Genomic DNA, 45,906 nt, shown 5'->3' with positions numbered 1-45,906 from the left:
CTTCTATTAAATTAAATTGACCAGGAAATATTTCTTCTTCCCTTTACGTATGATTACAAAACGGTTGTCAAAACTGTCGGCCTCTGAAATCGTGTAGTCGGTGTCTTTTACTTGGGCGCCTTTAATACGGATCGCGCCATTTTTGATATCTTCCCGTGCCTGACGTCGTGACGGTTCGATTTTTGTCAGATCGACCAAAAATTCAACTAGTTTATGTTCGCCTTTAGGTGCTTCAGATGTCGGGACATCTTTGAAAGTCGATTCGATTTGGGCTGCTGTCAAACCTTTTATGTCTCCAGAAAACAGGGCCTTAGAAATCTCAACTGCTTCATCCAGCGCATGCTGTCCATGAACAAAGCGGGTCATTTCTTCAGCCAGAGCTTTCTGCGCTGAGCGCTTATGCGGTTCTGTCTCTACTTGTTCAGCCAAATCTTCTATTTCTTCTTTAGAAAGGAAGGTAAAGTATTTCAGGTACTTGACGACATCCCGGTCATCCTGATTGAACCAGAATTGATAAAATTCATAAGGTGTTGTCTTGTCTGGATCCAGCCAAATCGCTCCGTCAGCAGATTTCCCGAATTTTGTCCCATCAGCTTTTAAAAGCAGTGGGATCGTGAGACCAAAGGCTTTGGCTTCAGCCCCTTCTTTTTTACGGATCAAGTCAAGCCCAGCTGTGATATTGCCCCATTGATCGGAACCGCCGATCTGGAGTTGAACCTCTTCATCCTGAAACAAATGCAGAAAATCAACGGACTGGATGATCTGGTAGCTGAACTCAGTAAAAGAAATCCCTGTATCCAGTCGACTCGATACCACATCTTTGGCTAGCATCGTGTTGATATTGAACTCTTTTCCGAAATCGCGAAGGAAGTCCAGGAAGGAAAGTTCACTTAACCAGTCATAGTTATTGACAAGTTTGATGCCGGAATGCTCTGATCCTGCTTCGAACAGCTGGCGCATCTGATTACTTAATTTTTCAGCATTCTTCTCGATCTGCTCCATCGTCTGGAGCTGGCGTTCAGATTTGCGTCCGCTGGGGTCGCCGATCGACCCTGTTCCTCCGCCGATCAGAATGACCGGTTTGTGTCCGGCTAGCTGGAACCGTTTCAGGATCATGAAAGGGATGAGATGACCCACATGCATGCTGTCTCCAGAAGGATCGATGCCACAGTACAGGGCAATGTCCTTTTCGTTTATCAGTTCCCGCAAGCCCGCTTCATCGGTTTGCTGATTAATGGCTCCCCGCCATTTTAGTTCATCTAGTATATTCATTTTCAACTTCTCCTTTTCGTATATACTTAAGCAATAAAAAAGCCCCCGCAAAAGCTTATGCCTTTGCCGGGACGAACAGAGCCGTGGTACCACCCAGATTGAAGTCAATCATAAAACTTGACCTCACTCGATCCTATAACGCCAGGATGCGTCTCAAAAAGAGAGCAGCTCAAAGGTGTAATTCGGCTGTTCTGATTAGGCGAATTTTCACCGGCCATTCGCTCTCTTAAACTATTCAGACAGACTACTTCGCCTATTCATCGCTGTTATTATTTATATCAGCAAGTATAAGGGAATAAAAGGGGGAAGTCAACTGTGCAGTCACCTCTTAGGTCTTAACATAAATGGTTCATTTAATAACATAATAAATCGGTTATAAGTGGAGAAATATTATGTGTATGCTAAAATATAAATAAGACTCAATTGGGAAGGATGAGGAGACTTGATTCAGGATAGAAAAGAAGTATTTAATTTATATAGAAAACCAGTAGCTCCATCTGAATCACAGGTTATATGGAAAAATTACCGATTTACAATTTTAACAACAGCACTTTTCCGTTTAGAGTACGAAGAAAATGGAGAATTTGAGGATCGGGCTACTCAAGTGGTTTTAAATCGTAATTTTGATACACCAGAATTCAAAAAGAAAGAAAATGACGAATATTTAGAAATCATTACGCCCAAAGCCCACCTGATTTTTCACAAAGAAGAGGGCGGTTTTACAAAAAACAACCTGCGGATAGAAGCCATCGGAAATTACAGCCTTTACCACAGCACATGGCACTTTGGTGAAAAACCGGATACTTTGAAAGGGACTGCACGAACGCTGGACTTTGCAGATGGTGCTATCGAGCTTGAGGAAGGACTCATGAACAAAAATGGTTACTCAGTTTTTGACGACAGCAAATCCATGCTGCTGACGGATGATGGCTGGGTGAAGAAAAGGTCTAAAGGCATTACAGATATGTATTTCTTTAGCTATGGACGCGATTATCTAGGTACTTTGAAAGATTATCATCACTTGACAGGCAAAGCTCCGAGGCTGCCGAGATATGCGCTGGGCAACTGGTGGAGCCGGTATTATCCGTATTCTCAGGAAGGATATAAACGCTTGATCAAAGAATTTAAAACGAGAGATATACCACTTTCTGTTGCCGTTATAGATATGGATTGGCATTTGACGGATGTCCCTCCTGAATATGGATCGGGCTGGACAGGCTACACATGGGATACAGATTTATTCCCGGATCCAGAAGAATTCCTGAACTGGTTGGAAAAAGAAGGACTGCGCACGACACTCAATCTGCATCCCGCCAATGGTGTACAACCTTATGAGGAAATGTATGAACCAATGGCTAAAGAAATGGGGGTTGATATTGAAGAAAATAAACCAGTCAATTTCGATATCGCCAATCCCAAGTTTTTAGATGCTTATTTCAGGTACCTGCATCATCCGCATGAAGAGATAGGTGTCGACTTCTGGTGGATCGACTGGCAGCAGGGAAGCATCACAAAAGTCGAAGGACTGGATCCATTATGGATGCTCAATCACTACCATTTTCTTGACAACGGTAGAGGAGATAGCCGTCCCCTCGTGTTCTCAAGGTATGCCGGCTTGGGTTCCCACCGGTATCCGATCGGTTTTTCTGGAGATACCGCTTCGACATGGGATTCGCTCGATTTTCAGCCTTACTTTACGGCGACGGCGTCCAATGTCGGGTATGGCTGGTGGAGCCATGATATCGGCGGACATTATGGAGGTAAAAAAGATAACGAGCTTTTTGTACGCTGGGTACAGTTTGGCGTCTTTTCACCGATCAATCGCCTGCACAGTCAAGACGGCGAATTCAGTGGAAAAGAGCCTTGGCGATATGGAAATAATGCTGAGAGAATAGTAAAAGAATTTCTACAGCTGAGACATCGCCTGATTCCTTATATCTATACGATGAATGTTATCAGTCATTTTGATGATTTTCCGCTTATCCGTCCGATGTACTATCATTACCCATGGAAAGAAGAAGCGTATGAGGTACCAAATCAGTACTATTTTGGAACACAGATGATCGTGGCACCTGTTACGTCACCTTTAAGAGAAGATTTACGCTTAGGAAAAGTCAAAGTCTGGCTCCCTGAAGGCCGCTGGTATGATTTCTTTATTAACCGTGCGTATGAAGGGGGACGGACAATAGACATATACCGTTCGTTATCGGCTTATCCTGTATTTGTAAAGGCAGGTGGGATCGTTCCGCTTGACCAGAGCTATGGTAATCACACAGGTAACCCGGAAAATATGGAAATAAGAATTTATGCCGGGGATAACGGAAGTTTTTCTTTATATGAAGATGATGGATTGGGCAAGGGATCAGAAGAAATAACAACAAAAATGAACCTGATCTGGAGTGAAAAGGAAGATGAATGGTCGATATTCCGTATAGATAGCCCAGTTGGCAACCATGATATTTTACCGGATGAAAGACAGTTTACTCTGACCTTAGTTGGGTTTGCCTGTCATAAAATGCCGGAAGTACGTGTGAATGATGAAATAGTTGATGTAGAGGTTTATAGAGAAGGAAAAGTGACAAAAGTCGTTATTCCAAAGCAGCCAATAGATTCATCTTATACTGTCAATTTAAAAGAAGTGAAGTTGAAGAAAAACGATATGCATGGTGAATTGTTCCGTTTCCTGGATCGTGCACAGTTGCCTATCAGTCAGAAAGAGAAAATATACAACACGATCATCAGAGGTAAAAGCAGTGCCCGAGTCATCAGTGCCTTGTTGGCATTGGATCTAGGTGAAGATATTATCGATGCCATCAGTGAAATCGTCTGGGCAAATCCTGATGAAGTCGATTAAAAAAGATTTAATATAACATGACAGAAAAGAAAGCAGAATCGTGGTCAGTTAGACTTAACAATCACTGCTTTCTTTTTCTTTCTTATCTTAGGCGCTGTCGTAAAACTCGTGATACAATAAGGGAGACACAGATATAAAGGAAGTGAACTTTCATAATGGAAAAAGTGGTTTTTCTTGATATAGACGGTACGCTGGTAACAAAGTACAACAGCATCCCCGAGTCAGCAAAGCAAGCGATACAAGACTTGAAGAAGAATAATATATTACCCGTTATATCAACTGGACGGGCACCATTGCTCATCGAAGAAGTACGCAATGAATTGGGGATCGACAGTTACATCGCTATGAACGGCCAGCTTGTCGTCCATGAAGGAGAAGTGGTCTACCATAACCCAATCGAAAAAGAAACAGTTGATAAGCTGATCGCTCATGCAGTAGAAAACAACGATGGGATCATTTTGTGCGGAGCAAAAGATATTTTCAGTAATTCCATCGTTTCCCTTGCAAAACGCAGTTCGGTCTTAACTTTACTAAAAGGTATTGCAAAATTGATTCCCGGATCCATTAAATATTCGTTTCTCAGTCGTCTGATAAAAAAGCCACCGAAACCTGAGGAATATGAGGGAAAGCCTATTTACCAGGTCATCATTGAAACGTCCATGGAAGAAGAACAGCATTATAAGCATCTATTTCAGGATCTGCATTTTGCCAGGTCAAATTATTACACAGTAGATATTATAAGTAAAGGGATCTCAAAGGCTACCGGTATCGAACATTATTTAAATCATGTTGGCTTAAAACGCGAAAATACTTACGCCTTTGGTGACAGTCCCAATGATCTGGAAATGCTTGCTTATGTAGAAACAAGTGTGGCTATGGGAAATGGCTGGGATAATGTCAAAGCAGTAGCGGACTATGTCACAGATGACGTAGATAAGGATGGAATCAAAAACGCTCTGGAATACTTTGGTTTGATATAAACTCACTTATTCCATTCTTTTTCAATAAGCCCTCCTATGCTATACTAGTTAAGAAAAGATTATTTAGCATCAAGGAATAATTAAATCAAAGCCTATTAAAGGAGGACACTGAGTTGTCTGAAAGAAAATCGTTTTATATTACAACACCCATTTACTATCCCAGTGGTCAGTTGCATATAGGTAATGCCTATACGACGATCGCCTGTGACGTTTTGGCCCGATACAAACGTTTGAAGGGGTTTGATACCTTTTACCTTACTGGAACCGATGAACACGGTCAGAAAATCGAAACTAAAGCACATGAATTAAATCAGACTCCAAAAGAATATGTGGATTCGATGGCAGAAAAAATAAAAAGTCTCTGGAAAACACTTGAGATTTCCAATGATGCCTTTATCCGTACTACAGATTCGAAACATCAGGAAGTTGTGGGAAAAATTTTCGAGAAGCTTATTGCCCAGGGAGATATCTACTTAGGTGATTACGCTGGCTGGTATTCTGTATCTGATGAAGAGTTTTTCACCGAAACACAGCTGGCTGAGGTCTTTAAAGACAAAGACGGTAATGTGATCGGTGGTATTGCGCCTAGTGGTCATGAAGTTGAGTGGGTCAAGGAAGAGTCTTACTTTTTCAAGATGAGTAAGTATGCGGATCGTTTGCTTGACTATTATGAAACGCACCCGGATTTCATTCAACCTGAATCTCGCAAAAAAGAAATGATCAATAATTTCATAAAACCGGGACTTGAAGATTTAGCCGTTTCCCGTACAACGTTTGACTGGGGTATTCCCGTACCCTCAAATCCCAAGCACGTTGTCTACGTGTGGATCGATGCGCTCACGAATTATATCACAGCGCTTGGTTACGATCCTGATTTAGGCGGTTTTGACGAGCAGCCGGAAACCTTCAGAAAATACTGGCCCGCAGATGTGCAGATGGTCGGCAAAGAAATCGTTCGTTTCCATACAATCTACTGGCCTATCCTGCTCATGGCTCTTGATCTGCCATTACCGGAACAGGTTTTCGGGCACGGTTGGCTGCTGATGAAAGACGGCAAGATGTCCAAGTCTAAAGGGAATGTCGTATATCCTGAGAAACTGGTTGAGCGTTACGGCGTTGATGCTGTCCGTTATTATCTGATGCGTGAAGTAACTTTTGGCAGTGATGGCGTGTTTACGCCTGAAGATTTTGTGTCTCGAATCAATTATGATCTAGCAAACGATTTAGGAAATTTACTGAATCGCACAGTGGCTATGATCAATAAATATTTCAACGGGAAGACGCCCGAATATAAAGGGGACATGACACCTTTTGACGAAGCATTACGCCTGCAGTCGCTTGAAACCGTTGATGAATATGAAATCGATATGGCTCAAATGCAGTTCAGTTCTGCACTTAAATCTGTCTGGAAGCTTATTTCCCGAACCAATAAATATATCGATGAGACAGAACCATGGGTATTAGCTAAGGATGACAGCAAAAAAACTGAACTGGAAAGTGTCATGGCACACTTGTCAGAAAGCCTGCGTATTACGTCTGTTTTACTTCAACCGATCCTGCTGCACACTTCAAAAGCAATCGCTTTACAGCTGGGCTTTTCTGAATCAGATGTCGCTTTTACAAAAATGGCATTTACTAAACATGACAAAGTAAAAACCGTTGTCAACAAAGGTACGCCTGTATTCCCCCGCTTGGATGTTAAAGAAGAAGCCGCAGTGATAGAAGGCTGGATGAAACAGACTGCAAAAGAAAAAGGAGGATCACAAGAATTGGAAACATTTAATCCCGAAGAAACAACACTGAGCTCTGTGAAAGAAAAAGAAATCAAGTATGACGTCTTTGATCGTATGGAACTGAAGGTAGCTGAAATCGTTGCGGCTTCAAAAGTCGAAAAGGCAGACAAATTACTGAAATTCAGATTAGATGCCAATGATGAGGGAGGCCACCGTCAGATACTGTCTGGAATAGCTGAATTTTATCCTGATCCAGAAGAACTTATCGGGAAAAAGGTCGTTATTGTAGCCAACCTGAAACCAAGAAAAATGCGTGGCGAAATCAGTCAGGGTATGATATTGTCAGCTGAAGATCAAGAGGGTCACTTGACTGTAGTCGAAGCGCCATCTCATATGCCCAATGGATCCATTGTGGCCTAGCCATTGATCGATTTAAATAAATAATTCAACGGGAAATTCCAGTAAAGAAAAAAGAGCTGTCTTTTAACTTTGTTGGAATTTCTCTTTTCAGCAAGTACTAACTGAGTCAGGCGAGATAAATGAAGGAGAGAACACATGCTTTTTGATACTCATACACATATAAACGTTCACCAGTTTAAAGGTGAAGAGTTGGAAACGATAAAGAGGGCTAGAGAGAATCAAGTCACCCGCATGGCGGTGGTCGGATTCGACACAGAGACTATCCGAAAAACTTTGGAATTAAGCAGTAAGCACGAGGGGGTATATTCTATCATCGGCTGGCATCCAACTGAAGCAGCCACGTATACAGATGCTGTTGAAAACTGGCTTCTGGAGGAGCTTAGAGCGGATAACGTTGTTGCAATGGGGGAAATGGGTCTGGATTATTACTGGGACAGTGCCCCAAAGTCTGTTCAGCATGATGCATTCAGACGGCAGATAAGAGTAGGGAAAGAATTAAAGCTTCCCGTCAGTATCCACAACCGCGAAGCAACTGAAGATACGTACCGTATACTCAAAGAAGAACATGCTGGTGATACAGGCGGGATCATGCACAGCTTTAATCTTGACACGTACTGGATGGAAAAGTTCCTGGATATTGGCATGCATATTTCACTCAGTGGGGTTGTTACTTTCAAGAATGCCCCTGAAGTAAAAGAAGTAGCCAAGCATGTTCCTTTTGAAAAACTGCTTGTGGAGACAGATGCCCCTTATCTGGCTCCTATGCCCAATCGGGGAAAGCGTAACGAACCGGCATATGTAAAATATGTAGCAGAAGAAGTTGCAAAACAGAGAGGGACATCATTTTTAGACGTTGCGGATCAGACAACTCAGAATGCCCTGCGTCTTTTCAATCTGGAAGACTAGGGTGAGCTTGAGATGAAAAAAGTCAAAGAAATTATTGTCGTTGAGGGAAAAGATGATACAAAGCGCCTGAAACAGGCTGTAAAAGCAGATACGATCGAAACACGCGGCTCTGCGATCGATGAGGAAACGCTCGAACGCATCGCCCTGGCTCAGGAAACCCGTGGTGTTATCGTATTCACCGATCCAGACGGACCAGGAGAAAAAATCCGGAAAATCATTTCCATGAATGTGCCCGGTGTTAAACATGCTTTTATCACAAGAGACCAAGGACGGCATAGAAAATCAGTCAAAGCCAGTCTAGGTATCGAACATGCTTCTTTAAATGACATTAAAGAAGCTTTAAACGAAGTTGTAGTAGAACGCATTGATGCCCAGGAGACGGTCAGCCAATCTTTTCTGATCGAAAAAGGGCTGATTGGCACCGCAGAAGCCAGGAAACTTCGGGAAGCCCTCGGGGAAGAGCTGCGCATCGGTTATACAAATGGAAAACAGTTAAAAAAACGTCTGACGATGTTCGGCTTTACGGAACAGGATGTACGAGATGCTTTAACGAAAATACGAAAGGAACACTCTCATAATGGATCATAAAGATATTGCCACACCGAATCGCACAAAAGAAATCCTTCAGACTTATGGTCTTTCTGCCAAAAAAAGTCTGGGACAGAACTTTATCATCGATACCAATATACTGAGAAATATTGTTGAAGCGGGTGATGTTTCTGAAAAAACAACAGTGATCGAAATCGGTCCAGGGATCGGCGCTTTAACTGAACAGCTTGCGAGAAGAGCAGGACGCGTGATCGCATTTGAGATCGATGAGCGTCTACTTCCGGTGTTAGATGATACGCTGTCCCCGTACAGTAACATTGAAATCATTCATGAAGATATTTTAAATGTAGATATGGATGCATTTTATAAAGCGCGTTTAAAGGATACTGAAGAAATCGTTGTTGTAGCGAATCTGCCTTACTATATCACGACCCCCATTATTCTGAGATTTCTTGAATCACATTTACCTATTGACCGCATGGTACTGATGATGCAAAAAGAAGTGGCCAGTCGCTTGTCTGCTCAGCCAAGTACAAAAGCATATGGCTCTTTATCGATCGCTGTCCAGTACTACATGGATGCAGAGGTTGCCTTTACAGTCCCAAAGACAGTGTTTATGCCGCAGCCGAATGTGGATTCAGCTATTATTAAATTGACCAGAAAAAAGGGAACTGACATAGACATAAATGATGAAGAACTTTTCTTTATCTTAACTCGTTCGACTTTTGTACAGCGTCGTAAAACATTGTGGAATAATCTGCAGGCTGCTTTCGGGAAAGATGAAAGAATAAAGGATAAAATGTCAAAGGCGTTAAAACAGTCAGGGATAGATCCTAAAAGAAGAGGGGAAACGCTCACCATCGATGAGTTTGCGCGTTTATCGAATGCATTCAGTCAAATGGGATTCACAAAAAATGATAAGATCATATGATCTTGACTAGGCTAAAAACCGAACAATGAGTGTAGCGCAAGGCGTGTATTTATTAAAAAAAGTTCATTATATTCAAAAGATAACTGATTCTAAAGGTTTTTAAAATTTACTGAAATCTAATCTTCACACAAAATCCTATCTTTTACCGTTAGATAGCTTTCAATTTTCGTGTTTTAATGGTATACTTGATCTACTACTTTGTGAGGTGAGTCGAAATATGCCAACGTCTTTAGCGAGCATTAAGAAAGCCTTGGATAGTCAAATTGGTCAGAAAATCAAATTGACTGCACAAGCTGGAAGAAAAAAAACGACAGAACGCAAAGGTATTCTAATGGAAACATATCCTTCGGTCTTCGTCGTGGCACTTGATCAGAAAGAAAATGCAGTGGAGCGTGTTTCATACAATTATACGGATGTACTTACTAATTCCGTGACAGTAGAGTTTTCAGAGGAAGATAATTTAGTATTCACTTAATCAGAATAAGCGCAGCAAACTCGAGTAGTATGATTTTTATAAATCGTACTACTTTTTATTTTTGCAAAAATACCCTCAGTTATAGACAAAGAAGAATGTCACTTAGCGTTGAGCAGGATTTGCTTGACAGAAGCCTGAAAAAAGTGCTATTCTTTAAATCGTAATGATTACGATTTGCAAAAATTTGGAGGATACTATGAATGAATAGAATATATAAACTACTTATCTCGCTGATCACTTTGACAGCGCTGGGTGCATGTGCATCCAATACACAAGATGCTCCCGTGGATAGTGAAAGCAATAACGGGGGTGAAGCTGCAGACAGTACTGAGGCTGGCAAAGGAAAGTTTTCAGTCGTCACGACTTTCTATCCAGTGTATGAATTCACGGAACAGGTCGCCGGTGATCTGGCTGATATTGAAATGATGATTTCAGGTGGGACAGACGTGCATCACTACGAACCAAGTGCTAGAGATATGGCGATGATCAATGATGCCGATATGTTCGTTTACAGCAGCGACGAAATGGAAACATGGGTGAAGAGTATGCTGGATTCAATCGACAATGAAGATCTTGTTGTAGTGGAACAAGCAGCAGAGATCGACTTGCTTGATTCGGGTGAAGCTATTGATGATGAAGAGGGTCATGCTCATGAAGAAGAAAATGATGTCCATGCCGTGGATCCGCACGTCTGGCTGGATCCTTTACTGGTTCAAGAACAGATCGAAAGAGTAAAAGAGGCCTTTATTGAAATCGATCCTGAACACTCAAAAGACTATTCCAGAAATACTGAAGCCTATCAGAGTGAACTGCAGGCATTGCATGAAACATTCGAATCAGCCTTCAGTGGTGCCTCAAAGAGACGCTTCGTCACTCAGCACGAAGCCTTCGGTTATCTCGCTCATCGTTATGATTTGATACAGATGGCAGTTGGTGGGATAACCACTGAGGTCGAAGTCAGCCCTTCCCGTATTGCTGAGATCAATCAGCTCGTTCTAGACTATGATATTCCTGTGATCTATTTCCAGGAAGGAGCTAACTCATCAATAGCTGAAACAGTCGCCAATGAGACAGGTGCAGATGTTGCTGAATTATATTCTCTGGCCTATTTACCGGAAACCATAGAAGCAAAAGGTCAGGGATATATTGAAGGAATGAGAAGAAATCTGGAAGCATTGAAATTGAGTATCCAGTAAGTTTTCAAGTCACAATAAATGAAAGAAGGAAATTATATGCAGTATATAAAAGTTGAGGATCTGGCTTTTCACTATGAAGATGAACCAGTACTTGAAAACATTTGTTTTGAAGTGAACTCCGGAGACTTTGCTATGCTTACTGGAGAAAATGGGGCAGCTAAGACCACGCTTTTGCGTAATATTTTAGGTTTACTTAAGCCGACAAAAGGCTCGGTCATGCTTTCTAAAAAAAATAGAGAAAACAAAAAGCTTGTTGTCGGCTATATCCCTCAACAAGTTGCTTCATTCAATGCAGGATTTCCAAGTACAGTGTTGGAACTAGTCAGATCCGGACGTTATCCACGAGGGAAATGGTTCAAAAAACTAGACGAAGATGATGAAAAACATGTTGAAAAAGCTCTCGAATCTGTAGGGATGTGGGAGATGCGTCATAAAAAAATCGGCGAACTGTCTGGCGGACAGAAACAGCGCATATCTATTGCTCGTGTCTTTGCAATGGATCCCGACCTGTTTATTTTAGATGAACCAACGACTGGGATGGATGTCGCTTCCAGAGAAGAATTTTACAAACTTTTAAAGCATGCAAGTGACTATCACGGAAAAGGTATTCTTATGGTCACACATGATCATGAAGAAATCCGCCATTATGCCAATAAACATATCGAGCTCGTCAGAAAGGAGGGGTCGCCATGGAGATGTTTCTCTATGGATTCATGCAAAGAGCGTTCCAAGCATCCGTCCTCATTTCATTGATTGCACCAATGCTTGGGCTCTTTCTCATCCTTAGACGTCAGTCTCTAATGGCAGACACCCTCTCTCATGTATCTTTAGCGGGTGTGGCGCTGGGTCTGCTGTTAGGTTATGACCCGACCTGGATGAATATTCTAGTGGTTGTGGTCGTGGCTGGTATACTGGAATACCTCCGGAAAGTCTACCGGACCTACTCAGAGATTTCCATTGCCATTTTAATGTCTGGAGGTATGGCAGTGGCCCTGGTATTGATGGGACTGAATGATAGTGGAGCGACCGTCAGTATACAGCAGTTCCTCTTTGGCTCTATTGTAACCATTTCTGTCCAGCAAGTCTGGATGCTGCTTGTGCTGACCTTACTTATTATCATTTTATACAGTGTTTTCAGAAAAGCTATGTATACTTTGACATTTGATGAAGAAACAGCATATACGGCAGGGCTGCCGATACAATTCATGTCTGTGATGTTCAATATCCTGACCGGCGTAACGATAGCACTTATCATGCCCATTGTCGGAGCACTTTTAGTATCTGCGATACTCATACTGCCTGCTGCGATATCCATCAGATTAAGTAAAAGTTTTAATGGAGTTATTTTTATTGGTATCGTCGTTGCCTTGTTCGGTATGATCATGGGTCTTGTGGGTTCGTATTATTTAGGAACCCCACCCGGAGCAACGATAACTTTGATCTATATAGCTGTTTTTTCGGTCATCGCAGTTTTTAAATGAAAAATAAAAGGATAAGAGGCGGGGATAAGTCTATTTTTCTCAGCCTCTTATTTGTATACAAAGAATATGTCTTTATTTGCTCTCAGGAACGTGTCTCCAGCAAGAGATGAAACAAGCTTTGTCTATGAGGAAACAACGTGATACACTATTGTAAGATGAAATAGAAAGAAGAGTAAAATGAACAGTAACCTTGAACTAATGCGAGAGGGGGATGAGATGTTACCTGATTTATTTGTTAATTTTTCTATTGTGATCTCTCTGATTTTTATTTACATGCAATTCAGATGGAAAAGTCACAAACAAATGTTTCTACCCGGACTCTCTACGCTTATAGATGGACTGTGTGGAGGAATTCTGGGGTATTTACTGATGTATTTTTCAATACATATTACCGAAGAGACGATTATTGATTTCAGATTCGTGCCTGTCATGCTGCTTGTTCTTTTTGTAAGTAAGCGTTCCGCATTGATCAGCGGATTCATTATTGTCCTGAGTCGTTTCCAAATCGGATTAGGCCTGTCTGCTGTTTATGCCGGTTATATGATGGACATTTTTTTGATTGGGTACTACGTATTGGATCATGTATTGAAAAAAGAAGAACGCATGCTGAGAAAAGGACTTTACTTTACTCTGTACTCAAACATCATAGCCACTTATTTTTTGATAATTATCGTTCAAAAGATAAATTTACTTCCAATCATCCTTCTATATTGGGTCGCTTCGACTCTGACTGGTATGTCTGCCGTCTATCTCGTTAATTACATAAGAAACTCAGAATATCTTTTCAGGAAGTATCAGATTGAATCTTCAACAGATTTTCTGACTGGATTGAGTAACGTGAGACGTTTTACAGATTACTGGAATGAGGTTTCACAGAAATCAGAAAGAGAACAGCATCCCTGTGCCATCATCATGCTTGATATTGACCGGTTCAAACTGACTAATGACACCTACGGCCACGCTGCAGGGGATTATGTGCTGGTTGAACTGGGGCGTATTTTAGAAGAAACAATAAAGGATAAGGGAGTGGCCTTTAGAAAAGGTGGGGAAGAATTCGCTATCGTCCTGCCTGAGAGTACTAAAAAGGAAGCAGTCTGGCTGGCCGAAAGATTGCGCACAAAAATAGCCCAGCATAATTTTGTGACCAGCGAGCTGATTCAAATCCCCATCACTGTTTCCGCAGGTGTGGCAGTTTATCCGGATACGGTCGATCAACTTTCAAGTATGATCGAAATGGCAGATGCACTGCTTTATAAATCCAAAAATAGTGGAAGAAACCGGATCAGCGCTTGATTTATAGTTTGAAATACGTACTTATCGGTCTCAGTTCTTAGTATAATGAACAAATAACTTTTTGTTTCAAGACGTACTCTGGTAAAATAAGAAAGTAATTTCCAGATGAAAAAAATTAATGTAAATAATAAAGAGGTGAAAATGTAATGAAAAAAGTATTGGTCGCGAATAGAGGTGAAATAGCTATTCGTATTTTCAGAGCATTAGCAGAACTTGATATTGAAACAGTAGGGATTTATGCACAAGAAGATGAAGCAAGTGTGCACCGGTTTAAAGCAGATGAAGCCTATTTAGTTGGGGAAGGAAAAAAACCGATCGAAGCTTATTTAGATGGTATGAGTATCATCGAAGTTGCAAAAAAAGCAGGAGCAGATGCAATACATCCTGGTTATGGCTTCCTTTCAGAAAATCTGACCTTTGCGAAAGCCTGTGAAGCTAATGGACTGAAATTTATAGGACCAGACGCGCATCATTTAGATATTTTTGGAGATAAAATCAAAGCTAAAAAAGCAGCAATCGAAGCGGACATCCCAACAGTTCCAGGGACAGACGGCCCAGTCGATCGTGTGGAGGATGTCCTTTCGTTCGGCGAGGAACACGGATACCCAATAATCATGAAAGCAGCTATGGGAGGTGGAGGCCGCGGGATGCGCGTTGCCCACACCCCAAGCGAAGCGGCTGAAGAATTTAAACGAGCTAAAAGTGAAGCGAAGGCAGCTTTTGGACTGGACGATCTGTATGTAGAAAAATATATTGCCGACCCTAAACATATAGAGGTTCAAGTATTAGGTGATCAGCATGGAAATATTGTGCATTTATTTGAAAGAGATTGTTCTGTCCAGAGACGACATCAAAAAGTCGTTGAAGTAGCCCCGTGTGTGGAACTGGATGCACAAACGAGAGAACAGCTCTGCCAGACAGCCGTAAAATTAATGAAGCATGTTGGTTATGTGAATGCGGGGACTGTCGAGTTTTTACTTGAAGGGGATTCTTTTTACTTTATTGAAGTCAACCCGCGTATTCAAGTCGAGCACACGATCACTGAAATGATAACGGGAATCGATATCGTTCAAGCTCAGATACTGATTGCTCAGAACCATTTACTGCATTCAGAAATCGGGATACCGGAACAAGAGGATATCAAACTTAAAGGTGCTGCTATTCAGTGCCGTATAACAACTGAAGACCCGGCGAATGGGTTCCTGCCTGATACAGGAAGGATCAACACATATCGTTCTCCGGGAGGATTCGGAATACGTTTGGATGCGGGAAATGGTTTCCAGGGTTCTGTCGTTACTCCTTTTTTTGATTCGCTCCTGGTTAAAGTGTCAACTGAAGGATTGAACTATGAAAAGGCGCTGCAGAAAATGACACGCGCCCTGGAGGAATTTCGTATTAGAGGTGTCGTCACGAATATTCCATTTCTTATCAATGTACTGAAACATCCGACGTTTAAAAACGGGACGATGACGACACGATTTATAGATGAAACACCTGAACTGTTCCAATACAAAAAAATTAGAGACCGCGGCAATAAAACGTTGAAATATATCGGCAATGTTACCGTGAATGGATTTCCGGGCATCGGTAAAGTGGAAAAGCGGGCTTTCAAAGAACCGAGAATGCCTGAAAATCTTATACTGCCTTCAAAAGAAATCGTTCATCCTAAACACATCCTGGATAAGGAAGGTCCAGTAAAGGTGGCTGAATGGGTGAAAGCCCAGGATTCGGTATTACTGACGGACACAACCTTTAGAGATGCCCATCAGAGTCTACTTGCCACCCGTTTGCGTACGCATGACATGCTGACCATTGCTGAAAAAACAGAAAAAGCCATCCCCGAATTGTTTTCTATGGAAATGTGGGGCGGGGCAACCTTCGATGTTGCCTATCGTTTCCTGACTGAAGATCCTTGGGAACGTTTGAAGAAACTGAGGAAAAAAATGCCCGACACACTTTTTCAGATGCTGTTTCGCGGGTCGAATGCTGTAGGGTATGACAATTATCCGGATAATGTCCTGGAAGAATTCATCCGTCTTGCCGCCAAGAATGGTATCGATGTTTTTCGTATTTTTGACAGTCTGAACTGGCTTCCTCAAATGGAAAAAAGCATTCAGTATGTAAGAGACAACAATAAAATTGCAGAAGCAGCTATTTGCTATACAGGCGATCTACTCGATTCAAATCAGACAAAATATTCCATGACTTATTACAAGCGGATGGCAAAAGACCTGGAAGCAGCCGGAGCACATATTTTAGCGATCAAAGACATGGCTGGGTTGCTTAAACCGCAAGCGGCGTATTATTTGATAAAAGAATTGAAAAACACGGTCGATCTTCCGATCCATCTCCATATGCATGATACGAGCGGGAATGGTGTATACACATACGGAGCCGCCATCAGAGCAGGTGTGGATATCGTTGACGTGGCCCAGAGTGCGCTAAGCGGCAAGACCAGCCAGCCAAGTATGGGGAGCCTATATTATGCACTAGAAGGAACTTCCCATGCACCTAAATATAATATAAAAAATGTGGAACAATTAAATCGCTACTGGGAAGATACTAGAAAGTACTATGCTGATTTTGAGGAAGGAATGCCAGCTGCCTCGACTGAAGTTTACACACACCAAATGCCTGGTGGCCAGTATACTAATTTGAAACAGCAGGCTAAAGGACTGGGACTGGAAGACCAGTGGGATGATATAAAAGAAATGTATGCCGTTGTCAATCGTATGTTTGGCGATATCATAAAAGTGACGCCCTCATCCAAAGTAGTAGGAGATATGGCTCTTTTTATGATCAAAAACCAACTGACTGAAGAAGACGTGTATGAGAAAGGCGAAGATTTAAGCTTTCCGACGTCTGTAGTACGTTTCTTTAAAGGAGAAATCGGACAGCCTGAAGGGGGCTTCCCTGAGAGACTGCAGAAAATAATTCTAAAAGATGAAAAGCCTTTGGAAATGAGACCTGGAAAATATAAAGCGCCACTTGACTTTGACAAAGTAAAAAAAGAGCTGAGTGAGCATTTGGACCGGGAACCGTCAGAAGAAGAAGTCCTTGGCTACATTATGTACCCCCAAGTCTTTTTGGATTATACATTCTTTTATAATATGTATGGTGAAGTAACCAAGCTGGATACCCCAACGTTCTTCTATGGTATGCGTATGGGGGAGCAGGTAGAAGTGAATCTGGAAAGAGGAAAAACACTCATTATCAAGCTCAACCAGATTGGTGACCCTGATCTGGAAGGAAACCGTGTCTTATATTTCGAACTGAATGGACAAGGAAGACAAATCGAACTGAAGGATAAAAACGTCCGAAGCACTAAAGCAATTCGCAAAAAGGCTGAGCCGACGAATAAAGGGCACGTGGGAGCAACAATGCCGGGATCAGTTCTTCAAGTACTGGTCAACCGCGGAGATAAAGTTGAAAAAGGGGATCCTATCGTTATAACAGAAGCAATGAAAATGGAAACCACTATCCGTTCTGCCATTGCCGGAAAGGTCGAGCGTCTTTTTGTTAAAGAAGGCGACACGATTCAAACCAATGATCTTCTTATTGAAATCGAAACAAAATAAAAAAAGATGTACAATCAGCTGAGGAAATAACTGTTAACGCAGCTGGCCTTACGGGCAATCAGAAAAATCAGGACTATCAGGACTATCATGACTTGACTTAAATCGTTAGAATTAAGCACAAGAAAGTGACAGTGTCAAAACTTATGAGGTGTGGGTAATTGAAAACGAAACGAAGTGAACGATTGATCGATATGACATATTATTTACTGGAACATCCGCATACACTTATTTCTTTGTCATTATTTTCAAAGAAATATGAATCGGCAAAGTCCAGTATAAGCGAAGACCTGACGATCGTTAAACGTACTTTCTCTGAAAGAGGAATAGGGATCCTGGAAACGATTCCCGGGGCGTCAGGCGGAGTGAAATATATCCCTAAAATGAATAAACAAGATATCAGCCAGTTCCTGGATGACTTGATTGAAGAATTGAATCATTCAAAACGCCTTTTGCCTGGAGGGTATGTGTATCTTTCTGATTTGGTGGGGGATCCCAAGTGGCTGAGGCGCATCGGCCGTGCTATTGCCTCTCAGTATATGGAAACAGAAGTAGACAGCGTGATGACGGTCGCAACAAAAGGTGTCCCGATCGCGCAGTCTGTTGCCTTCTATCTGGATGTCCCTTTCGTCATCGTGAGCAGGGGGTCTAAAGTGACAGAAGGATCCACTTTGAGCATCAATTATGTTTCCGGTTCTTCGTTTGACCGGATCGAGAAAATGGAATTATCCAGAAGAAGTCTGGATATGGGCTCAAAAGTGCTCATCGTCGATGATTTCATCAAAGGCGGCGGAACAATCAGTGGCATGATGAGTTTGGTCGAGGAATTTAATTCTGAGGTGGTTGGTGCGACAGTTATCGCTGAAAATATCTTCAAAGGAAAACGATCTGTAGAGAATTACACAACATTATTAAAGGTGGACAGTGTGGATACTGATGACCGTACGATCAACATCTCTAAAGGGAATTTTTCTGCTGGATTAAAATGAAAAATGGCGCGGGAAAACTCCAGAGCGTATCATAGAAGACCATGAGCATAAAGCAGCTGAAAATCTGTTGTAATATTCATGAAGGCAGATAGTATATGTGTTTTGGAGACTGTTTATAAAAAAGAAGAGAGGCCGGAGCATGATTTGCCCAGCCTCTTTTTGATTGAATCATTTTGTATGGTCTTCATGACGTGTCTGACTCAGCCGAACATCTGTTGCTTCTTCTTCATCTGCCTTTGCCGCCGTATCTTCCAGCTCCGGCGGGGTGCCGTCTTTGGAATGAGAAGCGACAGGGGGGGTCTTGCCATCTCCCATACCCTGAACAGAGCCCTCATTAGGGAAGCCCGCTGCTGTCCCAAGCGTTTCTAACTCAGGATCGGGGCCACCTTTATGTTCTACATCAGTAGAGTCTTTTTTATCTGAGCTGCTGTTACTTCTAGAGCGCTCATTAGAATCATCGACAGCAACGACATAAAAACCCTTTTTGAGATCTTGCCGGTAAGGTTTGAGTAAGTCATTGACTGATTTATGATTTTTGTTGTCAAAATCATGATCTTTTCTAATTTGAAAAGCATCGCGAATCGATTCCCAGAAATTTTTGTCTTCTTTAGCGGATCCGCCATTTTTTTCTGCTCCAGTCTCAGGTTGAGCAACTTGGACGTTTTCCAGACCGGAATCAAAAGGGTGATTTTCTTCGTTCGTATAGATAGTCAATTGATTGTTATTAAAACCCTGATTCAACAAGTGTCGGATAACGCGTTTCGTTTCTTTATCATCTTCATAGCTGCCCACAACACGCTGATTCAGATTATTCATTGTAATCCTCCTTAAATTGTCTAAAAATCCTGAATAACTTACTGGTGTATAAAAACTCTAGTTCTTATATATCATTATATGAAAGTAAAGGGGGCAGCTCAAATGTTAAACCTTATATATCTTGAAAACATTCAGACCATACAGTATGATAAAAGAAGAATTTTTATTTAATTTATTTCAAAAAAGAAGTGAAAGTTACACGCAGTGAGAGCACAGTTAGGAGACGAATAATGACAAAAAGATTTGCAGTGATACTTGCAGCTGGACAAGGAACACGAATGAAATCGAAATTATATAAAGTAATGCACCCGGTCATGGGTAAACCGATGGTAGAACATGTGGTCGACCAGGCAAGAGATGCCGATATCGATACGATAGTAACAGTCACTGGTGTAGGTGCTGAAACAGTACAGGAACGTCTAAGCAGTAAAAGCCAGTATGTGCTTCAGGAAGAACAACTGGGTACGGCCCATGCAGTTTTACAGGCAGAACCTGTCCTTAAAAATGAAGAGGGAACGACACTGGTTATCTGTGGTGATACCCCCTTACTTACAAAGGAAACCCTGGATGGACTGATGAAACATCATGAATCAGCAGGAGCCAAAGCGACAGTGCTGACAGCTCACGCTGATGATCCATTCGGCTATGGACGTGTGATCCGGTCCGAAGATGGTTCGGTGCTGAAAATCGTTGAACAGAAAGATGCTTCTGAAGAAGAACAGGCTGTACAGGAAATCAATACAGGGACTTACTGCTTTGATAATCAAGCATTGTTCAGTGCTTTGAAAGAAGTGGGGAACGATAATGTTCAAGGCGAATATTACCTCCCTGATGTCATGGAAATCCTTAAAAACAAACAGGAGCTCGTGTCTGCTTACCAGCTTGACCATAAAGAAGAAGCGCTTGGAGTGAATGACCGGGTCGCTTTGGCCAAAGCGAGCCAGTTGATGAAACAGCGTATCAACGAACAGCATATGAGAAATGGTGTGACCCTGATCGATCCGGATAATACCTATATTGAACGTGATGTGAAAATCGGTCAGGATACGGTGATCGAACCAGGAGTTTATTTGAAAGGTCAGACAGTTATCGGAGAAGACTGTACGATCGGTGCACATTCGATTATTGTGGACAGTACCATTCATTCAGATGTTGAGGTGAAAAGCTCACTGATCGAAGAATCTGTCATGGAAAGCCATAGTGACATTGGACCCAATAGTCATTTGAGACCCCAGTCAGTGATCAAAGAGGCAGTACACATCGGTAACTATGTTGAGATAAAAAAAGCGACGATCGGAAAAAAATCCAAGGTAGGACATTTGACCTATGTAGGTGACGCTACTTTAGGAGAGAACATCAATCTGGGGTGTGGCACGATTTTTGTCAATTATGACGGCAAAAAGAAACATCACATAAAAGTGGGAGACAACTCCTTTGTTGGGTGCAATGCCAATTTGATCGCTCCTGTAACGATTGAGGATAACAGTTATATTGCGGCGGGATCTACCATTACTGATAACGTGCCTTCAGAGACTTTAGCTATTGCACGTTCCCGTCAGACAAATAAAGTGGATTATTTCAAAAATTCAGAAAAGTAAAACTGAAATGTGTTTATAAAAAAGAACAACGATTATAGCGGTTGATTTATTTAACTCTTAGGCATAAACTGATAGTATGTAAATAAAAGAATAAAAACGATGGAGGCCGACATGTCTGAACAATATTCTGATCCAAAATTAAAAATCTTTGCGCTGAGTTCCAACAAGCCCCTTGCAGAAAAAATCGCTCAAGATATAGGTGTGGAGCTGGGAGAGGTTTCTGTAACGAAATTCAGTGATGGAGAAATTCGCATCAACATTGAGGAAAGTATTCGAGGAGATCATGTTTATGTCGTTCAGTCAACGTCAGCACCGACGAACGATAACCTGATGGAAGTCCTGATCATGATCGATGCACTGAAACGTGCGAGTGCAAAAACAGTCAATATAGTGATGCCGTATTATGGATATGCCAGACAAGATAGAAAGGCGCGTTCCAGAGAACCTATCACTGCGAAATTAGTAGCCAATATGATCGAGAAAGCGGGTGCCGACCGTATGCTTACTCTTGATTTGCATGCGTCGCAGATCCAGGGATTCTTTGACATACCTGTGGACCACCTTCTTGGCGCCTCTTTACTTGCCAACTGGTTCCTGGATAAAGGGCTAGGCGGGGAAGATACGGTTGTCGTTTCACCTGACCACGGAGGAGTAACGCGTGCTCGTAAACTTGCAGAATTTTTGAAGTCTCCGATCGCGATTATTGATAAGCGCCGACCGAAAGCAAACGTTGCTCAAGTTATGAATATCGTTGGTAACGTCGAAGGGAAAACAGCTGTCCTGATCGATGATCTGATCGACACAGCCGGGACGATCACACTGGCCGCTGATGCACTTGTTGAAAAAGGGGCAAAGGATGTTTATGCTTGCGGCACGCACCCAGTCTTTTCAGGGCCAGCAATAGAAAGGATTGAAGAGTCACCGATCAAAAAAATGATCGTGACTGACTCGATCATGCTTCCTGAAGAGAAAAAAATCGATAAAATCGTACAAGTCAGTGTAGGAGAATTAATGGGGCATGCAATCAAGCGTATTCATGAAAACCGCTCAGTGTCACCGTTATTTGAAAAACAATTTAAAGGATATATCAAAGACGATGAATAAAAAAGACGGGACTGGTCTGAATAAGTGAAAACTGGACAGATCAAATCGTTGAGTCACCGTTTTAATTTTCAATGAAGTAGTATCTCATTCGAGATCAGGAGGGATAGTGTGATGTTTGACAAACTGAAGTATCATCTAAAAAGTACAAAACCACTGGACATCATCATTATCGCTGTTCTTCTGCTCGGTTCTTTTCTTCCGCATGTCGTTTACGGTATGCAGCTGAGTCAGGTCGATGAAAATGCCCGGATTATTGCTACAGTGAGTATTTCTGGAGAAGAAGTTTATAGTGTGGAGTTGAGCGAAGAGACTCCTCACGAAGAGTTCACATTAAATCCTTCTGAAAATCAGTACAACATTATTGAAGTGGATGGTACGCGTATCCGCAATAAAGAAGACAACAGTCCAGATCAGCTGGGAGTGAGGAGAGGCTGGATCAGTCAGCCTGGTGAAACAGCTGTCGTCCTACCGCATGAACTCATCATCGAGATTGAAACACGTTCACCTGATGGAGAAAAAATCGATCAGGAAGACGATATCATCATTCCAATGTAATCAAGCAAATAAAAAAGCAGCAGGACTCTTTTAAAAAAGGGTCCTGCTGCTTTTTTTCGGAAAACAGTATTATAAGTTTAATCGATAGTAAAGCCTAAATCAGGATTTTTTTCCAGTACATCTTTTAAGTGTTGACGAATCGTATTGGCAGAGTGTTCCATTTTTTCTTTTTCAGAATCATTCAATGGGATCTCTACGATTTTTTTAAGTCCATTGCTGTTGATGATTGCAGGAGAACCAATATACACGTCGCTCTGGTTATACTCTCCTTCAAGATAAACAGAAAGTGGCAGAACAGCCTGTTCGTTATTTAAAATGGCTCGAGTAATACGTGCCAGCGATGCACCGATGCCGTAAAAGGTTGCTCCTTTTTTCTTGATGATTTCATAAGCTGCGTCTCGAACAGAAAAGAAAATGTCAACAAGTGCCTGTTCATCCGTCTGTGGATTATTACTTAACCATTCATTGATGTTCAAGCCGGCTACGTTGGCATGGGACCAGACAGGGAACTCGGTATCACCGTGCTCGCCAATAATGTAGCCATGTACATTGCGGACGTCGACATCGAGTAAATTCGCGATCGCGTGGCGGAAACGTGCACTATCCAGCGAAGTACCTGACCCGATGACTTTATGAGAAGGAAGACCGGATAATTTGTATACAGCGTAAGTTAAAATATCAACAGGGTTGGTAGCCACTAAAAAGACACCATTGAACCCGCTGTTCATAACATTTTCAACAACGGTTTTAGTTATACGCAAATTTTTTTCTGTTAAATCCAGTCGTGTTTCACCTGGCTTTTGAGAGGCTCCAGCTGTAAAGACAACAAGATCCGCGTCATGACAGTCTTCATAATCAGCTACATATATTTTCTTTGGAGAGGTAAAGGCTAGAGCACTATTCAAGTCCATAACGTCGCCTTCCACTTTTTCTCTATTCACATCGATAATGCCAAGTTCATGTCCGATGTTCTGATTTATAAGAGCGTAGGCATAACTTGACCCAACTGCGCCATCACCGATCAATATAATTTTCTGACGTTTTTCTTTCTCTTTCATAAGCTTCATCCTTTCTTTTCCAACTACGTTCATTATAGCACAAGTGGGCACAGATATAGACTCACAGCATTCTAAAAAAAATAAACAAATGCAAATGTTTTGTTTATTGACGCATAACACATAAAATGAGAAAATAATAATAACTTTTTAACGACATATTAATCGATGATTGGAGCTATAACAATGAAGCCAATAACAAGTAAGAGTTTATTCGACCTGAAAAATGTCTCTCAGCCTCTATCTTTCATGGGCCGTCTGTTTTATCTTGAAACGCGTATAGACGAAGAAAAAAATACTTACCTGACATCAGCCTGGAGTTTGAATCCAAAAACCCTGGATCGTATCGAGTGGGTCAGTGAAGAACTGAACCCTTCACAACTTAAGATCAGCCCCAACAAAAAATGGCTGAGTTTTCTTTCGACGCCGAAAGAAAAAAAACCGCAGATCAGTATTATGCCGCTGAAAGGTGGAGGTGCCGTTACTTTGACGCAAGAAAAGGAAGGCATCAGTACTTATAAATGGACAGATAACGGTTCAGCAATTTACTATCAGACGTCTGAGAAAAAAGAAAAGCAAAAAGAGTACGCTGTTAAAAATAAGTCTGATTCCAAAAAACCTGCACCCAAAACCATTACAAAATTACAATATAAAATGGATGGCCAGGGAATAATTGAAACTAATAAAACCCATCAAGTAAAAAAACTGGACGTCTCTTCGAAACACTTATCTCTCATTCTTGAAAAAGAACGTCCTTTTAGCCTGCAGTATGTATCGAAAGATGAAAGTTTCCTACTGTACGTTGATAAACTGGACCCCCTGAACGAATGGGTATACGGAGCCAGTGTCTATGAATACGATGTTGCTCTAAAGGAATCTCATCTCGTGACAAAAGACGTGCCGGACGGAAGTTTTTCATTTGAGGCAGTAAATGACAGCGAGAACTTCTTCTTGTTCACTGGGAATGATTTTTCACATGCATTTGTGACTCTCGATAAAGTGTATGGCTGGGACCGGCAGGAACGTACGTTTAAAGAACTTTCAAAAGCAGATAAGCACGTAGGCGACGCACTCGTTGGTGACTTCCAGCAGAAAACGCGCGGCTTCCCAGTTGAATGGCTGACTGACGATACCTTTGTATACCCGGTGACGGAAGAAGGGAAGATACAGTTATACAAAGGAGATAAAACCGGCAGCAATACAAAGGTATTTGACGAACACATCCACTTAACAGATGGTGATTTAATTCAGGATACTACATTTGCAGTCACTTATTCAGATCTAAATACACCTAGCGTACTCGCATCTTTGGATATTGAAACGAAAGAAATAAAGGTTTTGTATGATCCTAACGAAACTTTTTCCAATAATCATGTATTTGCTGAAATTGAACGGTTCTGGTATAAAGGTGCAGACGACTGGGACATAGAAGGATGGTATGTAAAACCAGCTGAAAAGAAAAAAGATCATCCGGCTATTCTTTATATTCATGGTGGCCCGCAGGTCTCTTACGGTGAAACGTTCTTTCACGAAATGCAGCAGCTGGCAAGTGCTGGATACGGCATCATCATGCTTAATCCCAGAGGAGGGAATGGGTACGGGCAGGAATTTGTCGCATCCATTTTAGGTGATTACGGGAATAAGGATTATCAGGACCTCATGCTTGGAGTGGATCATGCATTGATTGAGCATCCTGAAATCGATAAAGAGAGAGTCTTCGTCGCTGGAGGAAGTTACGGTGGCTTCATGACGAACTGGATCGTAGGGCATACTGATCGGTTTAAAGCCGCCATTACGCAGAGAAGTATTTCGAACTGGATCAGTTTTTACGGCACAAGCGATGTCGGCGCCTTCTTTGTCAAGTTCCAGCTTGAAAAAGAACTGGATCAAATGCATGATTTATGGAAAATGTCTCCCTTGGCCTATGCTCAGAATATCAAGACGCCATTGCTTGTGATACACGGTGAAGAAGATCTGCGCTGTCCCAAAGAACAAGGCGAACAAATGTATACAGCTATGAAAAAACAGGGTGTCGATACCCAAATAATCCTTTATCCAAAATCAAGTCATGGGTTGTCACGCGAAGGCTTACCTCATTTGAGGCTGGATCGATTAGAAGAAATAAAAGCGTGGTTCAAAAAATACGAATAAGAGTTTAAAGAGACGGTATGGCGCATACACTTTGAATCAGAATCCTGATTCCGGTTCAGAGTGATTTTAGACACCGTCTTTTATATTTATAAATAAATGAGAAAACTATAAAACTCTGATAAATCCGAGGCACCAAGCTTTTCATACGACACACTATTTGGTATACTCACTAACAGTCATAGTACCAGACAAAAAGAAAAATTGAATGAAAACACTGTAGGAGTGTCGATTTGAAACCAAATCTGGAAAGCTTAAGTCCTTTTGAGTTGAATCTTTATCTTGAAAGCAGAATAACGCATCAGGAAACAAATAAACAATGGCTGAATGCCGGCAGAGGCAACCCCAACTGGACAGCACCTATTCCCCGAGAAGCCTTTTTTTTGCTGGGGGACTTCGCTACTAAAGAAACGATGCATAAAGAAAAAGAATCGATCGGCAGTATGATCAAAAATGGTAATGGTCAAGCAGATCGGTTCGAAGCATTTATCGCAGTCAAAGAAGGACCCGGAGCGAACCTTTTACAAGAGATATGGGAGAAGGGCATACATTTCCTGGGTATGGAAAGAGAACAGTGGTTGTCACAAATGCTGGATTACAGCATAGGGGACAATTATCCTTATCCAGAGCGCATACTAAAAGCATGCGAACAGCCAATCAAGCAGTATCTGCACCATGAACTTTTTAATTCTGAGTCTGCTCCTTTTGATGTGTTCGCAGTCGAAGGCGGGACAGCTGGTATCGTTTATACATTCAATTCGCTCGTAAACAATCATTTACTGGAGCGTCAGGATAAAATTGCCTTAATGGTACCGACATTCGCACCTTATATGGAAATACCGGCGCTTCCAGAATATGGCTTTGATGTCGAGTATATTCGTTCAGAACTAACAGAAATCGATGGACAAAGAAGTTATCAGTTTTCAGAATCTGAACTGGATCGATTAAGAGATGATGAGATCAAAGCCGTTTTTGTAGTCAACCCGAGTAATCCGACAGCCAATGCGATTTATGATGAATCGATCGAGCAGCTGAAGGATATCGTTGAAAACGACAACCCGAATTTAATGATCCTGTCCGACGATGTATACGGAACATTCTTGGAAGAGTTTAAGTCTTTATTCACAGCGATTCCATATAATACAGCTTGTATTTATTCGTATTCCAAATATTTTGGAGCCACTGGATGGCGTGTAGGTACGATTGCTCTAGCAAAAAACAATGTGTTTGACAAACGTTTGAATGAGTTGAGTGAATCTAAAAAGGCAGCATTAAACAACCGGTACGGCACATTGACGTCAGAACCAGAAAAATTGAATTTTATTGACCGGCTGGTAGCGGACAGCCGCTCAGTAGCTTTGAATCATGCTGCTGGCTTATCTGCACCGCAGCAGGTGATGATGACTCTGTTTAGCCTGTATGCCTTGCTGGACAAAGAAAATGAATATAAAAAAGAAGTCATGGCTATCTGCCAAAAAAGAGGCGAGCTTCTGTATGAGTCACTGGAAATGTCCCGTCCTTATAAAAATCTGAATACAGCTTACTACTGTGAAATCGACTTTGACTGGTGGCTGAAAAAACGATACGGGACCGACTTCAAGTCCTTTGTACAAGAAAACTGGACAATGACCGATATCGTTGCCAAATTAGCTGATGAAGAACAGCTGATGCTTTTGAAAGCTGAAGCATTCGGGTCAAGTAAATGGACAGTCAGAGTATCGCTGGCTAATTTGAAAACACAAGCTTATAAGGAAGTAGGAGATCGTGTAGCCAGCATGATGGACCGCTTATACAAAAACTGGAAAATGGATTGACAAAAAAAGCATGCACATGATCTGTGCGTGCTTTTTTAAGTGGAAAAGGTTGTCCAGATAACTTGAATGTCAACTGGCTATAATAAATCGGTCAAAGTGAAATAATGATGAGTTAAAGTAAAAGGGAGTGGGAATATCTAAACAAAAAAGCTGCCTATACTAAAGTATAAGGCAGCTTTCATTAATGAACTGGTTTATTCAACTGTTACGGATTTAGCCAGGTTACGCGGCTTGTCCACATCATTACCACGGTGCAGACTACAGTAATAGGCTAGTAATTGTGTTGGGATCACAATAGCCAGGGATGAAAGTAAAGGATTGACGTGAGGGATCACGATTTGATCCTCAGGTCGATTCAATCCCTCCATTGAAATAGCCAAAGTGTGAGCGCCTCGTGCTTTAGTTTCCTGCAAGTTGCCCCGGGTATGTCCGGCCACGCTCTTTTCAGTTATCAAGGCGATGACGGGGGTCTGTTCCTCGATCAAAGCGATAGTGCCATGTTTCAATTCACCCGCCGCAAACCCTTCAGTTTGAATGTAAGAAACTTCCTTTAACTTTAGTGCTGCCTCTAGAGCGACATGGTAATCCATTCCGCGGCCGATATAAAAAGCATTGCGGGAAGTACTCAAGTATTCAGATGCAAGCTCTTCTATCGACTCTTTATCATCGACGATAGACTGTATCGCATTGGCAGCAATACCGATATCGCGAAGCATGACCCCATGTTTAATGAGCCCTTTTTGTATGCCGACGACTTCACTGAAAATAGCTAAAACTGCAATTTGAGCAGTGTATGCTTTCGTCGACGCCACAGCGATCTCAGGTCCTGCGTGTAAGAGAAGAGTAAAGGTGGATTCACGAGATAGTGTTGAACCTGGGACGTTCGTTATTGTTAGTGACGGGTATCCAAGAGCATTGGTCTTGACAAGCACTTGACGACTGTCTGCTGTCTCGCCACTTTGAGATAGAAAAATAAAGAACGGTTTTTCAGAAAGAATCGGGGTGTTGTACCCGAACTCACTGGATACATGTACTTCAGTCGGGATATGTGTCATCTTTTCAATGAGCTCTTTACCCACAAGACCGGCATGATAACTTGTGCCTGCCGCAACGATGTAGACACGGTCAGATTCCAGTATAGAATCCACAATCTTCTGATCGATCGTCAATTGGTTCGCTTCGTTCTGATACTTCAATAGAAGTTTACGTAAAACTGCGGGCTGTTCATCGATTTCTTTCAGCATATAGTAAGGGTAGGTTCCTTTTTCTAAGTCATCCAAATCGATTTCAGCCGTATATGGCGCACGTTCGATTCTCTCCCCAGTAAAGTCTTCAATAATCAGCGCTTCACGAGTCACTGTTGCTATTTCTTTATCCATCAGCTCGACAAATTGATCTGTTTCTTTGATCATTGCCATAGCATCACTTGAGATCACGTTAAAGCCATCGCCTTTACCCAGTAACAGTGGGCTTTTATTTTTAGCCGCGTAGATGATATCCGGCTTTTCACTATCCATTAAAGCTAAGGCGTAAGACCCTTCCAGAGCAACGATCGCTTTTTTGAAAGCATCTATTGTTTCCAAGTTTTCTGTTTCTACAAACCAGGCAATAAGCTGGACAATGATTTCTGTGTCCGTATCACTTTTTTGTTCTACATCCGCTAAATAAGCATCTCTAATTTCTTCATAATTTTCGATAACACCATTGTGGACAAGAGTAAAACGCCCGCTGATCGACTGATGAGGGTGTGCGTTCCGAACACTTGGTTCCCCATGAGTAGCCCAGCGTGTATGTCCGATACCAGCTGTTGCTTTCACTGATTCATCCACTTTTTTTCTCAGAGCAGCGATTCTTCCTTTTTCTTTAAATAAATAGCCATCTTCCGCTTTGTTCAGCACATAAATACCTGCTGAATCGTAACCACGGTACTCGAGTTTCTCCAAGCCATTCAGTAATATTTCTTTGGAATCTTTTCTTCCGATATAACCGACAATGCCACACATAATCGTTTCCGCCTTTCAGAAATTTTGAAATAAAAAGCTGAGATCCGATATTATCGTTCAATAATAGACCTCTTCAGGCAAGCATTATAATAATAACGATACTTAAAATTAATGTCAATGAAATAAAAAAGAGACTCTCTGTAATGAAACAGCATAAATATCTTGGAGCGTATCCCATTGAGTATTTGCAGTAAAAGGAAACATATCAAAAGTCTGAATAAGTTCAGCGGCAGACAAGTCAGTATCAGGAATCTTTTCTCACATGTATCAGTCTTTTTCAGGAGGTTTTTATCGAAAAGTATACATTAAAATGATTGTACAGATTTTTTTATTATGGTATCATAATCCCGAATAAGAAAATGTTTAATACATTATAACTGTTTTGTTAGAGTGTGATGAAAATATAGGGGGAATCATTGAAGATGAATACGAAAAGAATATTAGGATTACTTGCTGTTTCGACTTTAGCTTTAACAGCTTGCGGGAATGATGACACAGCAGATGTCGAAGAAACGGCTGAAGACGTCGCTCAGGAAACAGAAGATGCAGTCGAAGAAACGGGCGACAGCGCCATGGATGTTATCAATGATATCGACAGTGATTTAGATTATACATCTTCAGTTGGACTGGAAATTATAGGTGGCACATGGTCTCAAGATGGTTATATCTTTACACCGACAGATGGCGAAGCAACAGTCAATGGAAAAGCTTCACCTGAAGATGGAGTTGAAAACGTGTATGCGTTCGTTATCGAAGATGGGGTCGTTTTTGAAAAGCCGGAATTAACAGAAAATGAATTCACCTTCACAGTCAGCGAAACAGACACAGAGCAGAAGTTTCAAATCGGTGTTTCTGATGAAGATCTCTGGGAAGTTGGAGACGAAGCAGACCCGGAAGAATTGGTCAGATATGAAGATATCATTATAGAAAGCTCTCAAGCTGAATAATTTCAAAATAATAGTCAAAGTATTCCTGAATGGGATTCTTTGACTATTTCTTCATTAATTCTTAACACTTGTTTGTTAAAGTGTTAGTATAAATTGAATAAATAATAAGATAAGTGAAGGAATGATCGATATGCAGTGGATCAGTAAACTCCTGTTTTATATGAAAGGCCGCTATGGTTATGATGAACTGTCAAAGGTTTTGATTCTAGCAGGGTTGATTGCGAGTATCTTCAGTAATTTTACAGAAGGACTGGTTTTGAATGTATTGGCGATAGCCATGGTTGCTTACGGGGGACTAAGGATATTATCCAAGGAAAAAGGCAAACGATTAAAAGAACTAAGAAAGTATATTGAATTGAAACAAGTAGTATTAACATCGTATAGAAAATATAGAAACCGGTGGATCCAGAGAAAAACATTCAAAATAACAAAATGTCCCAGCTGTAAACAAAAAATACGGATTCCGCGTGGCAGAAAGAAAGTCCGCATCACCTGCCCTTCTTGTAAGAATAAATTTATAAGAAAAACTTGAAAGACTATAGTATAGGTCAGTAAATAAAAATATGTTATAATAGTACAATAATCAAAAGACTGGACGTAACCGTTCAGCTTTTTTGTGTGTTCAGGTAAACTTGAATATAAAAGTCATAAGAATGATGTAGCCTGAGTCTCACACCGTTCAAAATAAATATTAAGGAGACGCTCATGAAGTTAATCATTGGTTTAGGAAATCCTGGAGGAAAATATAGAGAAACAAAACACAACATAGGATTTATAGTCCTTGATGAGATCGCTTTCCAAATGGGGTGGGCATTCAACCGGTCAAAATTCGATTCAGTGTATGCAGAAGGAATGGTCAAAGGGGAGAAAGTCCTGTTGATAAAACCCCAGACTTATATGAATGATTCCGGACGTTCAGTAAGACCGTGGATGGATTATTATAATCTGTCCAATGAAGATATCGTTGTTGTGTACGATGACATGGATCTGCCTACTGGGAAAATACGTTTAAGACAAAAAGGTGGAGCCGGAGGTCACAATGGCATCAAAAGCATCATTGATCACATAGAAACAAAAAACTTCAACCGTCTGCGTATCGGGATCGGTCGTCCCTTTGAAAACCAGACAGTCATTTCCCATGTTTTGAGTCCGTTTCATAAATCAGAGCATGAGAACATGCTGTTTTCAGTTAAAAAAGCTGCAGATGCGGTAATGTATTGGGCTGAAGGACAGACTTACGTGGATACAATGACACGATTTAATTGATCAGGATAAGGAGTTATAAACATGCCGCTTTTACACAGATTTTTAAGTAACAAACCGTCTTTTCAGGAGATATTCAAGTCACTGCCTCTTAATGAACGTCAATTGATCACAGGCTTGGCAGGCTCTGCCCGAACGCTTTTACTGCAGTCCATGCTGGAGGAAAAGCAGAAACCGCTTGTTGTATTTACCCAGAACATCTATCATGCCAATCAAATGATCAGTGATTTGAGCGGTCTTGTCCCGGATGAGCAGCTGTATTTGTTTTCCGTCGATGATATGATCCATGCTGAGATGGCTGTAGCCTCTCCTGAAGCACGAGCAGACCGTGTCAAGACATTAGACTTTCTTTTAAAAGATGAACCTGGGATCATTGTTGTTCCTTTAGCCGGTGCCAGAAAAATATTGCCTGATCCCAGTGTCTTTAAAAAAGCGGAACTTTCTTTTGCTTTAGGTGATGAGATCGAATTGGATGATTTGATGGCTCAGCTCACAGAAATGGGTTATAAAAGAGAGCAGAAAGTCACCTCGCCAGGAGACTACAGCATTCGGGGGGGAATCGTCGACGTTTATCCTCTGACAGAAGAATACCCTGTTCGTATGGAATTATTTGATATCGAAGTGGACTCTCTGCGTTACTTTGATTCTGACTCGCAAAGGTCAAGCCATAATATAGACAACGTAAGGATCATACCTGCCACAGACAGCTTGCTGCCTATTGAAGATAAAGAAGAAATATTGAATCGTTTTGATAAAGCGTTTAAAAAATCGATAAAAAGAATAAAGGAAAATGATCGTAAAGAAGAGCTGACCGAAAATGTGACGAGCGTCATGGATGCTATCAGAGCAGAGACATATGATGAAAATCTGGTAAAATATACAGATCTTTTATATAAAAACAAGGCAACAGTTTTAGACTACGTACCGGAAGATGCCATTTTTGTAATGGATGAATACCCGCGTATCATAGAAAATGAAGCACTTCTGGATGAAGAAGAAGCCGAGTGGATAATGAGTCAGCTGTCAAACGGCACTATAATGTACGACCAGACCTTTTCTGTTTCTTTCAGAGAGTCGTTGAAACAAGTGACGCAACCGCAGCTGTATTTCTCTTTGTTTCAAAAAGGCATGAAAGGTCTAAAGCTGGATACGATCCATAATTTTCAGTACCGGACGATGCAGAAGTTCTTCGGACAGATGCCGCTTGTGAAAACAGAGATGGAACGGTGGGCGAAACAAGATTATACTGTGGTCGTGATGACAGAAAATCAGGAACGTGCTGAAAAAGTTTATCAGACCTTACGGGATTTCGAAATAGAAAGTAGTTTATTTAAGGACGGAACGATCGAAACAGGCAGAGTCCAAGTCATCAGATCGAGTGTGCAAACAGGATTTGAATTGCCCCAGCAAAAATTAGCTGTGCTTACAGAAAAAGAATTATTCAATCGCATGCCAAAGAAAAAGCCGAGACGTCAGAATATTACCAATGCCGAAAGACTGAAAAGTTATTCAGAGCTTGAAAAAGGCGACTATGTTGTCCACGTGAATCACGGGATCGGGCAGTTTACAGGCATGGAAACAATGGAAATTAATGGTGTGCACCAGGACTATATGACTATTATCTACAGTGACACGTCTAAATTATTCATCCCGGTCTCTCAGCTGAACCTCCTTCAGAAATATGTCTCTTCCGAAGGTAAAACGCCTAAGCTGAATAAACTTAGTGGTACAGCCTGGGCCAAAACGAAAAAACGCGTAGCCGCTCAGGTCGAAGACATTGCCGATGATTTGATCGAACTGTATGCTGTGAGAGAAAATGAAGAAGGATATGCTTTTTCTCCAGACGATGCTTATCAGAAAGAATTTGATGATGCTTTCCCTTACACCGAAACAAATGACCAGTTGCGTACGATAGAAGAAGTTAAGAAGGATATGGAGAAGCCAAAGCCGATGGATCGCCTTTTAGTAGGTGATGTGGGGTACGGTAAAACAGAAGTTGCTATGCGTGCGGCATTTAAAGCAATCCAGGACGGCAAGCAAGTGGCTTTTTTAGTGCCAACAACTGTTTTGGCCCAGCAGCATTATGAAACGATGCGCGAGCGGTTTACTGACTTCCCTGTAGAAATCGGGTTGCTTAGCCGTTTTAGAACAGGCCAGCAGTTAAAAAACACAGTAGATGATATAAGAAAAGGAAAAGTTGATGTTGTTGTTGGTACGCATCGGGTGTTGTCCAAAGATATTGTATTCCAGGATTTGGGTTTACTGATTGTCGATGAGGAACAACGCTTTGGTGTGAAACATAAGGAACGATTAAAGCAATTGAAAAACGAAGTGGATGTTCTGACACTGACAGCAACTCCTATACCACGGACACTTCATATGTCGATGCTTGGTGTACGGGATTTGTCGGTTATCGAAACGCCGCCGGCAAACCGCTATCCAGTACAGACCTATGTGATGGAAATGAATGGGCCTGTCGTTCAGGAATCAATCAAAAGAGAACTCGCACGAGGCGGTCAGGTTTTCTATCTGCATAATCGTGTTAAAACGATTGATCAGCGGGCTAACGAAATTCAGCAGCTTGTTCCCGAAGCGCGAATCGCTGTTGCGCACGGGCAAATGAGTGAAAATCAGCTCGAGAATGTTCTCTATCAATTCGTTCAAGGAGAATTTGATGTGATCGTAACGACAACGATCATTGAAACAGGAGTAGATATTCCTAATGTCAATACATTGATTGTTGAAGATGCTGACAGGATGGGATTAAGCCAGTTGTATCAATTGAGGGGACGTGTAGGCCGAAGTAGTCGTATTGCCTACGCCTACTTCATGCATCAACCGAATAAAGTATTGACAGAAGTCAGTGAGAAAAGGCTGCAGGCGATCAAAGATTTCACCGATCTCGGTTCAGGCTTTAAAATAGCCATGCGTGACTTATCGATCCGCGGTGCCGGCAACTTGTTGGGACAGCAGCAGCATGGCTTTATTGACAGCGTTGGCTTCGACTTATATAGTCAGATGCTCTCCGAAGCCGTCGCAAGAAAACGTGGTGACAAGCACCAGACTAAAACACACGTGGAGATAGACTTGGCACTTGATGCCTATCTTCCAGGTTCATACGTAGCAGACGAACGTCAAAAAATCGAGCTCTACAAACGCATCCGCCAATTCTCTTCAGAAGAGGATTACGTTGAGCTGCAGGACGAATTGATCGACCGTTTTGGTGAATACCCTCAATCCGTTTCTGACTTATTATCAGTAGGACTGCTTAAAATGTACAGTGAGACGGCTCTTATAGAAACAATAAAGCGGGAAGGGTTTGATGTGACCGTCAGTTTTTCATCTGAAGGGACGGATAAATATCCTCTCCCCGAAGTCTTTAGAGCATTGAAGGATATTTCTTTGAAAACGGATATGCAGTCAAAAGAAAAGCTGTCGATTGTCTTTCGATTGACAAAACAGATGAAAAGTAACGAATGGCTGGATTCCCTTGTCTTGTTTTCCAAGAATTGTGCAGAATATCGAGTGGAAACAGAGAAGCAAGAAGATGAACAAGCCGCTAAAGAGACAATGAAGAAAAAATCTGTGCAAGATTAAAAAGTGCGCTGTGCTGCGATGGTATGACTTTGCTTTTGAGGGGCAGATGTCGAACTCCCCGAATATCGATGGCGTGAGTGAGCACTTTATGAGCTCAGATGTCGAACTCAGCGAGTCACGATGTCATGAGTGTGCACTTTAGAAGACAAAATGTCGAACTCAGGGAGTCATGATTGAGTGAGTATGCACTTTAGAAGACAAAATGTCGAACTCAGCGAGTCACGATGTCATGAGTATGCACTTTAGAGGACGAAATGTCGAACTCAGCGAATATCGATGGCGTGAGTGAGCACTTTGTGAGCTCAGATGTCGAACTCAACAAGCAACAGTTGTCTGAGTGAGCAGTTTGGCGACTGAAATGTCGAACTCAACGAGTCACGATGTGATGAGTATGCACTTTAGAGGACGAAATGTCGAACTCAGCAAGTATAAGCCGTATGAGTCTGCCGTCTCTAACCGCAGTAGCAAAGAGTCAGGAGGAAAAAATGTATAGAATCGATATAGTCGGGCTGGGTCCCGGGGACAAGGATCAGATGCCGATAAAAACAGAAAAGGCGATAAAGGAAGCTGAAACTGTTTATCTAAGAACAAAAGAACATCCTGCTGTTGATGAACTGGAAGCTGAAGGTGTCCAGTTTCAGTCATTTGATCATCTCTACGAAGAATCAGGTGAAGACTTTGAAGACGTCTATGCGTCTATTGTAAAACAGCTGATCGAATACGCTGAGAATAGTGATATTTTATACGCTGTACCTGGTCATCCGATGGTTGCCGAAAAAACTGTAAAAGAACTGATCAAAAATTATCCGCATGTAAATATTCTCGGAGGGAAAAGTTTTATCGACGACCTTTTCCAGACTGTCAAAGTCGATCCCGTCGAAGGATTTCAACTTCTGGATGCATTCGACTTGAATCAAGATACACTAAACACGGGACAGCATGTAATCATTATGCAAGTCTTTAATGCTTTGATGGCTGGAGAAGTGAAGCTGACACTGATGGAAAAGTATCCGGATGATCATCAAGTGGCGGTAGTGGATGCAGCTGGAAGCACTCAGGAAAATATAAACTGGATGCCTTTGTATGAGATAGACAGATTTTCCGGAGTATACAACTTAAGGTCTTTATATATCCCGCCGCTTGAATTTGATGAGCAGGTAACCTCCCTTTCAACACTTCAGCATTATATCGATAGGGTGACTGATCCGAAGACGGGCGACGTCTGGATCAATGAACAGACAGCACAGTCGCTTATCGGGTATCTTAAGGAAGAAACAGAAGAATTAGTCGAAGCGATCAAAAAAGAAGACAACGAGAATTGGATGGAAGAACTGGGAGACGTCTTAGTGCAGCTCTTGTATCAGTCAGGCATTGCAGAAAAAGAAGGGCTATTCACCTTTGAGGATGTACTGGAAACAGCAAACCGGAAGATAAGACGCCGACACCCTCACGTATTTGATGGTGTAAAAGCGTCCACGCCTGAAGAAGTCGATGCATTATGGCAAAGAATAAAAGCTGAAGAAAAGAGGAACAGTAATGAGACTTGACAAGTATCTTAAAGTATCACGGATCATCAAAAGACGCTCCGTCGCTAAAGAAATAGCAGACAAAGATCGCATTCTAATCAATGGTAAAACAGCTAAATCATCCAGTAAAGTTGCTGTAGGTGACAAGCTGACCATTCATTTCGGAAACAAAACAATGAAAGTATCTATAGATGAGATAAAAGATACCACAAAGAAAGATGAAGCCAAAGACTTGTATTCAGTGATAGAAGAAACATATAAACAATCTTATGAGTAAATATAAGACGCGGAAAAAATAGCAAAGTGTGTATGGCATCAGAAAGATCGTGATGCTGATGCACACTTTTTTATATTGTGTCAGAAGATTCTTTTCATTCACAGCATTTATTGCTATACTTTAACCACGAAGCGCAAAGAAGAAAAACAGGTGAGAGGGGTTATGGCATGGATAAAAAGAAGTCAGAAGTCACCCGCATGAATAATCCATATACTAAACATAAAACACTAGAGAGTATAAGAGAATTTAAATATAAAAGAAGACTGAAAAGAAGAATGCGACTGATCGTAGCAATCGGGTTTCTGCTGATTTTAATGGTAGGAAACGGTTTGGTTCGTAATTACAATACACTTAAGAAACTGGAAGAAGATAAAGTGGTGGCAGAGCAGGAGCTGGAGTCGCTCGATTTAAGGCAAGATGAACTCGAATATTACATTGGTCTTTTGGAAGACGAGGAATATGTAGCTAAATTAGCACGAAATGAATATTACCTCACTAAAGATAACGAAATAGTATTTAGTTTTCCGGACGATAGAAAACCGGATCACACAGAAGTGACTGAAGAAGAACCAGCAGTCAGTGAAGAGAAAAAGAAAGACTTTGAAGAATAAAAACGGCAGACAAAGCTTCTGTTCGAAAAAAATTCACAAACAAGTCAATAGTTCTTTATTATTTATTTTCAGCATGGTATAATTAAGCCAAATTATTTAGGAGGCAACATAGAAAACATGTCAATTGAAGTTGGAAGCAAAGTAGAAGGTAAAGTTACGGGTATTGCTAATTTTGGTGCATTTATTGATTTAGGCAACAACAAGACAGGCCTAGTGCATATCAGTGAAGTATCAGATAGTTATGTTGAGAATATCAACGAAGAATTAGAAGTGGGCCAAATCGTTACAGTGAAAGTTTTATCTATCGCTGACGATGGGAAAATCGGATTATCTATCCGTAAAGCACAAGAAAAACCGGCAGCTGAGGCTTCCAAACCAAAACCATCCAGCCGGGGACGTCAAGGTTCTTCTCACAAACGTCCGGCAGCCAAAAAAGATGATTTTGATTCATTGATGAGTTCGTTCTTGAAAGACAGCGAAGACCGTTTGACCTCTTTAAAAAGACATACTGAAAACAAGCGCGGTGGACGCGGCGGACGTAAGTAAAGGTTAATTAGAAAGATATATCACATAAATCAAAGGGTTTGGGGGTATCCCTGAATCCTTTTTACATATTCATAGAGTAATATAATGGAAAAAGGAGGGATGTCAGTGAGTTTAAGCATGGCATTTTACGAGCAGATCAAAACCGGCAGATATTGGAAGCAGGAAGAAAATATTGTCGTCGGCGTTTCAGGCGGAGTGGATTCCATGGTGCTTTTTGACTTGCTGTATCATCTTCCTGAAAAAGTGAGACCTGCATTGCATGTGGCTCATGTCAATCATAAATTAAGACCCGAGTCGGATGGTGATGAACAGTTTGTAAAAGAACAGATGACTGAACGTTCAGTTCCTGTCCATGTGCACACTTGGGATGAAAGCGATCATCCGGTATCAGGTATCGAACAGGAGGCAAGAATGATACGTTACCGCTTTTTCGAAGAGGTGGCAGAGAAAGTCGGTAGCCGGTTCATTTTGACAGCTCACCACCGCGATGACCAGGTTGAAACAGTTCTGATGCGCCTTGTCAGAGGAAACTCACTGGATGAGCTGACAGGTATCTCTTTGGAAAGAAAGCACCATGATCAAACACTTATACGACTGCTTTTACCCTATAATAAAGAAAGCATTGAAGATTATGCAAAAAAGAGACAGCTTTCCTGGAAAGAGGATGAAAGTAATCGATTGGCTTTATATACGCGCAATCGATACAGGAATGATATCATTCCGAGATTAGAACAGGAAAATGCTGCTGTGAAACGGCATATTGTTGAGTTTTCCGAAGATATAAAAGACCTGCTCAAAGCATTGGATCCACTGATTGAAGGAGAAATCAGCCGCTCGTTTCAAATCTCTGATTCCTGCATGACTGTGGACTTGAAGTCCTTCTCAACTGAAGAGAAGGGATTTCAGAAAATAGTACTGAGTAAGGCCTTTAAAAAATGGCCACACCGAAGCAGTTATGCGATCGGCCAAACGCATGTCAAGTTACTTCTTGACTGGTTCTATTCAGGCGGGCCCAACACTCAAATGGATCTGCCTGATGATTTAGTTGCGCGAAAAGAATATGACAGCTGCATCATTGAGAAACATTCAGACGCAATAAAAAATAAAAGCGATGTTTTTTTCAAAGAACGACTGGAGCTTAATCAGTGGAAAAAGATAAGTGAGACAGAAAGGATCGGCTGGTTTGATCATGAAAATTTTCATGAAGAAAATGATACAAGCGGTCACCGGCTTTATTTGGCAATAGACGATGTGAAAGAACCGCTCTTATTAAGGCATCGAAAAAAAGGTGACCGTATGAAAGTAAAGGGGCTTAACGGTTCTAAAAAAGTTAAAGACATTTTTATCGATCAGAAAGTACCCATTAAAAAGCGAGACGATGCCTGGGTGGTCACAGATGAAAACGGGGAAATCATATGGCTGGTCGGTTACAAAGAATCACCATTGTCACTAAACGCATTAACTGATACAATAACCTACGTACTTATATACCAAAAAACATCTGAAACAGATAATTGAAATCATATAAAAAGGGGATATCAACATGAAAAACGATATGGAGAAAATTTTAATTACAGAAGAACAGATTAAGGAGAAAGTGAAAGAACTCGCAGCAGTGCTTTCCAAAGAATATGAAGGAAAGAATCCTCTGCTTGTTGGCGTCTTAAAAGGAGCATTGCCTTTCATGGCTGATTTGATCAAAGAAATGGATATTTATCTGGAAATCGATTTTATGGATGTATCGAGCTACGGGAATGAGACAGTGTCATCAGGTGAAGTCAAGATATTGAAAGATCTGGATACAAATGTTGAAGGACGTCACGTCTTATTTGTGGAAGATATTATTGATACAGGTGGTACGTTAGCCTATTTGAAAGATATGTTCGAATACAGAAAAGCAGCATCAGTAAAAATCGTGACTATTTTAGACAAACCGACCGGGCGCAAGCTGGACATCCATGCAGACTGGGTAGGTTTCGAAGTGCCTCATGAATTTGTTGTCGGCTATGGCCTTGACTATATAGAAAATTATCGCAACCTGCCTTATGTGGGTGTGTTGAAACCGGAAATTTATCAGTAATTCAATAAAGGTCAGTCTGGGCACTTATCGTCTTAACTGATTTATTGTATAATCATCAAACAAAATTCATAGTCTAAAATGTCTAAGTGTGTTAACATATAAAAGACTATTCATTAGGCGTATGCTTAATTAAAAATACAAGTGATAGATGGAGGATGACATGAAGAAAGGATTTTTCAAAAGTGGCTTCTTCTACTTTATCGTGTTTCTTGCAGTTATTGGAATTGCAAGTTGGGCGACGAGTGGCGGGCAGGATCAAACTTCAGAAAACATAAATTCAACAGAATTCATAGAGTTTCTAGAAGAAGATCGTATAAAAGAGTTTCAAGTACAGCCTACAGCGGGTGTCTATGAAATTACTGGACAGTTACGTAAAGGACAGGAAATAGAAATAGAAGAAGACCAGAATGTTAACTTTTTTGGAGGCGGAGGACAGGAAGATGCTTCAGCTTTCAGTACCTATATATTAAGAAATGATACAGTCGTTGACGAAATGTATCAGCTTGCTAGAGAAAACGATGTTGAAATCATGTCTGTTGAAGAACCGACAACAGGTATTTGGACAAGTTTACTCTTTTCATTCCTTCCGCTTTTATTGTTTGTCGGATTCATCTATTTTATGATGGGTCAGGCCGGACAAGGCGGAGGTGGCGGTGGAGGCGGCCGTGGCGTTATGAATTTCGGCAAGTCCAAAGCTAAAGAAAGTAATGCTAAAACAAGTAAAGTACGTTTTTCAGATGTCGCCGGTGCAGATGAGGAAAAAGAAGAATTAGTCGAGATAGTAGAATTTCTCAAAGATCCCAGACGCTTCTCTAACTTAGGTGCGCGTATTCCTGCTGGAGTGCTTTTAGAAGGGCCCCCAGGAACTGGTAAAACTCTCCTTGCTAAAGCCGTTGCAGGCGAAGCGGGTGTGCCGTTCTTCTCGATTTCAGGTTCTGAATTCGTAGAGATGTTTGTTGGTGTCGGTGCAAGTCGAGTCAGAGATTTATTTGAAAATGCGAAAAAGACTGCTCCAGCTATCATTTTTATTGATGAAATCGATGCAGTTGGTCGACAGCGTGGCGCCGGGATGGGTGGCGGTCACGATGAACGTGAACAAACCCTTAACCAGCTGCTTGTTGAAATGGATGGATTTACAGGGAACGAAGGCGTTATCGTCATAGCAGCGACCAACAGACAAGATGTGCTTGACCCTGCGCTGTTGCGTCCGGGCCGTTTTGACCGACGCATCATGGTCGGCAGACCAGATGTCAAAGGACGAGAGGCTATCCTTAAAGTCCATGCTAAAAATAAACCGATAGCTTCAGACGTTGATTTGAAAGTGATCGCACGTCAGACACCAGGCTTTTCCGGTGCAGATCTTGAAAATCTGCTTAACGAAGCAGCGCTTGTTGCTGCTAGACGAGACAGCAAGCAAATCGAAGCACTGGATATCGATGAAGCCCATGACCGTGTCATTGCTGGTCCTGCCAAGAAAGATCGTGTGATTTCTAAAACAGAACGCTCAATGGTTGCTTACCATGAAGCTGGACATACGATTGTCGGACTTGTTTTGAGTGATGCCCGCATCGTTCATAAAGTGACGATCGTGCCTCGCGGTAGAGCAGGCGGTTATGCAATCATGCTTCCAAGAGAAGATCGCTTCTTAATGACCAAAAAAGAATTGTTCGAACAAATCGTTGGTCTTTTAGGTGGACGTGTAGCTGAAGAAATCATTTTTGATTCTCAATCAAGCGGAGCTTCGAATGACTTCCAGCAAGCGACTCAGATCGCCAGAAGTATGGTCACTGAATACGGTATGAGTGATCTGCTTGGACCGGTTCAGTATGAAGGAGGCGGACAAGTATTCCTTGGGAGAGACTATTCCCAGTCCAAAGCCTATTCTGAGCAATTTGCCTATCAGATCGATCAGGAAGTCCTGCGCATCTTGAATGAAGCTTTGGCTGAAGCACGACGAATCCTTGAAGAACATAAGGATGCACATGCTCTGATCGCCAAGAAATTACTCGAAGTAGAAACTTTAGATGAGAAACAAATCAAATCACTCTTTGAAAAAGGTGAAATGCCTTCTGAAGAAATGTCTGATGCATCAGAATTCCCTTCAGAAAAAAACGAAGAGCAGGAAGATTCAAGAGAAGAAATCGGGAAAACATTTGAAGAAATCAAAGCGAAGCGCGAGAAAAAAGAACGCGAACGTGAAAAACATTTCGATGATGATGAAGATGAGCCTTTGAAAGATTTAAATAAGGACCCGCAGGTTGATTTGGATAAAGACCCGGATAATGGGAAAAATGAGAAATCAAAAGATGAACCAAAAGCGTAACAAGCAAAGAAGAGGATGGCGGATCGTTCCCATCCTCTTCTTTCCATATAGAAAGAGACGAGTGAATTTAAATAAAGGAATGTGACGAATGGAAGATAAATTAATCAAAGCATTGGCGTATGATGATCAGATACGTATCTATGTAATGAATGCAACAAATATGGTTAAGACCGCACAACGTAAACATGAAACATGGAGTGCAGCTACAGCAGCACTTGGACGAGCTATGGTTGGTACGACATTGCTGGGCGCAACGCTAAAGGGCGATGAAAAACTGACTGTTCGGATCGAAGGTAACGGACCAGTCGGTTATATCTTAGTGGACAGCAATGGCAAAGGAGAAACTAAAGGGTATATTAAACACCCTGAAGTTAGTTTGCCTTTAAATGAACATGGGAAAATCGATGTTAAAGGTGCTGTAGGAACAGAAGGCATGCTGACAGTAAGTAAAGATTTAAATATGAAAAATCCGTTTGTGGGTCAAGTTCCGCTTATAAGCGGCGAATTGGGTGAAGACTTTACGTACTATATGGCTAACAGTGAGCAGGTTCCCTCAGCTATCGGCTTATCGGTACTGATCGATCCAGATGAAACAGTTAAAGCGGCTGGTGGATTTATGATCCAGGTCTTGCCAAACGCTTCCGAAGAGACCATTCAAAAAATCGAAACAGCTATTGCAGATTTGCCGCTGATTTCCAAACTGATGGACGATGGAGAAACACCAGAAAAAATATTGGCGCGACTAGTCATGAATGAGAGTGCGCGAATACTGGAAACTATGCCGGTATCCTTTAAATGTCAGTGTTCCAAAGACCGTTTTAAAGATGCTATCGTATCTTTGGGTGAGTCAGAAATCCAGGCGATGATCGACGAAGACCACGGCGCAGATGCAGTTTGTCATTTTTGCCGCACAAATTATCACTTCAGCGAAGAAGAGTTGACAGCTTTAAAAGAAGAAGCCGATAAGCTGTAAGATAGCTTTACTTTTTTCTTTATGGGCAATAGGAGATATGGTACGATAAGACATAATGGCTAAATAATAAAAAAGTGAATAAATTTATGTGGAATGGAGTGGCGGTAGTGTCCCAGGATAAAGAAACGCATGAAAATATAACAGACCAGCTGGTTGTTCGTCGTGAAAAAATGGAAGTATTAAGAGAGCGTGGGATCGATCCTTACGGTGACCGATATGTGCGCACGCATTATTCAAACGAATTGCACGAAGCTTACGGTGAAATGACGAAAGAGGAACTGCAGGATGAGGAGATAAGTGTCGCTGTTGCAGGACGCTTGATGACTAAGCGTGGAAAAGGCAAAGCAGGATTTGCGCATCTCAAAGATAAAAATGGACTGATACAGATTTATGTACGAAAAGATGCTGTTGGCGAAGAACAATATGAGAGTTTCAAGCAAGCAGACTTAGGCGATTTTTTTGGTATTGAAGGAACGATAATGAAGACAAAGACAGGAGAAATCACTGTCAGAGCAACTAAGTTGACTTATCTGTCCAAAGCTCTCCGTCCTTTGCCTGATAAGTACCATGGATTAACAAATATCGAACAAAAATATCGTCAGCGTTACCTCGATCTGATTGCCAATGAAGAGAGTTTCGAGCGTTTTACCAAACGAAGTCAGATCATTCAGGAAATCAGGAACCATTTGAATGGACTTGGTTATCTCGAAGTTGAAACGCCTTTATTCCATAATGTTGCCGGCGGAGCAGCAGCGCGTCCTTTTATTACCCATCACAATTCATTGGATATGGAACTGTATTTACGTATTGCGATCGAACTTCATCTGAAGCGGCTGATTGTCGGCGGTATGGAAAAAGTCTACGAAATCGGGCGCGTTTTCCGGAATGAAGGGATCGATACAACGCATAATCCAGAATTTACGATGCTTGAATTATATACAGCTTTCCATGATATGGAAGATGTCATGGATCTCACAGAAGTATTGATACAAACTGTGGCAGAAAAGGTATTAGGGGAAACTGAAATCTCCTATGGTGAGGAAACGATTCAACTTGGCGGAAAGTGGGCTCGTCGCCATATGGTCGATTTGATCAAAGAAGAGACGGGTGTTGATTTCTTCAAAGAAATGACAGATGAAGAGGCACGGCAGTTAGCTCATGATCATAACGTGGAAATTGATGGTTATGCGACCTTTGGACATGTCGTAAATGAGTTTTTTGAAACATTTGTAGAGAAGAAACTGATCCAGCCAACCTTTGTTTACGGTCACCCCCTCGAAATCTCTCCTTTAGCCAAGAAAAACAAAGAGGATGAACGATTTACCGACCGTTTTGAGCTGTTTATCGCTAAACATGAGTATGCTAATGCATTCAGCGAATTAAACGACCCCATTGACCAGCGTGAACGTTTCGAAGCACAAATGAAAGAGAAAGCTCAAGGGAATGAAGAAGCTCAAGAAATCGATGAAGACTTTATAGAAGCTTTAGAATATGGCATGCCACCAACAGGAGGACTTGGTATTGGTATTGATCGACTGGTCATGCTTTTAACAGATGCGCATTCGATCAGAGATGTCTTACTGTTCCCGACAATGAAAAATACATTGCACAATTAAAATCATTCATACAACGAGACCGGGATAAAAATTCCAGTCTCGTTTATTTTTTAGTATTGTATAAATGTACTCCAATAACTGACCTGTGCTGTCCGCTTTACGAACAACAAATGATAAACCGGATGAATCTGTACTTATCCCCCGCAATACAACTCTAACACTTTATACTCTTTCTTATAGTTCAAAAAAAGAGCGGGTATGTGTAAAGTTATTGTCGGAAATTTATTCTAGAAATAATTAGCGCTCATTTTATTTAGCTCTTTCTCAATCGTTTCGTCGCTCTATGAGCGTCTCTAACGATTGAGAAAGAGAAATTAATTAAATAATTTTTGTAATTGACCCATGGGACTCGATGTAGAGCCATAATTAGCTATTCTTCCTAATTTAACACCTATCGAAA

The 45,906-nt window shown here is 41.5% G+C and carries 35 protein-coding genes and 1 other annotated feature; of the genes, 31 read left to right on the top strand and 4 right to left on the bottom strand.

From position 1 onward, the window contains the following. Nucleotides 1–6: 6 nt before the first annotated feature. Complete coding sequence (tyrS, locus tag AKA01nite_RS06280; RefSeq protein ID WP_146924470.1) at nt 7–1,272, bottom strand: tyrosine--tRNA ligase; 1,266 nt, start codon at nt 1,270–1,272, stop codon at nt 7–9. A gap of 64 nt (nt 1,273–1,336) precedes the next feature. Further along, nucleotides 1,337–1,542 (bottom strand) — a binding site (T-box leader). 172 nt (nt 1,543–1,714) lie between these two features. Between tyrS and AKA01nite_RS06275 the strand changes: the two genes are divergently transcribed. The 13 genes from AKA01nite_RS06275 (at nt 1,715) to purR (ending at nt 18,654) form a co-directional block, all read left to right on the top strand. Further along, complete coding sequence (locus AKA01nite_RS06275; protein ID WP_222592490.1) at nt 1,715–4,126, top strand: glycoside hydrolase family 31 protein; 2,412 nt, start codon at nt 1,715–1,717, stop codon at nt 4,124–4,126. 155 nt (nt 4,127–4,281) lie between these two features. Next, on the top strand, nt 4,282–5,106 hold the full coding sequence (locus AKA01nite_RS06270) for a Cof-type HAD-IIB family hydrolase (RefSeq protein ID WP_146924469.1): 825 nt from the start codon (nt 4,282–4,284) through the stop codon (nt 5,104–5,106). A gap of 113 nt (nt 5,107–5,219) precedes the next feature. After that, on the top strand, nt 5,220–7,259 hold the full coding sequence (gene metG, locus AKA01nite_RS06265) for a methionine--tRNA ligase (RefSeq protein WP_146924468.1): 2,040 nt from the start codon (nt 5,220–5,222) through the stop codon (nt 7,257–7,259). Nucleotides 7,260–7,394: 135 nt separating this feature from the next. Beyond that, nucleotides 7,395–8,165, top strand: coding sequence for a TatD family hydrolase (locus AKA01nite_RS06260; protein WP_146924467.1), 771 nt, complete (start codon nt 7,395–7,397; stop codon nt 8,163–8,165). 12 nt (nt 8,166–8,177) lie between these two features. Beyond that, complete coding sequence (rnmV, locus tag AKA01nite_RS06255; RefSeq protein ID WP_146924466.1) at nt 8,178–8,753, top strand: ribonuclease M5; 576 nt, start codon at nt 8,178–8,180, stop codon at nt 8,751–8,753. Beyond that, nucleotides 8,740–9,645, top strand: a complete 906-nt coding sequence (gene rsmA / locus AKA01nite_RS06250) for a 16S rRNA (adenine(1518)-N(6)/adenine(1519)-N(6))-dimethyltransferase RsmA (protein ID WP_146924465.1) — start codon at nt 8,740–8,742, stop codon at nt 9,643–9,645. The genes rnmV and rsmA overlap by 14 nt, the downstream gene beginning before the upstream one ends. 217 nt (nt 9,646–9,862) lie before the next feature. Continuing rightward, nucleotides 9,863–10,120: a Veg family protein gene (locus AKA01nite_RS06245; RefSeq protein ID WP_146924464.1), complete on the top strand. Its 258-nt coding sequence runs from the start codon at nt 9,863–9,865 to the stop codon at nt 10,118–10,120. Nucleotides 10,121–10,320: 200 nt separating this feature from the next. Beyond that, entirely contained in the window at nt 10,321–11,316 is a 996-nt protein-coding gene (locus AKA01nite_RS06240; RefSeq protein ID WP_146924463.1) for a metal ABC transporter solute-binding protein, Zn/Mn family, read from the top strand. 36 nt (nt 11,317–11,352) lie between these two features. Then, complete coding sequence (locus AKA01nite_RS06235) at nt 11,353–12,069, top strand: metal ABC transporter ATP-binding protein (RefSeq protein ID WP_146924462.1); 717 nt, start codon at nt 11,353–11,355, stop codon at nt 12,067–12,069. Further along, nucleotides 12,006–12,797 (top strand): metal ABC transporter permease, encoded by a 792-nt coding sequence (locus AKA01nite_RS06230; RefSeq protein WP_146924460.1) that lies wholly within the window; start codon nt 12,006–12,008, stop codon nt 12,795–12,797. The genes AKA01nite_RS06235 and AKA01nite_RS06230 overlap by 64 nt, the downstream gene beginning before the upstream one ends. A gap of 216 nt (nt 12,798–13,013) precedes the next feature. Beyond that, on the top strand, nt 13,014–14,090 hold the full coding sequence (locus AKA01nite_RS06225; RefSeq protein WP_186805120.1) for a diguanylate cyclase: 1,077 nt from the start codon (nt 13,014–13,016) through the stop codon (nt 14,088–14,090). Nucleotides 14,091–14,236: 146 nt separating this feature from the next. Next, nucleotides 14,237–17,668 carry a pyruvate carboxylase gene (pyc, locus tag AKA01nite_RS06220; protein ID WP_146924458.1) on the top strand — a complete coding sequence of 1,144 codons (3,432 nt, stop codon included), beginning with the start codon at nt 14,237–14,239 and terminating at the stop codon, nt 17,666–17,668. Between the two features lie 158 nt (nt 17,669–17,826). After that, a complete protein-coding gene (purR, locus tag AKA01nite_RS06215; RefSeq protein ID WP_146924457.1) occupies nt 17,827–18,654 on the top strand; it encodes a pur operon repressor in 828 nt (275 codons plus the stop codon). A 168-nt stretch (nt 18,655–18,822) separates the two neighbouring features. On the opposite strand, the gene AKA01nite_RS06210 is transcribed toward purR, so the two are convergent. After that, nucleotides 18,823–19,470, bottom strand: a complete 648-nt coding sequence (locus AKA01nite_RS06210) for a general stress protein (protein WP_146924456.1) — start codon at nt 19,468–19,470, stop codon at nt 18,823–18,825. 230 nt (nt 19,471–19,700) lie between these two features. Here AKA01nite_RS06210 and glmU point away from each other — a divergent pair, with 230 nt between their 5' ends. From glmU to AKA01nite_RS06195, 3 genes are all read left to right on the top strand, one after another. Beyond that, a complete protein-coding gene (glmU, locus tag AKA01nite_RS06205) occupies nt 19,701–21,068 on the top strand; it encodes a bifunctional UDP-N-acetylglucosamine diphosphorylase/glucosamine-1-phosphate N-acetyltransferase GlmU (protein ID WP_146924455.1) in 1,368 nt (455 codons plus the stop codon). A 111-nt stretch (nt 21,069–21,179) separates the two neighbouring features. After that, a complete protein-coding gene (locus AKA01nite_RS06200; protein WP_146924454.1) occupies nt 21,180–22,172 on the top strand; it encodes a ribose-phosphate diphosphokinase in 993 nt (330 codons plus the stop codon). Between the two features lie 111 nt (nt 22,173–22,283). After that, nucleotides 22,284–22,727 (top strand): NusG domain II-containing protein, encoded by a 444-nt coding sequence (locus AKA01nite_RS06195; protein ID WP_146924471.1) that lies wholly within the window; start codon nt 22,284–22,286, stop codon nt 22,725–22,727. 77 nt (nt 22,728–22,804) lie between these two features. Here the strand turns inward: AKA01nite_RS06195 and AKA01nite_RS06190 are convergent, their stop codons facing one another. Next, nucleotides 22,805–23,785: an L-lactate dehydrogenase gene (locus AKA01nite_RS06190; RefSeq protein ID WP_146924453.1), complete on the bottom strand. Its 981-nt coding sequence runs from the start codon at nt 23,783–23,785 to the stop codon at nt 22,805–22,807. Between the two features lie 183 nt (nt 23,786–23,968). Here AKA01nite_RS06190 and AKA01nite_RS06185 point away from each other — a divergent pair, with 183 nt between their 5' ends. Both AKA01nite_RS06185 and aspD read left to right on the top strand, forming a co-directional pair. Continuing rightward, on the top strand, nt 23,969–25,933 hold the full coding sequence (locus AKA01nite_RS06185) for a S9 family peptidase (RefSeq protein WP_146924452.1): 1,965 nt from the start codon (nt 23,969–23,971) through the stop codon (nt 25,931–25,933). A 230-nt stretch (nt 25,934–26,163) separates the two neighbouring features. Continuing rightward, complete coding sequence (gene aspD / locus AKA01nite_RS06180; RefSeq protein ID WP_146924451.1) at nt 26,164–27,744, top strand: aspartate 4-decarboxylase; 1,581 nt, start codon at nt 26,164–26,166, stop codon at nt 27,742–27,744. 194 nt (nt 27,745–27,938) lie between these two features. On the opposite strand, the gene glmS is transcribed toward aspD, so the two are convergent. Then, a complete protein-coding gene (gene glmS, locus AKA01nite_RS06175; protein WP_146924450.1) occupies nt 27,939–29,747 on the bottom strand; it encodes a glutamine--fructose-6-phosphate transaminase (isomerizing) in 1,809 nt (602 codons plus the stop codon). Between the two features lie 422 nt (nt 29,748–30,169). Here glmS and AKA01nite_RS06170 point away from each other — a divergent pair, with 422 nt between their 5' ends. The 13 genes from AKA01nite_RS06170 to lysS all read left to right on the top strand — a co-directional run bounded on the left by AKA01nite_RS06170 (nt 30,170) and on the right by lysS (nt 45,506). Next, nucleotides 30,170–30,694, top strand: coding sequence for a hypothetical protein (locus AKA01nite_RS06170; protein WP_146924449.1), 525 nt, complete (start codon nt 30,170–30,172; stop codon nt 30,692–30,694). 130 nt (nt 30,695–30,824) lie between these two features. Then, nucleotides 30,825–31,226, top strand: a complete 402-nt coding sequence (locus AKA01nite_RS06165; protein ID WP_186805119.1) for a hypothetical protein — start codon at nt 30,825–30,827, stop codon at nt 31,224–31,226. Between the two features lie 173 nt (nt 31,227–31,399). Continuing rightward, nucleotides 31,400–31,960, top strand: coding sequence for an aminoacyl-tRNA hydrolase (pth, locus tag AKA01nite_RS06160; RefSeq protein ID WP_146924447.1), 561 nt, complete (start codon nt 31,400–31,402; stop codon nt 31,958–31,960). A 21-nt stretch (nt 31,961–31,981) separates the two neighbouring features. Continuing rightward, on the top strand, nt 31,982–35,554 hold the full coding sequence (gene mfd / locus AKA01nite_RS06155) for a transcription-repair coupling factor (protein ID WP_146924446.1): 3,573 nt from the start codon (nt 31,982–31,984) through the stop codon (nt 35,552–35,554). 485 nt (nt 35,555–36,039) lie between these two features. Then, on the top strand, nt 36,040–37,101 hold the full coding sequence (locus tag AKA01nite_RS06150) for a MazG nucleotide pyrophosphohydrolase domain-containing protein (protein WP_146924445.1): 1,062 nt from the start codon (nt 36,040–36,042) through the stop codon (nt 37,099–37,101). Continuing rightward, entirely contained in the window at nt 37,091–37,357 is a 267-nt protein-coding gene (locus tag AKA01nite_RS06145; RefSeq protein ID WP_146924444.1) for an RNA-binding S4 domain-containing protein, read from the top strand. The genes AKA01nite_RS06150 and AKA01nite_RS06145 overlap by 11 nt, the downstream gene beginning before the upstream one ends. Before the next feature lie 167 nt (nt 37,358–37,524). Continuing rightward, nucleotides 37,525–37,968, top strand: a complete 444-nt coding sequence (locus AKA01nite_RS06140) for an FtsB family cell division protein (protein ID WP_146924443.1) — start codon at nt 37,525–37,527, stop codon at nt 37,966–37,968. Nucleotides 37,969–38,085: 117 nt separating this feature from the next. Continuing rightward, nucleotides 38,086–38,514: a S1 domain-containing RNA-binding protein gene (locus AKA01nite_RS06135; protein WP_146924442.1), complete on the top strand. Its 429-nt coding sequence runs from the start codon at nt 38,086–38,088 to the stop codon at nt 38,512–38,514. 105 nt (nt 38,515–38,619) lie between these two features. After that, nucleotides 38,620–40,032, top strand: coding sequence for a tRNA lysidine(34) synthetase TilS (gene tilS / locus AKA01nite_RS06130; protein WP_186805118.1), 1,413 nt, complete (start codon nt 38,620–38,622; stop codon nt 40,030–40,032). 25 nt (nt 40,033–40,057) lie between these two features. After that, nucleotides 40,058–40,594, top strand: a complete 537-nt coding sequence (hpt, locus tag AKA01nite_RS06125) for a hypoxanthine phosphoribosyltransferase (RefSeq protein WP_222592489.1) — start codon at nt 40,058–40,060, stop codon at nt 40,592–40,594. Nucleotides 40,595–40,754: 160 nt separating this feature from the next. Next, nucleotides 40,755–42,917 (top strand): ATP-dependent zinc metalloprotease FtsH, encoded by a 2,163-nt coding sequence (gene ftsH, locus AKA01nite_RS06120; RefSeq protein WP_146924439.1) that lies wholly within the window; start codon nt 40,755–40,757, stop codon nt 42,915–42,917. 88 nt (nt 42,918–43,005) lie between these two features. After that, nucleotides 43,006–43,890, top strand: a complete 885-nt coding sequence (gene hslO, locus AKA01nite_RS06115; protein ID WP_146924438.1) for an Hsp33 family molecular chaperone HslO — start codon at nt 43,006–43,008, stop codon at nt 43,888–43,890. 107 nt (nt 43,891–43,997) lie between these two features. Then, nucleotides 43,998–45,506, top strand: a complete 1,509-nt coding sequence (gene lysS / locus AKA01nite_RS06110) for a lysine--tRNA ligase (RefSeq protein WP_146924437.1) — start codon at nt 43,998–44,000, stop codon at nt 45,504–45,506. Nucleotides 45,507–45,906: the final 400 nt, after the last annotated feature.

This window comes from Alkalibacterium kapii (genome assembly GCF_007988865.1).
Taxonomy (GTDB): domain Bacteria; phylum Bacillota; class Bacilli; order Lactobacillales; family Carnobacteriaceae_A; genus Alkalibacterium; species Alkalibacterium kapii.
This window is presented reverse-complemented; position numbering and strand designations above follow the sequence as displayed.

What these genes read in the sequence shown, in the direction of transcription:
- tyrS (WP_146924470.1), bottom strand. Translation starts at nt 1,272, where the DNA reads ATGAATATACTAGATGAACTAAAATGGCGGGGAGCCATTAATCAGCAA.
- AKA01nite_RS06270 (WP_146924469.1), top strand. Translation starts at nt 4,282, where the DNA reads ATGGAAAAAGTGGTTTTTCTTGATATAGACGGTACGCTGGTAACAAAG.
- AKA01nite_RS06260 (WP_146924467.1), top strand. Translation starts at nt 7,395, where the DNA reads ATGCTTTTTGATACTCATACACATATAAACGTTCACCAGTTTAAAGGT.
- rnmV (WP_146924466.1), top strand. Translation starts at nt 8,178, where the DNA reads ATGAAAAAAGTCAAAGAAATTATTGTCGTTGAGGGAAAAGATGATACA.
- AKA01nite_RS06245 (WP_146924464.1), top strand. Translation starts at nt 9,863, where the DNA reads ATGCCAACGTCTTTAGCGAGCATTAAGAAAGCCTTGGATAGTCAAATT.
- AKA01nite_RS06240 (WP_146924463.1), top strand. Translation starts at nt 10,321, where the DNA reads ATGAATAGAATATATAAACTACTTATCTCGCTGATCACTTTGACAGCG.
- AKA01nite_RS06235 (WP_146924462.1), top strand. Translation starts at nt 11,353, where the DNA reads ATGCAGTATATAAAAGTTGAGGATCTGGCTTTTCACTATGAAGATGAA.
- AKA01nite_RS06230 (WP_146924460.1), top strand. Translation starts at nt 12,006, where the DNA reads ATGGAGATGTTTCTCTATGGATTCATGCAAAGAGCGTTCCAAGCATCC.
- AKA01nite_RS06225 (WP_186805120.1), top strand. Translation starts at nt 13,014, where the DNA reads ATGTTACCTGATTTATTTGTTAATTTTTCTATTGTGATCTCTCTGATT.
- pyc (WP_146924458.1), top strand. Translation starts at nt 14,237, where the DNA reads ATGAAAAAAGTATTGGTCGCGAATAGAGGTGAAATAGCTATTCGTATT.
- AKA01nite_RS06210 (WP_146924456.1), bottom strand. Translation starts at nt 19,470, where the DNA reads ATGAATAATCTGAATCAGCGTGTTGTGGGCAGCTATGAAGATGATAAA.
- glmU (WP_146924455.1), top strand. Translation starts at nt 19,701, where the DNA reads ATGACAAAAAGATTTGCAGTGATACTTGCAGCTGGACAAGGAACACGA.
- AKA01nite_RS06200 (WP_146924454.1), top strand. Translation starts at nt 21,180, where the DNA reads ATGTCTGAACAATATTCTGATCCAAAATTAAAAATCTTTGCGCTGAGT.
- AKA01nite_RS06195 (WP_146924471.1), top strand. Translation starts at nt 22,284, where the DNA reads ATGTTTGACAAACTGAAGTATCATCTAAAAAGTACAAAACCACTGGAC.
- AKA01nite_RS06190 (WP_146924453.1), bottom strand. Translation starts at nt 23,785, where the DNA reads ATGAAAGAGAAAGAAAAACGTCAGAAAATTATATTGATCGGTGATGGC.
- AKA01nite_RS06185 (WP_146924452.1), top strand. Translation starts at nt 23,969, where the DNA reads ATGAAGCCAATAACAAGTAAGAGTTTATTCGACCTGAAAAATGTCTCT.
- glmS (WP_146924450.1), bottom strand. Translation starts at nt 29,747, where the DNA reads ATGTGTGGCATTGTCGGTTATATCGGAAGAAAAGATTCCAAAGAAATA.
- AKA01nite_RS06170 (WP_146924449.1), top strand. Translation starts at nt 30,170, where the DNA reads ATGAATACGAAAAGAATATTAGGATTACTTGCTGTTTCGACTTTAGCT.
- AKA01nite_RS06165 (WP_186805119.1), top strand. Translation starts at nt 30,825, where the DNA reads ATGCAGTGGATCAGTAAACTCCTGTTTTATATGAAAGGCCGCTATGGT.
- pth (WP_146924447.1), top strand. Translation starts at nt 31,400, where the DNA reads ATGAAGTTAATCATTGGTTTAGGAAATCCTGGAGGAAAATATAGAGAA.
- mfd (WP_146924446.1), top strand. Translation starts at nt 31,982, where the DNA reads ATGCCGCTTTTACACAGATTTTTAAGTAACAAACCGTCTTTTCAGGAG.
- AKA01nite_RS06150 (WP_146924445.1), top strand. Translation starts at nt 36,040, where the DNA reads ATGTATAGAATCGATATAGTCGGGCTGGGTCCCGGGGACAAGGATCAG.
- AKA01nite_RS06145 (WP_146924444.1), top strand. Translation starts at nt 37,091, where the DNA reads ATGAGACTTGACAAGTATCTTAAAGTATCACGGATCATCAAAAGACGC.
- AKA01nite_RS06140 (WP_146924443.1), top strand. Translation starts at nt 37,525, where the DNA reads ATGGATAAAAAGAAGTCAGAAGTCACCCGCATGAATAATCCATATACT.
- AKA01nite_RS06135 (WP_146924442.1), top strand. Translation starts at nt 38,086, where the DNA reads ATGTCAATTGAAGTTGGAAGCAAAGTAGAAGGTAAAGTTACGGGTATT.
- hpt (WP_222592489.1), top strand. Translation starts at nt 40,058, where the DNA reads ATGAAAAACGATATGGAGAAAATTTTAATTACAGAAGAACAGATTAAG.
- ftsH (WP_146924439.1), top strand. Translation starts at nt 40,755, where the DNA reads ATGAAGAAAGGATTTTTCAAAAGTGGCTTCTTCTACTTTATCGTGTTT.
- hslO (WP_146924438.1), top strand. Translation starts at nt 43,006, where the DNA reads ATGGAAGATAAATTAATCAAAGCATTGGCGTATGATGATCAGATACGT.